Raw genomic sequence first — 56,268 nt, forward strand, 5'->3', positions numbered from 1 at the left:
AATCCCCGGTGCAAGCACCGGATCATCGTTCGACTTGCATGTGTTAAGCACGCCGCCAGCGTTCATCCTGAGCCAGGATCAAACTCTCCGTTGAAAACAAACAGACACAACCAGGCACCACGGAAATAACGCGGAAACCCGGCTGCACAAAATTTGAAACCAGCTGTAAAAACCAGACCACCCACGAACGTGGACAGCCCGGCCAATCCAACCAATTCATAAAAAATCGGTATCAATAAACTTGGCACACTATTGAGTTCTCAAACAACAGACACACCCGGCACCACCCAAACCAAACATTCAGGATCGCTCCGGAGCAACTTTTCAAACTTACCCGACCCGGCAAAGCTTTGCAAATCAGCGTTTCCACGATTCCCAGCCAGCAGGCAGGCCCCCACCCGTCCACAGCACACCGCTAAGCGCACCATTTTCCAGGCCATTTGAAAGGGGGTCGGTCGCTATCTTTCCGCATCAGCGGCGGCGACTCGAAAGACTCTACACGCCCCCAAAGGCCCACGCAAATCGGCCGGATAGCGGCCCGAAACCGCGGTATTCCGCGGCGAATTAGGTGCGGTGGGCAGAAAAGCCGGCCATCGCCGTCGTAATTCCGTTCTGTGCGGTGCGTCACCCGGTCAACCAGCGCCACCCAGCAGATTCGTTAACGCAAAGGAGGGCCGGCAACCAAGTGGTTGCCGGCCCTCCTCAAGCAGCTGGAATCAGCGGTGCTGAATTACCAGGAAGACTTGGTGATGCCCGGGAGCTCACCGCGGTGAGCCATGTCGCGGAAGCGAACACGGGAGATACCGAACTTCTGGAAGGTACCGCGCGGACGGCCGTCGATGATGTCGCGGTTACGCAGACGGATCGGGGAGGCGTTGCGGGGCAGCTTCTGCAGGCCGAGGCGTGCAGCTTCGCGTGCTTCGTCAGTCGCGTTCGGGTCAACCAGGGTCTTCTTCAGCTCGAGGCGCTTTGCAGCGTAACGCTCAACGATGACCTTGCGCTGCTCGTTGCGAGCAATCTTGGACTTCTTAGCCATGTGTTTAGCGCTCCTCTCGGAATTCGACGTGCTGGCGGATCTTGGGGTCGTACTTCTTCAGGACCAGGCGGTCCGGATCGTTACGACGGTTCTTACGGGTTACGTAGGTGTAACCCGTGCCCGCGGTCGACTTGAGCTTGATGATCGGACGTACGTCCTTGTCCTTTGCCACTAGAGCTTCACTCCTCGTGCCAGGATGTCGGCGACGACAACGTCGATGCCGCGTACGTCGATGGTCTTGATGCCCTTTGCAGAGACCTGCAAAGTGACATTACGGCGCAGGGACGGAACCCAGTAGCGCTTCTTCTGGATGTTCGGGTCGAACCGGCGCTTGTTGCGACGGTGCGAGTGCGAAATGCTGTGTCCAAAGCCCGGCTCGGCTCCGGTCACCTGGCAGTGTGCTGCCATGACGACTCTCCTCTGAAAAAATGAAATGAAACGGCTGGCAGAGTTCTGCTTCACCGTGCGGCAGGCGGCGTCCGGATCCAGTCTCATGTGTCCGCACGCTCCAACACCGGCGAACCGGGTTTACTGCTGCGGGATACGACGAGCCGCGAACACCTGGCAATGGAAGCCACTGCGAAGTGCCGGGATACTGGGCCAATACAGGAATGCACGCAACTTGAGCCCCTAACTACCGGCCTCCGGGACTGTGAATACTGCCAACAGCCACCGCAAACCGGAGCAATTGCACACGCTCCGCGCCACCTAGCGCCAACCAAGTCTACGAGACACGCGAATTAAAGACCAATCCGGCGTGGACTGGTGTTATAGAGCAGCCCCGGCCGTTCAGCGTGCACGGCCCTCCGGCCACCCCCGTCGGGACGGCCTTCCTCCAAGACATATCCGGAAAGAAGGCTCCTCACAGCAAAGTCAAAGGCTCGGGGCGGAATCTTGAGCCATGAACACACAGCTCTTGCCCTCCCCCGGGACCGGCACTCCGACGCGTCCGCACCGCCGGCCTGCTCCGGTTCGGGAGACCGGCCGCTTCGCCGGCCAGCACCGGCGCAGGCTTCTCCGCGCCGACGCCCTGACAGTGGCGGCCTGGTCCTCGTTGGCAGCTTCGCTTGCGCTCTGGCTTGCCGACGGCGGCCTGACGGCGGCGTCCTCGCCGGCCGGCATGATCACGGCGCTGGGCATCATTGCCGGCCTTGCCGGCATGGACCTCGTGCTGCTCATGCTCCTGCTGGCCGCCAGAATCCCCCTGATCGACAGCGCGGTGGGGCACGACCGGGCCCTGGAGTTTCACCGGAAGCTCGGGAAACCGTCGCTATACCTGCTGTTGGCCCACGGTCTCCTCATCGCGGTGGGCTACGGCATGGCAGAAGGGCTCGACCCGGTCAGCGAAGCGGTGGCGCTCTGGGTGCTGGTGCCCGACATGTGGCTCGCGTTCATCTCCCTGGCGCTCTTCATCGCGGTTGTTGTCACGTCCCTGGTGGCGGTCCGCCGGCGCTTCCCTTACGAATTCTGGTATGCAGTGCACCTGCTCACTTACGCTGCCGTGCTCACGTCGCTGCCGCACCAGTTCAGCGTGGGCGGGCTCTTCGCCGTCGGCACCTGGCAGCGCTGGTACTGGCTCGCCATCTGCATCGCCACCGGGGCCGCCCTGCTGTACTACCGGATCATCCAGCCCGTACGGGCCACCTTCAGGCATCAGCTCACGGTTGAGCGGGTCACCCCTGTGGCTCCCGGCGTGGTCAACATCGAAATGAGCGGCCTGCAGCTCGGTTCGCTGGCCGGCACCGGCGGACGGTTCTTCATCTGGCGCTTCCTCGCCCCGGGCCTGTGGTGGCATCCGCATCCGTTCAGCCTGTCTGCGGAGCCGGTGCGGACCGGACCGGACGGGCACGGGAGACTGCGGATCACGGTGCGTAATCTGGGCCGGGGTTCGGCGCAGCTGCTCAGGCTGCGGCGCGGAACGAAGGTTGCCGTCGAAGGACCCTACGGACTCTTCAGCTCAGCAGCACGCAGCAAGGACCTCGTGGTCATGATCGGCGCCGGCATCGGTATCACGCCGTTGCGGGCCCTCCTGGAGACCACCCCTTTCGCCCCGGGCCAGGCGACGGTCCTGCTCCGCGGGCACAGCGGCCAGGAGCTCTACCTGGGCGAGGAAATTCTCGAACTGTGCCGGCGGCGCGGCGCCACCCTCTTCCACCTGACCGGCGGACGGGACCCCGGCTCGCCCGACAGCTGGCTTCCGGCCGCCGAGCACCGCTCGGGGTATTCCCTGGCGGACTACGTCCCGGAAATCTCCCACGCCGACGTCTATGTATGCGGGCCCTCACGGTGGGCAGGCAACGTCCTGGACGCCGCCCGCGCCGCAGGCGTCCACGAAGATCAACTCCATCACGAGAGGTTCGACTGGTGAGAATCAGAGCAGCAGTTTCAGCCGCCCTGGCTTCGGCCGGCATCCTCCTGGTCGGTTGGCAGTCAGGTGTCCATGTGGCCGACACACGCAGCGCGGTTGCGGCCGCAGCAACCGGAAATCAGGCGTCGGGGACGGGAACCACGGACGGCAGCGGCACCGGCTCGTCGGGATCATCGGCGTCGTCCGGCACGACAGACAGTTCCGGCACGCCTGGCGCATCCGGCACGACTGGCGCATCCGGCGCGGCCGGAGCCGCAGGCGCCGCAGGCGCGGCGGCCAAGGCCGGCGGCACGTACGACGGCGATGTGGTCCAGACCCGCTTCGGTACCGTGCAGGTCCAGATCACCGTGAAGGCCGGGCAGATCACGGACGTCACCGCCCTGAAACTGACCGACGCCGAGGGCCGGTCCGTACAGATCAGCAACTACGCCGCCCCGATTCTTCGCAGCGAGGTGCTCCAGGCACAGTCTGCCAACGTGCAGACGGTGGGTGGCGCCACCGTGACCAGCGACGCCTATCTCACCTCCCTCCAGGCAGCCCTCGATGCAGCAAACCTCTGAGGTCACCCACCGCCTCCGGGCCCGGACCTTCACCTGCATGGGGACTGTCATCAGCCTGACCGTCCCCACGGACGCGCACAAAGCACCCCAGGCTGCGGCTGATGAGCTGGAAGCGGCCACCGCCGTCGTCGAACGCCTTTTCACGCAACTGGACAGCATCTTCAGCCTCTACCGCCCCGATTCGGAGGCGAGCCGGCTGGTGCGCGGTGAACTCCCGCTGCCGGAGGCGTCGGCGGAAATGCGGGCGCAATACGAGGAGGCAGCCGAGTGGAGGCTCCTCACCGAGGCTGCGTTCACGCCGGAACGTCCGGACGGCGCGCTGGATCTCTCCGGCATCGTGAAGGGGCACGCCATCAGGGAAGCCGGCACGTCGCTGCAGGCGCTGGGCATGGGCAACTGGTGCCTGAACGCCGGCGGGGACGTGCTGGTCAGCGGCTCCCCCAGCCCCGGCACCGATGCGCCCTGGCGGGCGGGGATCGTTGATCCGGCCGACCGGAGGACCCTGCTGGCCGGTTTCCCGCTGGGCGGAAAGACGGCCGACGGCGGGACCAGGCTGGCGCTGGCCACCTCCGGTTCCGCTGAACGCGGGGACCACATCTGGAGCGTCACGGCAGGGGCCGTGGAATTCCGGCAGGTCTCCGTCGCCGCGGCGGACGTTGTCACGGCCGATGTTCTGGCAACCGCGATCGTGGCCGGCGGGGTTCCCATGCTCAACCGCGCCACCGCCATGTGGGACATCGAGGCGCTGGCCGTCCGCGCAAACGGCGAACTGCTGGCGACGAGCGGATTCCGGCAGGGTTAGAGCCGGGTGAGCTGGGCGTACCTCGGCTGGAGGTTGTCACCGGAGGACTTTCCGGTGACCCGCCGGACCACCCACGGAGCGGCGAATTCCCGGACCCAGCGGGCGTTGGCCCGCAGCGCCTCCGCCTTGCTGAGCTCCGGAACGGGGGTCATTGGCGGAACTTCGATGGAGTGCTCGTGTTCGAGAACCGTCAGGACACGCCTGGCCATGTTGGCGTGGCCGGCGGCGGACATGTGCATCCGGTCCTTCGCCCACATGCCCCAGTCGTAGTATTCGTTGAAGCGCCAGTAATCCACCAGCAGGGCGCCGTGGTCCCCGGCGATGCCGCGCACGAGTTCGTTGTAGATGGCCGTACGCCCCCGCATGGTGCCAAAGACCTTCGAGCCCCGCGCGTCGAACCCCGTGAACAGCACCACGGTGGCACCAGTGGCCGCGAGCTTTTCCACAGCTTTTTCGTAGTCCGCGAGCAGGTCGTCGATGTCGATCTTGGGCCGGAGAATGTCGTTGGCACCGGCATAGAGAGTCACCAGGGTTGGCCTGAGCGCAATGGCGGCATCAACCTGTTCGGCCAGGATCTGCCGCAGCTTGCGGCCGCGGATGGCGAGGTTGGCGTAGCCGAAGCCGGGGTCAGCCGAGGCCAGCTGCTCCGCTACCCTGTCAGCCCAGCCGCGGACCCCGTTGGGCCGCATAGGGTCGTCGTCGCCGACGCCCTCCGTGAAGGAATCTCCAAGGGCGACGTAGCGGGCCGTGAAATCCATGGGAGCAAGTCTGCCACCCGTTGCCGGGAGCAACCAAGACACAGTGCGTGGCGCGCCGGGGATCCGGATGCCGGGTGGTGCTACTGCTGCTCGCGGAGGATCCAGTGATTGCTGTCCAGGCGGGCCACAATCTTTTCGCCGATGCGGGCGAGGTCCGCCACGTCACGCTCAGTCAGGGCGTCAAGGAACAGCGAGCGCACGGATTCCACGTGGCCAGGGGCCAGTTCCACGATGGTGGACATGCCCTCTTCGGTGAGGTGCGCGGTGGTGACGCGGGCGTCGCCGGGATGCGGCCGGCGTTCCACCCAGCCACGGTTCTGGAGCTTCGTGACCACATGGGACAGCCGGGAGAGGGAGGCGCTGGTCCTGGCCGCCAGCTCGCTCATGGGCAGGAAGCGCCCTTCGGCCTCGGAGAGCATCGCCAGCACGTTGTAGTCGAACAGCGACACCTTGCCCGCGGCATGCAGTTGGGTATCGAGCGACGCGGGCAGCATGGTGTTGATGCTCAGCAGGGCAAGCCATGCCCGGCGTTCATTGGCGGTCAGCCAGCGCGGTTCGGTCATTACTCCATCCTAGGAGAACTGACGCTTGACGGTTCAAGGCCGCTTCCGGCGGCGGCGAGCCGCAGGGAGCCGGGCCCTGGCGGTAGGCTGGCGTTCATGTACGTAGTTTCCCTGACCTACAAAGTTGCCCAGGAGATCGTGGACCAGCACCTGGATGCCCACGTGGACTGGCTGAAGGACGCCTTTGACCAGGGCGTCTTCATCGCCGCCGGCCGCAAGGTTCCGCGCACGGGCGGCGTGCTGCTCTCCAGGACCGACCGTCCGACGCTCGACGAGTCACTGGCCAAGGACCCGTTCAACGTGCACGGCGTTGCCGACCTCGATGTCATGGAATTCGCCGCGAACCGCGCTGCCCCGGGGTTCGAAAACCTGCTCGACTAATCGCGGGGCTAATCGGCCGGCGGCTCCATCAGCTTTTTCAGGCCGCCCTTGCGCGGGACCTTCACCGGTTGCGGCCACCGCGGGCAAAGGTTGTCGCCCAGCGTGACGCCCCGAAGCTTCCGGCCAAAGAGCGGCAGCACCCAGTCATTCACCCAGCGCCGCTGCCGCCGTTCCCAGTCGCGGAGCGTCACCCTGGCCAGCGGCTCCCACTCCTTGAGGCTGATCTTGTGCGGCACGCCCAGATGGTCCAGAACTTGGGCGGCGAGGTACTTGTGGCCGGCCTTGGACATGTGCAGCCGGTCGGTGTCCCACATCCTGCGGTCATGGAAGGCCTCGAAACACCAGTAGTCCACCAGTACAGCCCCGTACTTGGCCGCGATCTCACGGACCCGCAGGTTGTACAGGGTATTCCGCTTCTTCAGCGGTTCCAGCACCGCTGACACCTTGACGTCGAACCCGGTGAACAGGACCAGAGTGGCGCCGGTGGCCGCCAGCCGGGCCACCAACTCCTCGTATTGGGCCAGGAGTTGGTCCATGTCGGTGCCAAAGTCCAGGATGTCGTTGCCGCCGGCGTAGAGGGTAACGAGCGTGGGTTTCATGGCGAGCGCCGGTTCCAGCTGTTCATCCACGATGTGGCGCAGCCGCTTGCTCCTGATCGCAAGGTTGGCGTAGTGCCAGCCGGGTTCTGCCTTGGCCAGCTTCTCCGCAACGCGGTCCGCCCAGCCGCGCACTCCGTTCGGCATCCGGGAACTCCGGTCACCGACGCCCTCGGTAAACGAATCCCCGAGGGCAACGAACACCCGCCGTCTGCCCCGGTCGGGAAGCAATGGAGAGACACCCACCCGGACAAGGTACACGTGCGGAGCAACACCCAAGGAAACCGGAGATGAACGACGGCGGGCCTTCACCCAAGCCTTGAAGGTGCGGAAGCGTCGTGGTTCATGCGACGAAACCTGAGGAAGGGTCGGGGTTGAGGCGACAGGAACTGAGGGAGCGTCTGTGCCCCCGGAGCGCACAGGGTCAGAGCTCGGCTTTCCCCTGCCGCCAGTACCCCATGAACGCCACCTGCTTCCGGTCGATCCCGACGTCGCGGACCAGGTAGCGGCGCATCCCCTTGATGACCCCGGCCTCCCCGGCGATCCACGCGTAGAAGGGCAGGGCACCCGCGGGCTTGTCCGGGTTCTTCGTGGTGCTGACGGCGGCTGCGTCGAGGCGGGCCGGGGTTTCCCAGAGGATCTCCTGGTCCACGTTCACGTCGTCGGGCTCCGGTCCGGCGGCTTCGGCGGACTTGATGCCCACCCAGCCGGGCACGGGGACGGCGGCCCGGACAGCCTCCTGCAGGAGCTCGCCGTGCGGCCGGGACCTGCCGATCGAGGCGCCGCGCGCCAGCCAGGTGATTTCGACGTCGGCCGCCGTCTCCAGGTCCAGGAAGTCGCCCGCCTCGGGAACTTCCAGGAAAGCATGCCCGGTCATGTATCCGGGCAGGCTTTCGAGGATGGCGCTGATCGCGGGGACCGCCGTCTCGTCACCGGCCAGGAGCACACGCCCGGCCAGGCCCGGCCGCCATTCGATGCCCGAGTACGTTTCCGCTGTGACGCAATGCGCCGCGCGGTTGTTCGGCCCGATCAGGGTGAGGGCGTCGCCCGGCGTGGCCGTCAGCGCCCAGTTCGCCGCAGGGCCGCCGTTCCCGTCGGCGTCGAAATGCATCACGAAGTCGACGTCGATCTCCGGATACACGGCGTCCAGCCGGGCCTGCCGGACGGTGTAGGTGCGCATGGAGCCGCGGGTGGCCGGATCCATGGCCAGCCACTCTTGGTACCAGCCGCTCTCCTCCATCCGGAACTTTGGCAACGGAAGCCGGCTGCCGTCCGGTGCCAGCGACGGGATCATGAGCTTGATGCGCAGGTCCAGGCTGTCGCCGTGGACGCCGAAGTCGCGCAGCGAGTAGCCGCCGAACGTCACGCGCCGGAAGTTCGGGTTGAGCTCCTGCACGGCCGAGACGGTGACATCAAACGCCAGGGTCATCGGCTCGGTGGCAAAGCCTGGACGGTCCGTGGTGGAGGTGCGGGCGGAACTGTTCTGTACTGCGCTCATGAAGCCATCTCCAGGGTCGTGGTCGGAACTTTTGGGTCGGCGTGGTGCCTGCCGAGGGGAATGATCAGCGGCGTGCCGGACACCGGGTCCGGCACCACCCGGCATTCCAGCCCGAAGACATTCCGGACCAGCTCCTCGGTAATCACGCTGGACGACGGGCCCACGGCCAAGATCTGACCGGCCTTAAGCGCGATGACGTGATCTGCGTACCGCGCGGCAAGGTTGAGGTCGTGCAGCACGATCGCCACCGTGGTGCCGCGCTGCCGGTTGAGGTCCGTGACCAGGTCCAGCACCTCAACCTGGTGCGCCAGGTCCAGGTAGGTGGTGGGCTCGTCGAGCAGCAGCACCTCCGTTTCCTGGGCGAGCGCCATGGCGATCCACACCCGCTGGCGCTGACCGCCGGACAGTTCGTCGACGTTCCGCCCGGCGAGCTCCAGCGTTTCGGTGGCTTCCAGCGCACGCTGCACGGCGGCGTCGTCCTTCTCCGACCAGCTGCGGAAGAAACCCTGGTGCGGATAGCGCCCGCGGCCCACCAGGTCATGGACGGTGATGCCGTCCGGCGCTGCCGGGTGCTGCGGCAGCAGGCCGAGGGTGCGGGCCAGCTCGCGCGCCGGGCGGGAGTGGATGTCCTTGCCGTCGAGGGTGACGCTGCCGCCGGCAGGCTTGAGGAGCCGGGACAGGCCACGCAGGAGCGTGGATTTTCCGCAGGCATTGGCACCCACGATCATGGTCACCCTGCCCTCGGGGATCTCCGCTGTGAGGTTTTCCACGACCCGGCGCTGATCGTACTGCAGCGTGAGGTCCCGGGCTTGCAGAACAGCCATCAGGCATCCTTTCGGTTGGACGTGACCAGGAGCCACAGCAGGAAGGGGGCACCGAGGGCGCCCGTGACGACGCCGACCGGCAGGACGGTGCCGTCCAGCAGCAGCGGGGCGATATTGGCCGCGAAGTAATCCGCAGCCAGGACGGTCAGGGCGCCCACCAGGGCCGACGCCGGGAGGCTGGATCGGCCGGTAAAACGGCGCGCGATGGGGCCGGCCAGGAAAGCGACGAACGCCACGGGTCCGGCAGCCGACGTCGCCACTGCGGCCAGCGCGACGGCGGTGAGTACCAGACCCAGCCGGGTGGCACCCACCCGGATGCCGAGTCCCGCAGCGGCGTCGTCCCCCAGCTCGAGGATGCGCAGCGGCCCGGCCAGCAGGGCGGCGGCCGGAACCAGGACCGTCAGCGCCAGGGCCAGGACGCCGGCACGGTCCCAGCTGGCGGAGTTGAGTGAGCCGTTGATCCAGATCAGCGCCTCGGCGGCGGTGCGGATGTCGGCCCGGGTCATGAGGAAGCTGACCACGGCGTGCAGCGCAGCGGCGATGCCGACGCCGGCAAGGATGAGGCGGCTGCCGGCAGCGTGCCCGCGGCTGCCGCCCCCGCCCAGGGATCCGCTGCGGGAGATGCCGTAGATCAGCGCCGCCACGGCCATCGCACCGCCGAGGGCAGCGCCGGACACCGCGGCGCCGGAGGCCCCGAACACCACAATGGCCAGGACCGCGGCCGCGCTGGCGCCGGAGCTGATGCCGATGACGTCCGGGCTGGCGAGCGGGTTCCGGAGCATGGTCTGGAACAGCGCGCCCGAGAGCCCGAAGGCCAGTCCGATCAGCGTGCCAATGACAGCCCGCGGCAGCTTGGCCTCCATCACGATGAAGCTGGCGCCGGGGATCTTCTCGCCGCCGGTGAAGTGGACGGTGAGGATTTTGAAGAAGTCCGGGATGGTGACGGTGTAGCTGCCCAGCAGGATGCTGGCGGCCAGGAGAAGCACGACGGCGGCGGCCAGTACCGTTGTCCGGTTCAGCAGGCGTCCGCGAGATGGCAGATAACGGCGATGTTTGCGCGCAGCACTGCCGCCAAGTGCCATCTCGGTGGCGGATTCCCGGGCCTGGGACGCGGTAGTCACAGGCCGGCCCCCTTGCCGCGGCGGACCAGCCAGACGAACACCGGCGCACCGATCAGCGCGGTCATGATGCCGGCCGGGACCTCGCCGGGCAGCAGGACGACACGGCCCGCGACGTCGGACGCCAGCAGCAGCGCGGGGGCGAGCACGGCGGAGAACGGCAGGATCCAGCGGTAGTCGGGGCCGGTCAGGGAGCGGACAGCGTGCGGGACAACGAGGCCCACGAAGCCGATGGGGCCGGCCAGCGCCGTCGCCGACCCGCACAGCAGGACGATGCCCAGCGCGGTGACCGCCCGCGCCAGGCCGACGTTCTGGCCCAGGCCGCGGGCCACGTCGTCGCCGAGCGCCAGGCTGTTAAGGACCCTTCCGGTCAAAAGCACGATCAGCGCCCCCAGGATGAGGAACGGCAGGCCGGGCAGCACCACGGACCAGTCCCGCCCCGCAATGCCGCCCACCTGCCAGAAGCGGAAGCGGTCCAGGGTGTCCTGGCTGGAGACCAGGATGACGTTCATCAGGGAGAACAGCCCCGCGCTTAGGACGGCGCCCGCCAACGCGAGCTTGACCGGCGTCGCGCCGTCCCGGCCCATGGAGGCGATGAGGTAGACGACGACGGCGGCAGCCGCCGCGCCGATGAACGCGAACCAGATGTAGCCGGTCAGCGAGGAGACGCCGAAAACGTAGATTCCGGTGACCACGGCCAGGGCGGCGCCGGCGTTGACGCCGATGATGCCCGGGTCTGCCAGCGGGTTGCGCGCCACGCCCTGCATGGCGGCCCCCGCCAGGCCCAGGGCGGCGCCCGCGAGCAGGCCCAGCACGGTCCGCGGGACCCGGGCGTTCACCACCGCGTGGTCGCCGTTCGCGGGATCGAACTGGGTCAGGGCCTGCCACACGGTTTCGAGGGACAGGCCCCGGGCGCCGACGGCCAGCGAGGCGCAACAGCCAACAGCGAGCACGACGGCGGACGCCAGCAGCCAGGCGGCACGCGGCCCGGGGGCTTTGCGCGCGGGCCGGGCGCGAACTGGCAGGTAACGCCCCTTCACGAGCATTTTGGCGTCGTTAGCTGCCAGTTCGCGCTGGATGGCGGGGGCCGGCGTCGTGCTCGGTGTCATCAGGGTTGCTTACTTGACTGGGCTTACTTGACCGCGTCAGCGCCGGCTGCGAGCTGCGGCAGGAACTTGTCCAGGGCCCAAGGCAGGCTCAGCGGGGACGACGCGGAGATCGCCAGTGTCAGGGTGTTGTCCGAGCCGGCAACCAGGGCGCCCTTCTTGACGGCCGGGATCTGGCTCAGCAGAGGATCCTTGACGATCTGGTCCTTGGTCTTGGCATCCGGAACCCAGGTCACGAAGACGTCGGACTCTAGCTCGTTGGCCTTCTCGGCGGACCACCCGGTGAAGAACTCCCTCGAGCCCTTGGACTTCTCCTCCACAATGGCGGCCGGCTTCATGCCGATGTCGGTCAGGAAGCGCGGGCGGTTGTCGGCGGCGAGGTAGACGTTCACGCCGTCACCCTTGGCCGGTTCCAGGTTGCCGTAGATGAAGGTCTTGTCCGTGATCTGTGGGTACTTGGCGGCCTCGGCCTTGATGGTGGCCTCGGTGTCGGTAACGAGCTTCTCCGCTTCGGTGGTCTTGCCGAGAGCCTTGCCGATCAGGGTGGTGGCTTCCTGCCACGGAGTGCCGTACGCGAGCTCAGGCTGAGCCACGACGGGGGCGATTTCGCTGAGCTTCTTGTAGTCCTCTTCCGTCAGGCCGGAGTAGGCGCCCAGGATGACGTCGGGGTTGAGCTTGGCAATTTCAGTGAAGTTGATGCCGTCAGCCTCGGAGAACTGGGCCGGCGCCTTGTCCGAACCGAAGCCCGCGCCGAGCTTCTCCAGCGCAGCGTCCTTCCACGGCGTGGAGCCCTGGGCATTGCCGCCCCACTCGTTCTTGGGAACGCCCACCGGCACCACACCCAGAGCGATGGCAACGTCGTCATTGACCCAGGAGACGGTGACGACGCGCTTGGGCTGCTCTTTGATGGTGGTTTCACCAAAGACGTGCTTGAGGGTCACCGGAAACTGTGCGCTGGCGGACGATGCGGCGCTGGCCTCCGAAGCGGTGGAGGCCGGCCCCGTGGAGCACGCGGTCAGGGAAAGTGCCGCGGCGGCGAGGACGGCGGTGGCCTTGCCGGCGGTCCTGAGCAGGGAGCGGCGCGTGGTGCCGGCGGCAGCACCGCCGGAGACGGCCTGCCGGCCGGGGAAGAGGGGGGAAGTCACGGAACTCCTTAGGTGAATGAAGCGAACCTAAGTAAGGCTAGCCTATCCTTCCGCAGATTACGAAAGGTTTGCGTCACGTAATTGCCCCGAGTGGCCAGACTAACGCCCCCGCACCTTGCCAGCCTAGGGTGAACAATGGTTCACTCGAAGGAGTAAACGCCCGTTCACCCTTATTCCGGGCACCCCCTCCCCCACAAAGGCCGCACATGACAGCACCCCCTGCCCCGAAACCGACCCGCAGCCCGTCCGCCATCACCACGGTCCTGGCGCTCAGCGGCACGCTCGTGGCACTGATGCAGACCCTCGTGGTGCCACTGCTGCCCGATTTTCCGCGGATCCTCTCGGTCACGGCCGACGACGCATCCTGGCTGGTGACCGCCACGCTCCTCGCCAGCGCCGTCGCCACGCCGATCGTGTCACGCAGCGCCGACATGTACGGCAAGCGGAAGATGATGGTCATCTGCCTGGCGATCATGGTGGCCGGCTCGGTCATGGCCGCCGTGGGCGGGACATTCCTGTGGCTGATCATCGGGCGGGCGCTCCAGGGGTTTTCTGCGTCGCTGATCCCGGTAGGCATCAGCATCATGCGCGATGAACTGCCCAAGGAAAAGATGGGCTCCGCAGTGGCACTCATGAGCGCCACCCTGGGCATCGGCAGCGCCATGGGCCTCCCGCTCGCCGGCCTCCTCTATGAAAGCCTCGGCTGGACGTCGATCTTCTGGGTTTCCGCGGCCGCCGGAACGCTGCTGCTCCTCGCCGTCGTGTTTGTGGTTCCGGAATCCAAGGTGCGCACTCCCGGGCGGTTCGACTACGCGGGCGCGCTGGTGCTCTCCGCCGCACTGGGCTCGCTGCTGCTGGCCATTTCCAAGGGCGGCGCCTGGGGCTGGGGTTCGGAGCCCGTGCTCGTGCTGTTCCTCGCGGCGGCGCTGCTGCTGGCCGTCTGGATTCCCTACGAGCTCAGGGTGGGCCAGCCCATGGTGGACCTTCGCACCACCGCCCGGCGGCCTGTCCTGATGACCAATCTCGCGTCGCTGCTGATCGGTTTCGCGATGTTCGCCAACATGCTCCTCACCACCCAGCAGCTCCAACTCCCCGGCGCCACCGGCTACGGCTTTGAACTGAGCGTCATCACGGCCGGCCTCTGCATGGTGCCCTCCGGACTCGCCATGGTGGTGTTCGCCCCCGTGTCCGGCAGCATCATCCGGCGCTTCGGCGGCAGGTCCGCCCTGATGACGGGCGCCGGCGTGATGATCGTCGGTTACGTGGGACGGGTGTTCTTCTACGACTCCATCACCTCGGTGATCATCGGCTCCACCGTGGTGAGCGTCGGCACGGCCATCGCCTACGCCGCCATGCCAACGCTGATCATGGGTGCCGTCCCGATCACGGAGACCGCCTCCGCGAACGGCCTCAACAGCCTGGTCCGCTCCATCGGCACATCGACCTCCAGCGCCGCCGTCGCCGCCGTGCTGACCTCGGTCACCATCCCGCTCGGCGCCGCCCGGCTGCCCTCGTTCGACGCGTTCCGGGATGTGTTCTGGATGGCCGCGCTGGCGTCCGCCGCCTCCGTCCTCGCCACCATCTTCATTCCGCGCGCCACCACCCACCGCCCGTCCGCGCCGGCCGCAGCAGAGCTGGTGGTGCAAGGGCGCGTCCTGGCACCCGACCACCGCCCGCTAACTCCCGCCGTCGTCACCGTCCTCCAAACGGAGGGCGAGCCGGTGGACTGGAGCCGCGTGGACACCGAGGGCAACTATTCGGTGGCACTGCCGGGTGCCGGGAAGTACCTCGTGGTGGCCAACGCTGCGGGCTGGGCGCCGATGGCTGAGGTCTTCGACTTCGACGGCCGCACGCTGAAGCAGAACTTCCTCCTGCAGGAGCGGCTGGAAGTCAGCGGCCGGGCGGCCGTCGGCGGCGAGCCCGTGGCCGGCGCCGTGGTGACGCTGCTGCATGCCACCGGCGAGCATGTGGACACGGCCAGGACGGACGACGACGGCGTGTACACACTTCCGCTGCCCGCCGCCGGACGCTACATAGTGGCTATGCTTCATCCCGTGACTCATCAAGCCGTGGCGCGGAAGCTCGCCGTCGACAACCGGTCCATGACCGTGGACCTTTCAGCCGAACCCGCGGGTGGGACAGGCGCAGAACGGAGCGGCGCAGGCCGGACCGGCGGGGAGCCGGTGCGGGCATGAGCAGCCCCAGCCAGGAGTCCATCCTCACCGCGGCAGGCCGGCTGTTCGGCGAACGCGGTTACCGCGCTGTGACGGTCCGGGACATCGCCGCGGAGGCCGGGGTTTCCGCGGCCCTGGTGATGAAACTGTTCATCTCCAAAGCCAAGCTGTTCGCCGCGGTGCAGCCGGACGAGTCGCTGCTCACCGAACTGACCGTCCCTGCGTCCGAGCTTGGCGGCGCCCTCGTCTTCCGCGTGCTGATGCGCCGGGAACGCGGCATGCAGGAGCCCTGGGCCATCATTCCGATCAATGTTCACGATGCCCCGGACCCCGAGGCAGCGCGGAACGAGCTACGCGAACGCTACCTCGGGAGCATCGCAAAGCTGATCGGGGATGCGACGCCGGACCGCCGCTATGCGTCGACGGTCACCGCTCTGATGACCGGCTTCGGCGAAACCGTGAGGACCCTCGGGCTCTTTGACGGCTGGGATTTTGACGAGCTGGTGGCCTACTACGGCGGGATCGTCCAGGCCCAGATCGACGCCTGCACGGCCGCCCATTCCTGACTCACGACGCCTCCTCACATTCCGTCGCCCACACGCCAACGCTCCCGCACATCCCGTCGCCCAGACACCGACGCTCCCGCATACACATGTGCGGGAGCGTTGGGTGGATTCGCTGCAGGAACTGAGGAAGCGTCAGGCCAAACCCGACCAAAACTGAGGAAGCGTCAGGCCAAACCCGACCAAACCTGAGGAAGGGTCGGGCCGTCGATCGAAGGCTTCGACAAGCTCAACCAGATCGCTCAACCAGCGGGAAACGCCTCAGCTGTACGAGATGCTCAGCAGCAGCGCCTTGAGGGCCTGCCCCTCGGTGCCTGCCAGCCAGGACTTGGCCGCGGCGTCGTTGGCGAAGGGCTTCTCGATGAACTTCACGTCGGCCAGGATGACACCGTTCCCGGCGCGGATGATGCCGTCGAGCGCGGACCCCTGCCCCGGCTTGGGAGCTCCTGCCGCCAGGTGCATGCGGTAGGTCGCATTGGTGTCCATCCGGTCCACATAGAACGCGTAGTGGGCTGCCGGCGCAGGCTGGGCCGCGAGTCCCGAAACCGGCGCGGACTCGAAGACGGTGCGGGTGACCGGGTGCGAGACGCCGTCGGCGACCGGTCCGGAGTACACGGTGGCCTGTTCGGTGCCGCCGGCGTCGATGACCGTCGCGGTAGCTGACTCCGACGGCGACCCGGAGCCGGTGAAGAGTTCAACCTTCCAGCCTGCCGGGTATTTGAAGGACACATGCCCGTTCGGGAACGTGTAGGTCTTCAGTTCGACCGGAGCCGGAGCGGAGGCGGAGGCTGAAGGGCTCGGTGAAGCCGATGCCGTGGCGGAAGCGGCCGGGGAAGTCGACGACGGAACTGCCGAAACCACGGCCCCGCAGCCCGCCAGGGAGAGGGCGGCGGCGGCAGCAAGGGCAGAGACGAAGGGGGCGCGGAACGCAGGACGCATGAGGGTGCCTTTCATGATGACGCCGTCAGGCTCGCAGGGGCTGCTCTGCCCGCCGCATGGGAGTGTCCATGACCCTGTGGAGCGTTTGGCGAAGACTGGTGGAGTCACCACAGTGGCACGCCAAAACAGGCCGCCACTAGGGGCGCTTCAATAAATCCATCGATTTGTTATAAAACCCGCCAAAGCGTTACGGACTAGCGCAACACGATATCGACGGGATTGGCCTCGGACCGCCACTGCCCTTCCGTACCCGGTTTCGGGGTGATAACGGGAGCAGTGAGCACGCCGGAGCGGTTGGTCCGCCGGTCCCGCAGGATCTCGGTGACTGAGCCCAGGTGCCGGGACAGGTCGATGACGTTCTCCGGTGCCGCCAGGAGCAGCTGGAAGCCAAACTCGTGCAGCGCCTTGATGCCTGCGCCCGCGAATTCCTCGGAGGCCAGCACGAACGCCTCGTCCATCATCACCGTGCCGTACGTGGTGAAGCCCTGCTCGGCGATGCCCAGCTGGTAGCTCAGCGCCGCGGCCATGATGAACGCGGTGAACCGCTGGCGTTCACCGCCGGACATGGAGCCGGTGTCCGCGTGCATGAACACGTCGGTCCGTTTGCCGCCACGGGGCCCAACCACCTCGCGGTGCTCCTTGCACTGGATGAACAGGTGGCCGCGCACGTCCAGCACCTCGGCCCGCCAGCGGCGGTCCTCAGGGGTCTGCGACCCCAGCCGCTTCACCAGCGTCTCCAGGGACTTATAGCGGGCGGTGAGTTCGGCGTCGTCGTTCTGTCCCGGGTGGGCGGTTTCCGCCCTGCCGTGCCGGGCGTGCCGGGTCTTCAGCGCGTTCTGGATGGCGTCCTTGAACTGCTTGGCCGTGGCCGGGAGGGTCTGCTTGATATCGAGTTCCAGGTAGCTGCCCTCGTGGAAATTCACCTCGGACAGGATCCCGTTCAGCGGCAGGATCCTGCTGGTGATGGAACGGCGTTCCTCATCCAGCAGGTGGAGCAGGGTGCTGAACGACTCGTGCGTGCGCTGGTTGAAGAACTGCCGGAATTCGGCCTCCTGGGCGGGCAGCCCGTCATTGATGATGGCGTGGTACCGGGCCTCGAACTCGCCGACGGCGCCTATGGATGTGCCGTGATCGGCCGAAATGGCGGTGCCCCAGTCGCGGACGAAGCCTTCGAAAATCCGCGTGAGCCGCTCCGACGTGGCCTGGGCGCGGGACTCTGCACCGTGCAGGTCACCGAGCAGCTCGGTCCGCACCCGGCCGGCCAGGTTATCCAGCTCGTGCATTTCCGTGACGTCGCCGAATTCGGCGAAGTACGGTGCCAGGGCCGCGGTGGTGGAGTCCGACGGCGGGGCCTGGTTCAGGCGCGTGCGTGCGGCTTCCAGCAGCGAATCGGAGGCGGTAAGTTGCTGGTCCAGTGCCTTGTACTCGCTCTGCAGCACCGCTGCGGCCTCGGTGCTGGACTGGTGCTTCTGCCGCGCCGCCTCGATTTTGGCGCGCAGCGGTTCGAGGTCAGCCTGGGCGGCGAAGGCGTCCTTGAGCCGCTGTTCAATCCGGCCGAGCTCGTCTGCAGCGACCGCTGCCGATACCTGTTCCCACGGGCGGTGGTCCTCGGCAACCCGGCGCAGGGCCTCCAGCTGCCGCGACATGCCCTGGTGTGATTCCTCGCGGCTTTGGGCCAGCTGCGCCGCCTTGGCCACTTCCTGCCGCAGGTCTTCAGCCTGCCCGGCCACGAGCTCCAGCTTGGAGGCGTTGTCGAACCCGAGGACGTAATCCTGCCGGCTGGTGAACCGGTCGTCCTTTTCCACGGTATGCCGGTTGCGTTTGACCACGCCGCCGAGGCTCAGGCCCTTGTCCAGGGCCGCCAGTTCGTCGGGGTTCTCGACACACGGGTAGGCGAAGTCGAGGGCGATCCGCTCACGGATCCACACGCCTGCCTGTGGGGCGGAGCCGCCCTTTGTCCCGGTGGTGAGGATGTCCAGCTTGGTCAGCAGGTCGCCGTCGGCCACGTCCTCCACCGCGAGCGCCGCTCCGGCGAGCGGCTTGGACACGTCCACCGCGCGCAACGCGCCGCGGACGGTGTGCCCGTTCAGGTAGCGGGTGACGGCAGCGAAGTGCTCGCCCGGGACCAGCAGCGTGGTGGCCAGGTTCCGCAGGGCACGTTCCGCGGCGGGTCGCCACTGCTCCTGGCCTTCGGCCAGGTCAATCAGCTCGCCGCCGAACGGCATCTGCTCCTCGGGGACGCCGGTGGCGGCCGCAATCGCGGCCCGGTTTTCAATGCTCGACGGCGGCAGCAGGGACTTGCGCGTTTTCAGCGACACCAGCTCCTGCTCGGCGGCGGCAAGCTCACGCTTCTTCGTGGCGTGGGCATCGAACGCCTCGAAGCGGAGCTCCTGCAGGGCAGCGGAGTCGTCCTTCAGCTCAGCCGAGCGGGTGGCCGCCTGTTCGTAGGCCTGCTCCCAGCCTTCAGTCGTCCACTCCAGGTCCAGGCCGGCATCCGCCAGCGCCTGCCGGGCTGCTTGCTCCACCTGCTGGCGGAGCTTCAGCCCCACCCGGGCGTTTTCGAGGGACTGCTCGATCGAGGAGATGGCGTTGCCACCCTGGTTGTTGTAGTCCGCTTCGAGCTGCCGGACGTCCTTGGCCAGCCCGTCCCGCACGCCGCGTTCCGCTGCGAGCTCCTTGGCCTTCGCTTGGCCGAGCGCTTTGAAGCGGGCCAGCGTTTTCTCGTGCACGGTGACCGCAAGCTGCTGCCGGTAGGCCTCGAACTCCTCGCCCGCGAGCTCGCGGAGCCGGTTCGCGTCCAGAAGCGACTGGGCGTACTCCCGGTTCAGCCCCGGGACGGGGGCCAGCTGGTCGCGCTGCTGCCGGACGTCCTCCAGGCGTTGCCGGATGGACATAAGGTTGCTGAATTCCTCGACGACGTCGTCCGCCGCGGCCAGGGTGGCGGGGGCGTCCAGCACCTGGTCGCGGAAGAACGTGTTCACGCTGCCGCCGAGGCCCTTGCCGGCCTGGATGACGCGGAGCAGGGGCAGCGCTTGGTCCGAGTTGATGCCCAGGAGCCTGCGGAACCGTTCGGCGAAGGCCTTGTGGACGTCAAAGACCTGGGCGTCCGGGAAGATGTTCTCCAGCGCGGCCCGGGTGAATCGCTTCTCCGCGATGTCCTCGATGGCGGCGAGGTCCAGCGGCCTGTTGTCGATCAGGTAGTACCGGCCGACGCTCGATTCCGTGCCGTTCTTGGGCAGGTCAAACAGCGCTGACACCGTCACCTTGGTGCCGGCCGCGTTGTCGAACGTCAGGGCGACGGCGGACCAGGTGGCACCGGGACGCTGGAACGCACTGGCCGAGCCTTCCCCGACGGCCTTGTCCCCCACTTTGCCGCGCATGTACGTGAACGTGGTCCGCTTGTCCTCCACGGCGCCCGAGCGCTGGGCTGCGGCCTCGTTGGAGCGCGGCCGGGCGTCAAACACCCGCAGCATCGCGTCGAACAGCGTCGACTTGCCGACGCCCGAGTTGCCGGTCAGCAGGGTGCCGTTGCGGTCCACGTGCATGGTGTGGGCGCCGTGGAACGTGCCCCAGTTGACCACCTGCACCAGGGCCAGGCGCATCTGGCCCGGATTGACGACGTCGCCCAGCGGGAGCATGCTCGCAATACTCACTTGGCTGCCTCCTCAGTGGTTGCCATTGACTCCGCAGCCGATGCCGCGTCGCTAGGCAAGTCACTTTGGGCGACATCGGCGTCGGCATCGTCGGAGTCTTCGGCGTTGCTGTCGCCGTCGAGTTCTATTAGGGGTTCTGTTCCTGACGGGTCTGCTGTGGCGGCTATGAGGGCTTCGATTTGGGCGGGGATGTCGCCTATGTTGTCGAAGGGGAGGGCCAGCGGCAGGGCGTTGGAGATGGTGTAGACGTCGTCGAGGCCGGTGGTGAGCAGGAGCTGGCGGGCGAGGAGTTTGGTGATTGCCCGGTTCACGACGTCCGAGTCGCGCAGGGCGTCCTGCTGGCCGGCCGGCTGGTAGTGGGCCACGAGCTCGGCAATTTCCTCGCGCGTGATGGTGGGGTCCGTCTGCGCCGTGACGTGGCGGTCCAGCAGGAGCCGCAGGCGCAGCAGCACGATCGTTTCCACCCGGCTCAGCGCACGCTGCTGGCGCAGGATGCTGGAACGGGCGCTGCCGCCTATCGCCTCCGGGTCAACGGGACGCAGCACCGCGATCTTGCGCTCGTGGTCCAGCTGCAGCGTGAGGAACAGCTCGGAGAGCCGGCTGCGCAGGATCAGCTGGTTGTCCAGCAGCGTCGTCCAGAGTTTTTCGTCCCGGCCGCCGTCGACGTACGGGCCCTTCAGCAGCTTCACCAGGGCCTGGCGCACCTTCATGGGGAGCACGCCAGTGTCCCCGGGGAAGAGTGCGGCGCCGTCCACAAACGTGTCGCGGGGGGTTACGCCGCCGCTGGTTGAGCCGGTCGGAACAGCGGGGGTTTCGGTTTCGGCCGGCTCCACGGGCGGCGTTTCTCCAGGCCCAACCAGCGGCGCCCCGGGGTCCGCCGTCGTAATCTCTTCAGTCATCGCTAGTCCTTCTTGAGCGTTACCACCGGCAGGTACGCCTTGCGGGTGGTGCCGTCTATCTGTTCGAAGTCGAGGGCCTCCCACGCCAGCTGGTCAAAGCCGGCGCCGGTGTGGAGCGCGTGCGAGAGGAGCGCCCGGATGGAGTTGATGTGCTGTTCCTCCGGCGGCAGCTGCCCCCACGCCTCGGACAGGGTCGAGGCGCCGACTGCCGCCGTGCGGATCGCCTCCGGCCTGGCCTTGGCGGTCCGGGGCGAGCGGACCCGGTCCGAGTCGCTGAACGCGATGGGGTCGGCGAGTTTGGGCGGGGCGGCAAACTCGTCCGGATCGAAAAGCTTGACCATGGCAAGGGATTCGAAACCGGGGTTGAACAGCACCGGGCCGCGGACCAGGCCCGGCCGTTCGCGCTCGTAGGGCAAGGACCTGATGGCCTGCTCCGCCTCGCGCAGCACCTTGCGGAGCCGCACCGACTGGCGAAAGTCGTCGCTCTGGATATAGGTGTTCAGGCTCTCGCTGAGCTTTCCGTAGATGCGCTGGATCTGGCTGTGCTGCTGCCGGAGTTCCGCCACCAGGTTTTTCAAGGTTTCGCGGTCTTCCGGCGACAGGTCGTCCGCGAACTGGCGGCTGAGCACTTCGCCGATGGCGGAGCGGAAACGCAACTGCTGCTGCGGATCCTCGAGAAAGGCGGTAAAGGAACGGAAGGTCCTGCCCTCCGGGCTCTGGCGCAGCCGCTTGTCTGCCTCCAGAACCTGGGCCATCGTGGCGCCCTTGGTCAGCGATTCCTCGATGATCTGGTTCCGGAGCTCGCCCACGAGCTCCTCAATCCGGTCACGCATCTTCTTGTAGTCCGCCGGCAGGCTGGCTGCGAGATCCAGGATGTTGCCGGCCGCTTCCACCGCCTGGTCGTCGTCGAGCAGGCCGTCGAAGTCGCCGGAGCTGATGTCCTCGATCAGCTGCTGCCGCTCCCCGATCTCCTCCTCCAGCGCTTCCAGCCGGGCGCTCTGGTCCGGGTTGGTCTCGTTGGCGAGCTTCTCCACGTCACCCAGGAGCGTGCCCAGCCGGGAGCCATTAAGCGTGGACCTTTCGCTGGAGAGGCTGTCCAGGAACGCCAGCACGCGGGCGGCCGGCTCGGTGACCTCGTACACGATCTGCCCCGACTGGTTCCGGCGAGTCAGGAACTGCTTGCGGGTCCACTCATCGCCGAAGGACTTCCCGTTGGCATGGCCGCCCAGCCCAGGGTCCTGCCGGCGCAGCTGCTCAAGGAAGGAGTCGACGTCGGCATGGAATTCTTCCAGCGGAAGCTGGGGCCGGGTGCGAGTGAAGGATGCCTGCAGGACCGCGATCACCCACGGGGAGGAACGGGTGAGGGCCCATGCGGGCCCCTTGGTGAGGAGCTCAAGGTCCCTGAGCCTTGCGCTGATCGCGTCAGCGGAGGACGTGGCGGACCGGGGCACACACTCTCCTTCAGCAACTTGGGGGATGGTCTGGGCAGCGGAAACCCGAAAACTGCCAACTACAAGGTTAACGCAGAGCCGCACCCCGGCCGGCGCCGCGGTCCCCGCGATCCCGGGAGCGGGCCCGAAACGAACCGCGAAGCGGGCCCGGTTCCGCGCCCGGCAACGTTACGGGTGTGACAGAAGAGGTTTTCGCAATCACTCCGTGACCTACGCAGGAGTATTGTCTCGATCCCGTATCAACGCGGCCACAGCATGGGCGGGAGGCTGGAGGAAGCTTCGCTCCTGGCCCTAGTCTCGAGCTACTGATCCATCCGCAGCAACGGCGCAGGGGGAAGCATGCAGTTCGACTTGAGTGCAGTGGAGACAGCCACCTTGGTGTTCATTGGAACGCTGATGTTTGCCCTGGTGCTTGTCTTGTTCGTGGCGTTGGCGGCATTCGCCGCGCTCGTCCTGGTGGGGGTGGGACGGCTGGCCTGGCTGGTCGTTGCCGCGGCTCTGCTCAGGACCGTCCACGCGATCAACCACGCCTGGGACAGGCTGGTGCACCACGCCTCTGCAGTCGAGTTTCCCACGGATTTTCAGGGTCAGCCGTCCCCTAGCACCGGAACCTACCCGCGGGTAGCATTGAGGGACAGCTGAAGGGTTCTCCACCCGCGGCGGACCCAGGGCTTTGAGCCGGCCATCCGGTTAGAGGAGATGCCCCGTGAGCTCCGCCACTGACAGCCAGGCGACCGAACGCCCGGCCACTGACAGCACAGCACCAGGCCCCACGGCTGCGGACGGCACTGGCGCCGTCCCGCCCGTGGACAGTCCCGCGTCCGAGACACCTGTCGCTCCGGAGAAGATCGGTGCGGGCGCGTCCGCCGAGGACGCCCGCGCCATTGCCGAGGCAGCACGCGAAACCGAGTGGGCCAGGCCCAGTTTCGCCAAGGGCCTGTACCTCGGCAGCTTTGACCTGGGCCTCATCCATCCCTGGCCCGCCGCCAATCCCGATGACGTGGAGCGCGGCGAGGCTTTCATGGCGCGGCTGACGGAGTTCTGCCGCACCATGTCCGGGCGGACGATCGAACGCGACGCGAAAATTCCCGACGAGTACCTGCGCGGCCTCGCCGGACTGGGCGTGTTCGGCATGAAGATACCGCAGGAGTATGGCGGCCTGGGCCTGTCCCTGGTGTACTACGGCCGGGCGCTGGCCCTGCTGGGATCTGTGCACCCGAGCCTGGGCGCCCTGCTCTCCGCCCACCAGTCCATCGGCGTGCCGGAACCGGTGAAGGTGTTCGGCACCCCCGAGCAGAAGCGCCAGTACCTGCCGCGCTGCGCGCAGGGGGCCGTCACCGCATTCCTGCTGACCGAGCCCGACGTCGGCAGCGACCCCGCCCGGATGGGCAGCACTGCCGTGCCCGCTTCCGACGGCGGATCGTACGTGCTGGACGGCGTGAAGCTATGGACCACCAACGGCGTGATCGCCGAGCTCGTGGTGGTGATGGCCGTGGTGCCGCAGCACACCGATGCGGACGGCGCCGTCCACAAGGGCGGCATTACCGCGTTCGTCGTGGAGATGAGCTCCCCGGGAATCACGGTGGAGAACCGCAACACCTTCATGGGCCTGCGCGGCATCGAGAACGGCGTGACCCGGTTCCACCAAGTCCGGGTGCCGGCCGCCAACAGGCTTGGCCGTGAGGGCCAGGGGCTGAAGATTGCGCTCACCACGCTGAACACCGGCAGGCTCTCGCTGCCCGCACTTTGCGTGGCGACGGGCCGCTGGAGCCTCAAAATCGCCCGGGAATGGTCCAACGCCCGCACCCAGTGGGGCCGCCCCGTGGGCAAGCACGAGGCAGTGGGCAAGAAGATCGCATTCATCGCCGCCACGGCGTTCGCCCTTGACGCCGTGTTCGAGCTGTCCGCGGAGATGGCCGACGCCGGGCAAAAGGACGTCCGCATCGAGGCGGCCCTGGCCAAACTGTGGTCCACCGAGATCAGCTACCGGATCGCGGACGAACTTGTGCAGATCCGCGGCGGCCGCGGCTTTGAGACGGCCGACTCCCTGGAGGCCCGCGGCGAGCGGGCCGTCCCCGCCGAGCAGCAGCTGCGCGACCTGCGGATCAACCGCATTTTCGAGGGTTCGTCCGAGATCATGCGGCTGCTGATAGCCCGCGAGGCCGTGGATGCGCACCTCGCCGCCGCCGGGGACCTGGCCTCCGCGGAGGCGAGCCTTTCGGACAAGGCGCGGGCCGCCGTCGGCGCTTCCGGCTTCTACGCAAAATGGCTGCCCAAGCTGGTGGCGGGCGCCGGCATGGATCCGCGGTCCTACAGTGATTTCGGGCGGCTGGCCAAGCACCTCCGCTTCGTGGAGCGGTCCTCGCGCCGGCTGGCCCGGCAGACGTTCTACGGCATGGGCCGCTGGCAGGCCCGCCTTGAGCACAAACAGGCGTTCCTGGGCCGGATCGTGGACATCGGGGCCGAACTGTTCGCCATGGCCGCCAGCTGCTCCCGCGCCGAGATGCTGCTCCGCTCTGCCCCCGAACGGGGCGCCACCGCTTTTGAACTGGCCGACGCCTTCTGCGAGCAGGCACGCGTGCGGGTGGACGAATACTTCGACCAGCTGTGGCGGAACACCGACGACGGCGACCGCGACGTCGCGCCCAAGGTACTCGCCGGAGACTACACATGGCTGGAAGCCGGCGTACTGGACCAGTCCGAGGGGACGGGCCCGTGGATCGCCGATGCGTCCGCCCGCGAGTCGACCAAGGAGAATTTGCACCGCGCCTACCGCTGACCGCGCCCGGCGCCACGCACCGCTCCCCGCCCACCAGGCACCAGCCCCGACCTCAATACCGCCCTTGACAAGGGAAGACGCGCCAAACCAGGATACTAAGCATCCTTGCTAATGCCCATTGAACGGAGTTAGCTAGAAACTGAGGCCAGTGCCTTGGCCTCGGCATTGCGTTGCCCGGCTTAGGCCCCTGAGTCCGGGTCCGTTCAATGAAAGCGAGTCGCTGATGAGCAGCCCAACCGGCGCCGGGGAAAGACGCCCCCGGCGCACCTCCCCTGAATCAGACACCTCCGAATCCACCGGGCCCGATCTCAACAGGCCACAGCACAGCACGGCAGAGCCCTACCCTGCCGACTACAGCACTGCGGAGCGCAGTCCGGCGGACACCCCCACGGAAGCCACTCCTGTCTACGACGCCACCCAGACCCGGCGGTCGGACCGCCCCGGCGTCACCGGCGCCACGGCCGACACTCACACCCGGGCCCTCAACACCACGGCCGCAGACACGCCGTACGCCGAGCGCGACTACACACCCGACAATGAACCCGACGGCCGCCCGGACACGGCACGGCCTGACGATCCGGCCTTTGCCACCCGGGAGATGGCCGCGGCCCGCCAAAGGGAGGCCTTCGGCGGCATCAAGATTGGCTCGGCGTTCTTTGGCTGGCTGGCCGCCACGGGCATGGCCGTGCTGCTGACCGCCCTCGTCGCCGCTGCCGGCACCGCCGTGGGACTTGCCACGAACACCGACGTGAACGCCGCCGTGGGCCGGGCTGCCTCGAACCAGACGGTGGGGATCGTGGGCATCATCGTGCTTCTGGTCATCCTCTTCGCTTCCTATTACAGCGGCGGCTACGTCGCCGGCAGGATGGCCCGGTTCAATGGCGCGAAGCAGGGGTTCATGGTGTGGATTTGGGCCCTGATCGCCGCGGTGCTGGTGGCCGTGCTCGGCATGATCGCGGGCGAGCGGTTTAATATTCTGGCCCAGCTGAACAGCTTCCCCCGGATTCCGGTCAACGAGGGCCAGGTAACCACCACGGGCATCATTGCCGCCGTCGTGGTCGCTCTGGTGGCCCTGGTGGGTGCCGTCCTGGGCGGCATGGCCGGGATGCACTTCCACCGTAAGGTGGACCGTGCCGGCTTCACTCCCACGGCGGACTATGAGGAGCGCTGAACGCGGGACTACTGACCCCGGCGTCCGCCGGGCAGTAGCCGCTACGGGCTAAGCCCGACGGCGACGCCGTCGATGTAGTACCAGCGCCGGTCCACCCTGCGGAAGCGGCTCGTTTCGTGGTGGACGCCGCGTTCGCCGTCCTGACGGAAGTGCGCCTTGAACTCCACGACGCCCTCGGTGTCGAGCGGGCCGCCCCGCTCGACGGACACGATGTCCAGCCGCCGCCATTCCAGACCAGGATCGAACTCCAGCTCCGCGGGCCGGCTGCTGGCATGCCATGTTTTGAGGAGGTAGCCGGCATCCAGCAGGACGAAGGCGGAGTAGCGGGAACGCATCAGCTGCTCGGCGGTGGCTGCCTCCGCCGAACCGCTATGGAACCGGCCGCAGCAGTCCGCGTACTGCTCCCCGGACAGGCAAGGGCAGTTGCCGGAGAAGGGTTCTGGCTGGGTCATGGCATCCTTGGGAACTTTGGTGGTCGCTTGCTGGAACAGCCTATCGGCGCGTTGATAAGGCCGGGTCCTATAACAGCTTTGAAACAACAGTTGCCGGCACTTGTCATGAGGGCATGTCGGCAGTAAATAGTCCGTATGGTGGTTAGGGGCTGTTTCCGGCGTGACCACCGGGCTCGATCACGTGGGTGACGGGCCGGGCGCCGATGGTAAGGAGGGTAACGTGCAGGATCCGACAACGATTGCACTGAACCTGACCTTTTTTGGCACCCTGGGTGTTGCCTTCCTCATGTTCATCGGCCTGTGCATCAGCGTCATGCTCACGCTGGTGATTGCGGGGCTGGGACGCCTCGCGGCGCTGATCCTGATGGCGCTGTTCGGCCGCCTCCCCAGGAACGAGACGATCGAGATCGTGCGGCTCGCTGCTGACGGAAGCCCGCTGCCCGCGGACGCCGAAGTGGTGCCGGCAAAAGGCAAGGCGAAAAAGGCCGCCAAGGCCCCCCGGCCGGTCCGCGAGCCCCGTGCGCCGATCGACTGGAACAAACTGCGGACCCGCGCCGGCCTCCGGGAGGCGCTCCGCGGCGCCGTCGTCCACCATCCCCTGGTGACGGCCGCCCGGCCGGTGCCGCCCGTCCTCGCGAAGGACTGGGCCGACGCCGTCGCTGCCGCCGACGCCCGCGCGGTGGCGCGTGCCCGGGCCGCCGCGCCGGACGTCAAGGTCACCGTGCGCGACCTGCCGCCGCCCGACGTCGCCGCGGCCAGCGTGACCGAGGTGGCGCCGCTTGTGGAGTCGGCCCTGCGCCACAACGCCGTGCCGGGCGAACCGTCCAGCACGGGTGCCTCCGGCGCCGGCGTCTCCGGCACGGGGGCCGCCAGCAAAGGCGAAACGGTCCGGTCCGCCTTGGCGCTCTCCGCCCAGCCGCCGCGTCCTGCGCGGAAACCGGCCGTTGCCGGACATGTCTCCGTCCTGGACACCGGTTCCATGACGTCGCTCGCGCAGCACCCGGACGCCCGCACCCGCGCCTGAGCGCCCTGGTTCCGTGCCACCGGCCTCAGACCACAAGCCTGGCCGCGGAGGCAGCAGGGACGCCGGCCGCGAGATAGGCCGCCGGCATCCCTTACCCTGAGCAACCATGTCCGCTAGCGTGAAACCCATGGAATTCAGATACCTCGGAAACAGCGGCTTCAAGATTTCGGAAATCACGTTCGGCAACTGGCTCACGCATGGCTCGCAGGTGGAGAACGACGTCGCCACCCGGTGCGTGCGGGCGGCACTGGACGCCGGCATCAGCACCTTCGACACGGCGGACGTCTACGCCAACACGGCGGCGGAAACCGTTCTGGGCGAAGCGCTCAAGGGCGAACGCCGGCAGTCCATCGAGATCTTCACGAAGGTGTTCGGTCCCACCGGCCCCAAGGGGAAGAACGACCTCGGCCTGTCCCGCAAGCACATCATGGAATCCATCGACGGGTCCCTCAGCCGGCTGCAGACGGACTACGTGGACCTGTACCAGGCGCACCGCTACGACTTTGAGACGCCGCTCGAAGAAACGATGCAGGCGTTCGCGGACATCGTCCGGCAGGGAAAGGCCCTGTACATCGGGGTCAGCGAATGGACCGCCGAGCAGCTCCGCAACGGCCACGCCCTGGCCAAGGAACTGGGCTTCCAGCTGATCTCCAACCAGCCGCAGTACTCCATGCTGTGGCGGGTCATCGAGGAGGAGGTAGTGCCGGCGTCGGAGGAACTGGGTGTCTCCCAGATCGTCTGGTCCCCCATGGCGCAAGGTGTGCTGAGCGGCAAGTACCTGCCGGGCCAGCCGTTGCCGGAAGGCAGCCGCGCCACCGACGACAAGGGCGGCGCGAAGATGATCCAACGCTGGATGCGGGACGACGTCCTGGCCGCGGTGCAGGAGCTGCGGCCGGTCGCCGAGGAAGCCGGGCTGACCATGCCGCAGCTGGCGGTGGCCTGGGTGCTGCAGAACCCGAACGTCGCCTCAGCGATCGTGGGCGCCTCCCGGCCCGAACAGGTGGCCGACAGCGCCGCAGCCGCCGGTGTCCGCCTTGAACCGGACGTCCTGAAAAGGATCGACGACGCCGTTGGCTCCCTTGCCGAACGGGACCCGGCCGAAACCAAGTCCCCCGCAACCCGCGAAGGCTAGGAATCCCCCATGACGGAACTTCCAGACCTTGCCGTGACCGGCTCCACCGGGGTCCTGGGCGGCATGGTGGCACGCCAGCTCTCCGACGCCGGGTTCTCCCAGCGCCTGCTGGTGCGGGACACCCTGCGGGCGCCGGACCTGAGGGACGCTCCGGCGGTGGCGGTCAGCTACGGGGACCCGGCGCTGTCCCGGCCCGCCCTGGAAGGCGTCAAGATCCTGTTCATGGTGTCGGCGGCGGAGGCGGAGAACAGGCTGCAGCAGCACTACGCCTTCGTGGACGCCGCCGCGGAGGCCGGAGTGCAGCACATTGTGTACACGTCCTTCTTCGGGGCGGCGCCAGACTGCACCTTCACGCTGGGGCGCGACCACTATGCCACCGAGGAGCGGATCAGGGCGTCCGGGATGGGATTCACGTTCCTGCGGGACAACTTCTACCTGGATTTCCTGCCCATGCTGGCCGGTCAGGACGGTGTTATCCGGGGCCCGGCAGGCGACGGCGTCATGGCCGCCGTCGCGCGGGAGGACATCGCCCGGTCCGCGGTGGCCGTGCTGCGAGACCCGGCCGTCCACGCGGGGGCAACCTACGACCTGACCGGGCCGGAGGACATCTCGCTGGGGCACGCCGCCGAGGTGCTTACACGCGCCACGGGCAGGACCGTCACGTACCATCACGAAACCGTGGAGGAGGCGTTCGCCTCCCGCGCGTCCTACGGCGCACCGGAATGGCAGGTGGAGGCCTGGGTCAGCACGTACACGGCGATTGCCGCCGGCGAACTGGCCGGGGCGACGTCGGACGTGCACGGCCTCACCGGCCAGGATCCGATGACGCTCGAGGACCTGGTGAAGCTGCCGCAGCTGTAAAGGGCGGTTGGCGGGGCGGGGCTGTTGACGGTCATATTGGGGGCGGCGTAAACCTGTGAAGAGGAGCACGCCAATCAGCAGCACCACACAACACGCAGCACCGAGCAGAATCGCAAGGCCATGTCCAAGCTGATCTACCGCCGCCGACCGTCCGCCCGCCCCGCGCCCCATACCGGTGTACCAGCGCATTCCGGTGAACCCACGCATGGCCCGATCTCCAGGGAAGAGCTGCAGCTCGCCGTGCGGAACCACTCGATGCCGCTCGAGGCCCTGCGCGAGGACGTGACTCCGCCCGGGCTGCACTATGTGCTCACGCACTTCGACATTCCGCAGGTCAGCGGCGCCTGGCACCTGCGGATCGGCGGCGCCGTGGAGCGCGCGATGGAACTGAGCCTTGCTGCGCTGAAGCGGGATCCGGCCATCAGCGTCCAGGTGACCATGGAGTGCGCCGGCAACGGCCGGTCCCTGCTCCGGCCGCGGCCGCTCAGCCAGCCCTGGACGCTGGAGGGCGTGGGGACGGCCGTGTGGACCGGAGTTCCGCTGGCGTACCTGCTGGCCCAGGCCGGCGTCGAGCCGGAGGCCGTCGAGGTGGTGTTCACCGGTCTTGATGCCGGGATCCAGGGCGGCGTCCGGCAGCAGTACGCCCGGAGCCTGCCGATTTCGGAAGCGTCCCGGGCCGACGTCGTCCTCGCCTACAAGATGAACGGCAGCGAACTGCCGCCGCAGCACGGCTATCCGCTCCGGCTGGTGGTCCCCGGCTGGTACGGCATGGCCAGTGTCAAGTGGCTGCAGTCGATCCAGGTTGTCACGACGCCGTTCCAGGGCTACCAGCAGTCGGTCGCCTACCGCTACCAACACAACGCGGACGACGCCGGCACCCCGGTTTCGCGGATCAGGGTACGGTCGCTGATGGTCCCGCCGGGCATTCCGGACTTTTTCACCCGCCGCAGGTACCTGCAACGCGGGCCGGTCATGCTCCAGGGGCGGGCGTGGTCCGGTGAAGCCGCTGTGACAAGGGTGGAGGTCGGCATCGACGGCAAGTGGGTTCCGGCGCAGCTGGACAAGCCTGCCGGCGCCTTTGCCTGGCGCGGATGGAGCCTGCCGTGGGTGGCCGATACCGGCCACCACGAACTGGCGTGCCGGGCCACCGACGCGACCGGCGCAGTGCAGCCGCTGGAGCAGCACTGGAATTACCAGGGCATGGGGAACAACACGGTGCAGCGGGTGCGGGTCATCGTCGAATAAGTGTGCTCAGCACCCTTCGTAATCGCTAAGCACATTCAGCTTGCCTGCCGACGCCGACTCCGGGTCGAAGGCGTAGCCCACCCATTCCCGCGCGAGCCTGCGCGCCAGTTCCAGGCCGACCACGCGCTGCCCCATGGTGAGGACCTGGCAGTTGTTGGAAAGCACGGACCGCTCAACGGAGAACGAGTCGTGGGCAGTGGTGGCACGGATGCCCGTCACCTTGTTGGCGGCGGTGGCCACGCCGATGCCCGTACCGCAGTGCAGGAGCGGCGGCGGCGGTCATACCGTGGCCTCCGCTTCGTCGCGGGCATGCGCTTCGTCCTGTCCCGCTTCGTTCTGTCCCGCAGCGGGCGGGGCGGCGTGACGGGCCAGCTGTCCGCCCATCACGGTGAAGATCATGGCCAACGACGTGGCCCCCGGATCGGCGGTGCCCAGGCTTTTTTCCGCCAGCGGCCGGGCGCGGCCCTTGAGCGGGCGAAGCGTGGCGGTGGCCGCGGCGGCGGACGTCGCAGCGGCGGCTGCTTCCTGCCAGGCGGTCTCGGCGCCGGCCCCTTCCGCCGTCCGGCGGGCCAGGGTTTCGGCGAACGGCAGGAGAGCATCCACCATGGTTTTGTCCCCCACCCCGGCCTTGCCCAGGCCGGTGATGCGGCCGGCGAACGCCGTCACGGCGGCCGAAAGCTCCGCCGGTTCCGGCGCCTGGCTGTTGCCGAGCGACTCGCCGAGGGCCCGCAGACCCGCACCCCAGAGGACCCCCGATGTTCCTCCGGCCCGGTCCGCCCAGGCATCCCCGGCGGCCGCCAGGACGTCTCCCGCGCCGGCACCCCGGGTGAACGCGTCAGCTGCTGCGGCCACCGCTGCATCGACGCCCCTGACCATGCCGCGGCCGTGGTCGCCGTCGCCGGCAACGGCATCCATGTCCCCCAGCCGCGGCTCCTCCGCGCGCAGGAGATTACGTGCCGCCTCGAGCGCGGCGACGCATGCGGTTGCGTACTCCCGGGAGGAAGCGGTGGCGGCGAACGCAACGGCGGTGCTGTCGTCGTCGGACACCTCAGCGGCGGGAAGGCTGCCGGACTGCGCGGCAGTGGTTCCCCGGCGGTACGCCGGGGTTTCCGCCGGCGCCGCCCAGAGCGGCTCCAGTTCATCATCCAGCCACGTGACGGTGAGGGACACTCCGGCCATGTCCAGGCTGGTGACCAGTTCGCCCACCTCCGGCAGCACCAGGGTGTAGCCGGCATCGCGGAGCAGCGGAGCAACCGTCCCCCAGAGCACGAACAGCTCCTCGTGCTTGGTGGAGCCGAGGCCGTTGAGGATCACCGCAATGCGCTGCCCTGCCCCGTCCGGTGTCTCGGCCAGCACCCGGGACACCAGTTCGCGGCCCAGGTCAGCAGCCGGCGGAAGGTCCGTGTCGAAGAGGCCGGGCTCGCCGTGGATCCCCAGGCCCAGCCCCATCTGCCCCTCGCCCAGCGAGAACAGCGGCGCGTCGGCGCCCGGGAAGGTGCAGCCGGCAAACGCGCTGCCGATGGTCCGGGTGAGGCTGTTGGCCTTGCGGCCCAGGCGGACAACCCCGGCCAGGTCCGCGCCGGCTTCGGCGGCCGCCCCCATGACCTTGAAGACCGTAAAGTCCCCGGCGATGCCGCGCCGCTTGGACGCTTCCGACGGCGGTGCGCTGGCGACGTCGTCCGTCACCAGGACGTTTTCGACGGCGATGCCCTCGGCGGCCAGCCGCTCGCTGGCCATCCCGAAGTTCATCACGTCGCCGGCGTAGTTGCCGTAGGTGAACACCACACCGGCGCCGCTGTCCGCGGCCTTGGCCACGGCGTAAGCCTGCTGGGCGGACGGTGACGTGAAGATGTTTCCCACCACCGCGCCGTCGGCAAAACCGGGTCCGATAAGCCCGGCGAAGGCGGGGTAGTGGCCCGAGCCGCCGCCGGCGAGGACCGCCACCTTCGGTGCCGCAGGGCGGTGGCGGCGCACCGCGCCGCCGGGAACCTGGCGGACCAGTCCGGAGTGAATATCGCAGAAGCCCGCGAGGGCTTCCTCGGCGAAGTCCGCTGGATTGTTGAAGATTCTGGTCATGGCTGGCTCTCTCTGCGGCGTATGTGATGTGCGGCGGGGCGGCTGGGTGGGTTTTGCAGCGCTTTGGGCGCTCTTAGTGCATGTGGCTTCCGCCGTTGATGTCGATGGTGGTGCCGGTCAGGTAGGCGGATTCCTCGGAGGACAGGAAGGTGATGACGGCGGCGACTTCCTCGGTGCTGGCATTGCGGCCCAGCGGGATGCCGGCATTGATGGCGGCTTCCTGCTCCTCCGTGCTGCCGACGCGGATGTTGGTGTCCACGGCGCCCGGGGTGATGGCGTTGACAGTCACGCCGGAGTCGCCCAGTTCGCGGGCCAGGGCCTTGGTGAAGCCGAGGATGGCGGCCTTGGCGGCGGAGTAGGGCACCTTGCCGAAGACGCCGCCGCCGCGCTGCGCGGAAACGGAGGACATGTTGACGATCCGGCCCCAGCCGTTGTCGATCATGTCCGGCAGGAAGGCCTTCGTGACGAGGTAGGTGCCGGTGGAGTTCACGGCCATGACCTTGTTCCAGAGGTCAAGAGTGGTTTCCAGGAAAGGCACCGGCGAGGTGATGCCGGCGATGTTGGCCAGGGCGCCGACGGCGGGAAGGGCGCCGCTCGTGACCTCGGCGGAAACTGCCTTGTACGCGGCGTTGACGGACTCCTCGTTGGTGACGTCGACCTCGTAGCCGAACGCCGGGACGTTGAATTCGTTGCCGATTTCGGTGGCGACCTTCGCGGACTTTTCGCCGTCGAGGTCCAGGATCACCACGCCCCAGCCCTGGCTGGCGTAGCGGCGGGCGGTGGTGATGCCGATGCCCCGCTCGGAGGTGGCTCCGGTGAGGACGGCGGTGCGCTGAATGGCGGTCATGATGCTCCTTGGTGGTTTTGTGTGGTGGTTCAGATGAGGTCGGTGATGAAGCTGGCTGCCTTGGCGGCGGCCGCCGGGCGTTCGTCGTGGGTGATGTCCCGGGTTTCCAGTTCCAGGCTGAAGTGCCCGGTGTAGCCCTGCTCGGCCAGGCCCCGCAGCCCGGCGGCGAAATCGGCCTGGCCGTTGCCGATGCTGAGGTTGATGTTCCCGGGCACGGCATCACGCAGATGCACGTGGGCTATCCGGCCCTCGTGGCGTGCCAGGTACTCCAGCGGGTCCTCGCCGGCGGCGACGATGTGGCTGAAGTCCATGACAATTCCGACGCCGGAGCCCGCCAGCCGCCGTGCCAGCAGTTCGGCGCGTTCCAGGTTCCAGCAGAACCGCAGGAAATGCAGCGACTCAGTCCAGAGTTCGACGCCGAACCCGGCCGCGCGCTCCCCGGCCCGGATGAGCTGTGCCGCGACGGTGTCCAGGTCCTCCTCTATGCTGCGGACCGGCTCGTGGCTCAGCGCACCGCAGGGAAGGACCAGTGCCTTGGCCCCCGTTTTGGCGGTGAGGGTGAGCAGTGCATCAAGGTGCCTGTCCCGCTCAGCCTGCTGGCCGGCGTCGAGCACTGCATTGAGGTCTCCGATGTCCCCGTTGACGGAACGCACACGCAAGCCCGATGCAGCCACATCACTGGCAACGGCGGAGACGGCGCCCGCGTCGAGTTCATACGGAACGTGATCGCAGACGCCGGGGAGGGCGCCCAGGTCGATCTCAGCGAAACCGAGCCCGGCGATGGTTCGCAGGGCTGCCGGCAGGTCCTGGTGGCGGAAGCTGATGGATGAGCACCCGAGTCGGGAATGGAACATCGTTGTTGATCCTCTGGTCGTGCCCGGCAGGCGGTAGTGATGGGCACCACATTAGCGGTGACGACTGTTAACAGTCAACTCCTGACGGTGACTGTTGACAGTCAGCATGACGTCGGTCACACTGGAACACATCTTGTTAACAGTCGACAGCGCTGGAGCTTCTCCAGCCGCTCTTCGAAAGGGAACCACCATGAGCAACGAAGCTCTGAACATGCGGGGGCCGGTCCACGGCACCAAGGACGCCCGCCGGGTCGCCATCGGCTCGGGCGTCGGCGCCGTGATCGAAACCTATGACTTCATCGGCTTCGGTACGGCGGCTGCCCTCTACTTCGGAACTGCGTTCTTCCCCACCGGCGACCCGGTGACCGGAACGCTGGCCGCCTTCGCCACGCTCGGCGTCGGCTTCGCCGCCCGGCCGCTGGGCGGCATCATCGGCGGCCACCTGGGCGACAAGGTGGGACGCAAGCCGGTCCTGGTGGCGTCCCTGATCCTGATGGGTGTTGCCACCTTCCTGATCGGCCTGCTGCCCACGTACAGCCAGGTGGGCCTGCTGGCCCCGGCGCTGCTGGTCTTCGTCCGCGTGGTCCAGGGCCTGGCCTTCGGCGCCGAATGGGGCGGAGCCATCCTGATGAGCTACGAGCACGCACCGTGGAAATCCAAGGGCAAGTACACGGGCATCGTCCAGGCCGGCTTCCCGGTGGGCCTGCTGCTGGCCAACCTGGTGTTCCTGGTCAGCGTGAACCTCGGCGGCGAGCTCGCCTGGCGCATCCCCTTCCTCGCCAGCATCGTGCTGGTGGTGGTCGGCCTGATCATCCGCTCCAAGGTTCCCGAGTCCCCGGTCTTCGATGAGGTCAAGGACCACGGCGACATCGTCAAGTCCCCCATCGTGGAGGTCATCAGGACCGACTGGCGCAACATCGTCAAGGGCATTGGCCTGCGCATCGCCGAGACCGCCGGCTACGCCGTGTCCATCACCTACATGATTTCCTACCTCAACAGCCAGCACCTGGCCGACAAGACCCAGACGCTGGTGGCCCTCTGCATCGCGTCCGCCATCGGCATCTTCGCCACCCAGGCCTGGGGCCGCCTGACCGACCGGATCGGCCGCCGCCCCCTGTACATCTGGTCCACCGCCTTCGCCGCGCTGTTCGCCATTCCGATGTTCCTGCTGGTCAACACCGGCCTGTTCGTCTTCATCATCGCCACGATCGTGATCTCCTACGCGGTGTGCCAGAACTCCCTCGCCGGAGCCCAGGGCGCCTGGTTCCCCGAGCTCTTCCAGGCCAAGACCCGTGCTTCCGGCGCCTCGCTGGCCTACCAGATCTCCGCCATGGTCTCCGGCTTCACCCCCTTCATCACCACCCTGCTGTTCGTCAGCTTCGGCTGGATCGGCCCCGCCCTGCTGTTCGGCCTCTACGCCCTGATCGGCCTGTGGGCAGCCTTCGCCACCCGGGAAACCTGGGGCAAGCGGGAGCGGCAGCTGGCTGATGAGATCACCAAAAGCACCCCCCAGTCAGTGAGCGCCTGATGACTGCCGTCAACGAAACCGTCCCGCAGGAACTGCACACCCAGGCTCCCCGCCAGAAGGAACGAATGACCCAGGAAACTGCAGCAGAACGACTCGAACGGGTCAGCGCCGCCGCCTACCGGATCCGGCACCATGCCCTGAACATGGGCGAGGTCCAGGGCCAGGGCTACGTGGGGCAGGCGCTCGGCGCTGCGGACATGCTCGCTGTCGTGTACGCCGACCAGCTTCGGTTCCGCGCCGGGGACCCGCACTGGGAACAGCGCGACCGGTTCCTGCTCTCCACAGGGCACTACGCCATCGGCCACTACGCGGCCCTGGCCGAGGCCGGCATCGTCCCCGTCACCGAGTTGGAAACCTATGGTTCAGATGATTCCCGGCTCCCCATGTCCGGCATGTCCACCTACACCCCCGGCATGGAAATCTCCGGCGGCTCCCTGGGCCACGGACTCACCATCGCCGTAGGCATGGCCCTGGGCCTGCGCTACCAGGGCTCCGGTTCGCGGGTCTACAATTTCCTCTCCGACGGCGAACTGGACGAGGGCTCCACCTGGGAAGCCGCCATGGGCGCCCACCACCACCAGCTCGGCAACCTCACTGCCATGGTGGACATCAACGCCCTGCAGGCCGACGGCAAGACCGACACCGTGCTCCGCACCGAACCGATCACCGAAAAGTGGGAAGCCGCCGGCTGGTACACCCAGCGCGTGGACGGCAACGACGTCGCCGCGCTGCTCGCCGCGTTCGACAACGCCGCAGCGCAGGCCGCCGCCAGCGGGCGCCCCTCCGTGATCCTCTGCGACACCAAGGTGGGCCGCGGCGTGCCGCTGCTGGAGGAACGGGAAAAGGCGCACTTCATGCGCATCGAAGAACACGAATGGCAGCTCTGCCGCGAGCAGCTGACCGCAGGATACGAAGGAAAGGCCGCCCGATGAGCACCACCGCAGTGAAGGCCACCGGCACCGCCCCCAAGCTCAAGACCTCGGCCATGATCGCGTCCTTCGCCGATCCGGGCCAGAAAACCGCCTCTGCCCCGTTCGGGCACGCACTGGTCAAGGCCGCGCAGGAGAATGACAGGGTCGTCGGCCTCACCGCGGACCTGGGCAAGTACACGGACATGCACATCTTCGCCAAGGCCTTCCCGGAACGGTTCTTCCAAATGGGCATGGCCGAGCAGCTCCTCTTCGGCGCAGCCGCCGGCCTTGCCGAGACCGGCCTGGTGCCGTTCGCGTCCACCTATTCAGTGTTCGCCGCCCGCCGCGCCTACGACTTCCTCTGCCTGGACGCCGCCGAACCCAACCTGAATGTCAACATCGTGGGTGGCCTCCCCGGCCTCACCACCGGATACGGCCCCAGCCACCAGGCCACCGAGGACATGGCAATCTTCCGCGGCATGCCCAACCTGACCATCGTGGACCCCTGCGACTCGATCGATATTGAACAGGCCGTCCCGCAGTTGGCCGCTTCGGAAGGGCCGACCTACCTGCGCCTGCTCCGCGGCAACGTGCCCACGGTCCTGGATGAGTACGACTACACCTTCGAACTCGGCAAGGCCAAGGTCCTGCGCGGGGGCAACGACGTCGTCTTCGTCTCCAGCGGCCTCATGACCATGCGCGCCCTCCAGGCGGCCAAGGCGCTGGCGGAACACAACGTGGACGTCGCCGTCGTCCACACGCCCACCATCAAGCCGTTCGACGCCGAAACAGTCCTGGCCGAGATCAACACCGACCGCCTGGCCGTCACCCTGGAAAACCACTCCGTGGTGGGCGGGCTGTTCGAAACCGTCGCCTCCGCCGTCGTTACCGCAGGCTTGGGCAAGCGCGTGGTCCCGGTGGCGCTGCCCGACGAATTCCTCGATGCCGGCGCCCTGCCCACGCTGCACGAACGCTACGGCCTGTCTGTCCAGCGCATCGTGGCGAAGGTTCTCGCCGAACTCGGCTAAAACCGGGCTTCGGCGCCGCTGGAAGGCCGCCGCGGCGGGAGCGCAGGGACAAAGCTTGCCCAGCGCTCCTGCCGTGGCATCATTGTTAACACGGCAACTGTAGACAGTTGACCTCTGACCTTGGGGAGAATTCGATGGCCGCAGCAGCCCTTCTGGGACTGGAAAAGAAAAGCCTCCGCGAGCAGGCGCTGGCCGCGCTGCGCACCGCCATCACCAGCGGAGCGCTCGAACCTGGCCGCCACCTGGTGGAAACCGAGCTCTCCGAGATGCTGCAGATCAGCCGCGGCACGCTCCGGGAAGCCCTGCGGCAGCTCCAGCAGGAGGGCCTCGTGTCCGCGGGCGCCCGCGGCAGGCTCTCGGTCCGCCACCTGGATGCCAAGGAAATCCGCGACATCTATTCCGTCCGCGCGGCCCTGGAATCCCTGGCGGCCCGCACTCTCTGCGAACTGCCGGACCGCCAGCACGTCATCGGCTCGCTCCGCACCGCCATCCAGGCCATGGAGGCGGCCACCCACGGCACCATGGAGGAGCGGGTCGAATCCGACCTCGACTTCCACCGCACCATGTGCCGCCTCACCGGCAACGAGACCCTGCTCCACTCGTGGGAATCGCTGGAAGGGTCCATCCGGATGTCCATCATGTTCGCCGGGCCCGACAAGGGCGTCCGGAACATGAGCGTGGACCGGCACAACGACATCGTCGCCGCCATCGAAACCGGCGACGCCATCTTGGCCCGCGACACCATCCGCGAACACATGGACTCCGCCGCGGCCATCCTCGTCGCATAGTTTCTTCATGGCGGCGCGCCGACGCGCCGAGAGGTGAGATCTCATCGTTTTCGCCGGGCCTAAGCATCGAGACCTCACCTCTCGCCGCCCGGATATACTCGGCTGCAGTCATGAGCAGCCTTCCCTCAGCCCCCAGCACCGTACGCGTCGACGCCTGGCTCTGGGCCATCCGCGCCTACAAGACAAGGTCCGCCGCCACCGCCGCCTGCCGCGCGGGGCATGTGCGCATCAACGGAAATCCGGCCAAGGCCTCGCAGTCACTCGTGCCCGGGGATACCGTGCGCGTCCGCCAGCCCGGCTACGAACGGATCCTCGAGGTGCGCCGGCTTATCGCCAAGCGGGTGGGGGCGGAGGCAGCGTCGCACTGTTTCACCGACCACACCCCGCCCCGGCCTGTGGCTCCGGCGCTGGGGCTGCCGCAGCGGGACCGCGGGACCGGCCGCCCCACCAAGAAGGACCGCCGTGAAATGGAGCGGCTGCGGGGTATCTGACCCCACGTTGCTTTATTCCTTGATCTGCTCGCGGCCCTCGCGCACCTCGAACTCCCCTACCTCCATGTCTGCGCCACCGAAGGCGGCCGGCAGCAGGGTCAGGTGGACCGCACCCGAGGACGTCGCCTTGCTCCCGGCCAGGGTAAATGCCGACGGCGTGACCCCGGGTTCGAAGAGCCGCTTGCCCTGGCCGAGGACCACCGGGAAGATGATCAGCCGGTACTCGTCCACGAGGCCGGCATCGTGCAGGGCGCGGACCAGCCGGTGGCTGCCGTGGACCTGCAGTTCCCGGCCTGGTTCGGACTTGAGGTCGTCAACGGCCTCGAGGAAGTTCGCGGGGAGGATGGTGGTGTTGTTCCAGGTCGCCTCGGTGAGCGTAGAGGACACCACATACTTGGGCAGGCTGTTCAGCGCCTTCGCCACGGCGTCGTCCGGGTCCGTGACCTGCTCCCAGTACGGCTGGAACATCTGGTAGGTGGTGCGGCCCAGAAGGATGGCGTCGGCTTCGGCGAACCACGCGTTCACCATCCTGCCCATGTCCTCGTCGAAGAGCGGCACCAGCCAGCCGCCGTATTCGAAGCCGCCGCTGGTGTCCTCGTCCCGGCCGCCCGGGCCCTGCATGACGCCGTCGAGGCTCACGAAGGTGTGAACAGTGAGTTTCATGACGGCCCTCTGGGTGGAGTGGCCTGTGGACTCATGGCCGCGGGTTCACCGGGATCAACCGGGCCCATGTCGAGCCGGAACGGTGGATACTCGTCCCGCATCAGCGCCACGTAGGCTGCGACGCGGTAGACCCAGCGGTTGAGTCCGATCAGCAGGTCGAACAGGCTCCGGAGGTATCTGCCGGTGAACAGCAGAATGACGCCGGCGATGAAGGCCAGGAGCGAGAGCAGCGAGACGGTCCCGCCGGACGTGTAGCGGGCAGCGCCGCCAACCATGTCGTCGTCCGACGACGTCGCCACCCAGGTGCGCGACGTTCCTACGAGCACGCCCACAATCACGAGGTGCGGGATGGCGAGCAGCCAGGACTTCACCAGCACCAGGCCGCGCGAGAGGTGGTCCGGATAGTCGACCTCGAAGTCGGCCGGATAGTCCGTGCGGGCCAGGGTGAACGGCGGATAGCGGTCCGTGCCGATCGCCGTGAACGCGTAGAAGGACACCCGCCAGCTCCAGCGCAGCACGCCCACGTTGAAGTTGAACAGCGAATGCGGGTAGCGGGCGGTGAACAGGATCGCGAACCACGCCACGATGGTGGTGACAAAGAGCGCGAACCAGAGGAAGAACAGCACGATCAGGTGCGGAATGGCCAGGAACCACTTGACCAGCCACATCCACCGGGACAGCGCCGGGTCGACGTGTCCGGTCAGGCGGGCCGGGTACCTCGGGTTTTCAAACTGCCCGACGACGGCGGGTGGTGGCGGTGCGCCCGCTCCGCCACCGTAGGCGGCATAGCCAGGGGCCGGGTACCCCGGTTCCGGGTAGCCGGGGGCGGGATAGGCTCCCGGCTGCATGCCCGGAGGCACTGCGCCCGGCGGTTCTGCGCCCGGCACACCCGCATCGACGGGCGGCACAGCCGCACCGGACGGGACACCTGCGCCTCCACCCGGGACACCCGCGCCTCCGTCTGGGACGGTTGAGCTGGCGTACGGTCCGGTTGCGCCGGCAGCGGCGGGAGGTCCCGCCGTCGGGGTTTCCGCTGGCGGGGCATCCCCCGCGAGCGGGTGCCCGGGCGGATAGTGACCAGGGTGATACTGGCCCGGCGGGTAGGTGCCGGGACGATACTGGCCCGGAGGAACGTGCGGCGGCGGCCCGTGCCGTCCCAGCCCCATGGCGCCGGCAACGATCAGCGGGACACCGATGACCAGCAACACGATCCCCGCAATGAGCAGCCACAGGAACAGCGGCCAGAGCAGGTCGGAGCGGACACCGGCCTGCAGGTCCACGGACACCGGGGCGGTGGCGTCGGCATTCATGACCACCACTGTCCAGCTGCCGGGGAGGATGTTCCATTTGAGTTCCTGCGTACCGGTGCCCTCGGCGGACGCGACCCAGAAGTTCTGGGCTCCCGGGCGGGCTGGGCTCCGGGTCCCGGGCACTTCGGTGTAGTCGACCCTGAAGGGCCGCAGGTTCAGTTCCCGGATCTCGGAGCGCTTGACGCCGTCGAGGTAGCGCGCCGCGTCCTGCTGCGGTGCGACGCCGATGAAAATTCCTTTGCCCGGGCTGGCTGCCGACCCGCGGAGCAGGATGCTGCCGGCCACGTCCGACGGAATGACGTCCGGCAGCCTGCCGCTGACCATGACGTCCAGCCCTGCGGAGGTGATGGCGGAGGATGCTGCGTCGAAACGGTGCGGCTGGGTGGTGAAGTAGCCTTCGTCGCGCTGCTGGAAATTGAGCCAGCCTACCCCGGCTGCACCCGCCAGCAGACCCAGTCCCAGGAGTGCGGCGAGTGTACCGAGGACGAGCATTAATATGCGGCCAGGTTTCATGCCGGTTCCTTGTCTCGGGCCCTGCGGCGGGGTGCCACCCGTGGTTCGGCATCGCCGGGGTGGGCGTCCGGTTCCACGGGAGTTGCTCGGGCGGCGGTTGTTTGGACGTCACTTGATCGTGCGGTGCCTGACCGGGCTACGGGCTGTCCGGCGCTGCGTTCCTGGGCCATGCCGGCCCTGTCGCTGTGCTTGCCGTTCGGGTGCTGATTGTCCTCGTGCTTGCCGTCCGGATGCTTATGGTCACCGCGCCCGTGGGTGAATGAGGGGTGCTGGTGGATGCCCGGCCGGGGGTCCAGAATGCTCAGCCGGCAAGGCTTCTCGGACGTGCCCTCGCCGCTGAGTTGGGTGAGCTGGGCGGGGTCATGGAGCGCGGTGATGGTGTCCATGGCGGCACGGGCCATGGACAGATCCAGAATGAGGTCCTTGCCAGGCAACAGCGTCCTGGCGCGCCGTGCAACAACATAAAGCGCCCGGATGTTGGCCGGCGTCAGGGTTCCGCGGACCTCAATGCAGGCGCGCTCCATGTTCGCGTCGATGTGGACCACGACCTTGAGGCGGTGATGGCTGGCAGTGAAGTCCACGGCGCTCACGTCCCCCTGGCTGGCAGTCGCTGCCCAGGCTGGCCCGGCCGGAACGTGTGAGGGGACCGGATATTAAAGTTCATGTGCCCAACGCCTCCCCGACTTCATTGTCGGAACCGTGTCACGTCCAGAATGCACCCTTCGGCCAGCGCTGGGAAGAGGCATTCGGGCGAAGCCCCGTCGGCGCGGACCAAGGGAAAGGGCGCCACGACGGGGCGGGGGCGGATTGGCGCTGGCCGGATACGTGCCTAGCCTGTTCCTATGCCTTGCAGCCAGGACGATCCAGCAGCACGAAACCGGATGCCCACAGACATGGTGCTTGCCGCCGTGAGGCTGCCCGGCCACGCAGAATGCTCCGACGTCCATATCCGCAACGGCCACGTCTCCGCGATCACCGCAACCGGAGAACGCCCCGAGGGTTTCACGGCGGCCGATACCGCGGCCGATACCCAGGTGTTGGATCTTGAGGGGCGTTTCGTCATTCCGGGCCTGTGGGACGAGCACGTCCACATGACGCAGTGGGCGCTGGCCGCCAACCGGATCGACCTTTCCGGCGCCGCTTCGGCGAGGGCCGCCGTCGAGCTTGTCCGCAACCGGATTGCGGCGACAGACCTCGGGGCAGAACCGACCATGACGGTGGTGGGCGCGGGCTTCCGGGACGCCGTGTGGGAAGACGCTCCCAGCGCGGAAATGCTCGACGACGCCACCCGCGGCGTGCCGACGGCCCTCATCAGCCATGACCTGCATTGTGTCTGGCTTAATTCAGCGGCCGCCCGGAGATACGGTGTCCAACTACCGGCAGACGGGCTGCTCCGTGAGGAAGCGGCGTTCACCGTCACGCGCGAACTCGGAAAGCTGCCCGACGACGTCGTGGACGGTTGGGTGTCCACGGCCGGCCGGGAGGCCGCGGCCCGCGGAGTTGTGGGCGTGGTGGACCTGGAGATGACGTGGAACCGCGACGTCTGGCTGCGCCGGATCGCCGGCGGGTTCAGATCCCTGCGCGTGGACGCGGGTGTGTATCCGGAGGATCTGGAGCGGGCGGCCGGTGAAGGGATGCGCACGGGGCAGGAGGTCGACGGCGGGGCGGGACTCTTGCGGGTTGGTCCGCTGAAGGTGCTGATCGACGGTTCCCTCAATACGCGCACCGCCTTCTGCGTTGACCCGTACCCGCACGGCGGGCACGGCGTCCTGACCGTGAGCGAAGCCGAGCTGGTTACCCTGCTTGGCCGGGCACGGGAGACCGGCTTCGTGCCGGCGGTCCACGCCATCGGCGACGGCGCCAACCGGGTTGCGCTGGACGCCTTCGCCGAGGCCGGGACCGGCGGCCGGATCGAGCACGCCCAGTTTGTGCGGCAGGAGGACTTCGCCCGGTTCGGTGAACTTGGCCTGACGGCCAGCGTCCAGCCCGCCCACGCGCTCGACGACCGCGACGCCGCTGACGCGAACTGGGCCGGCCGCACCGACCGGGCGTTCCCGCTCCGCTCACTGCTGGACGGCGGTGCGCGGCTGGCGCTCGGTTCCGATGCGCCGGTGGCGCCCCTGGATCCGTGGCTGGCAATGTCCGCCGCAACGGCGCGGGCGCGGAACGACGGCCGCGGCCCATGGCACCCGGAGCAGGCCCTGACCCGGGAGGAGGCGCTGCTCGCGTCAACGCGGGGGCGCGGCCGGATCCGGGCCGGGAATGTGGCGGATATCGCCGTGCTGGATGCGGACCCCCTGGCCGCGCCCGACGCCGTGTTCGCCGGGATGCCCGTCGCTGCGACGCTCGTGGCGGGCCGGTTCACGTTCCGGGGCGCAGGGGTTTAGGAGTCCTGTTGGGTCGGCGGAAACTCCCCCACGCACCCTAACCGTCAAAAGCGTAGAGTGGCCTAAGACGCCTGATTCTTGGACGCCATGCAGCTAAGGGAGAAATCGTGACGATTGACTGGGACGAAAAGAAAGCCCTGCTACAGGAACCGAACATCGCAGCAGTGACGCAACTGTGCGATGAACTCATGGAGAAGAAGCCGGGATCGACCGTTCCTTATATCGACCCCGTCCATGACGAGGACGAATGCCGGATTGTCAGCCTCCAGGTCAGCCCGGGCAAGGGAACCGAGTCCGGCTTCGTATCCCATTTCAACGACGACGAGGCCGCCCGGCGGGCCACCCAGATCTATGAGCTCGCCGAGCTGGATCCGCGCTATGTCATGCCATGGAACGCCTACCCCTGGGTGCGCGACCCGGACATGCCCTCCGCCCTCAGCGTGCAGGAGAAGACCGATGGCCTGCGCCCCTTCCGGCAGTTCATGAAGATCAACAAGCGCGTCTCGGCCATCATCGCCCACGGCACGGACGCTGCCACCTTCCTGACCCTCTTCGAGAAGACCTATCACTCCTCCCTGAAGAACAACGGCATCAAAATCTACAAGGCCAGCGCGCTCGGCGGGCGGGCCTTTGCTGTTTCCGACGCCAAGCAGGAAGAGCTCCTGACCAAAAGCGTGGACACCTACAAAGACGCCATGCAGCGCGCAGGCATCCAGCACCTGTAGCCCCCGGTCCCGGCCCGGATAAACACGTGCTCGACTGGTTGCTCGATTCCGACCCATCGATCCGGTGGCAGGTCCTGCGTGACCTGACGGATGCGCCTGCCGAGGAAGTGCGTGCCGAGCGTGCACGCGTGGCCACCGAGGGCTGGGGCGCGCGCCTGCTCGCCCTGCAGGGCACCGACGGCCAGTGGGACGGCGGCACGTTCTTCCCGGTCCCGTATGACGGCTCCGAGCCGGGCCAGCCCTGGACCGCCACGACCTACAGCCTCCTGCTCCTGCGCGATCTCGGTCTCGACCCCGGCAGTGAGGAAGCCCGCGCCGCTGTCCGGCAAGTGAGGGAGAACAGCCGCTGGGAAGAGGGTGGCCAGCCGTTCTTCGACGGCGAGGTGGAGCCCTGCATCAACGGCAAAGCCGTGGCCCTCGGGGCGTACTTCGGCGAGAACGTCGACGGCATCGTCCAGCGGCTGCTCGGGGAGCAGCTCGCCGACGGCGGCTGGAACTGCGAGGCGGAGCGTGGATCGGTGCGCTCGTCCTTCGCGACCACCATCAACGTGCTGGAAGGGCTGCTGGAACATGAGCGGGCCACCGGCGGAACTCCGGAATCCATTGCTGCGCGGAGGCGGGGCGAGGAATACCTGCTGGACCGGGCGCTGTTGCGGCGCAAGAGCACCGGAGAGCTGGTGGACCCGGACTGGCTGCAGTTCTCCTACCCGACCCGCTGGTTCTATGACGCGCTCCGCGGCCTCGACTACTTCCGGGAAGCGTGCTCGCAGGATGCGCACCTCCAGGATGCCGACCTGCAGGACACGGGCGGGCCGCCGGACACCCGCCTTGCCGAGGCCATCGGTTTGCTTCGCTCAAAACGGCAGCCCGACGGAACCTGGCTGCTCGAGAACACCCATCCCGGCCGCATCCATTTCGCGATGGAGGACGGCGACGGGCGCCCCAGCCGCTGGAACACGCTTCGCGCCCTGCGTGTGCTCCGCTGGTACGACGGCGGCCCGGAGCTTTAAGCTCCGGAGCTCCAGCCTTCCGGGTCACCCCTCAAGCAGCCTCCGGCGGTGTTTGAGCTCCTTGACCCATGCCCTGGTGACCATGTCGGGAAAAGGCGAGGCGCCGCCGTCGCCCTTTGAAACAGTGCCCTTTGAAACAGTGCCCGTTGTAGCGGTGGACGTTGACGTGGGCGCCGTTGCCGCGAAGGCCGTCCCGGCTTCCAGGTCCGCGAGCAGCGGGCCTGCGGCCCTCAAGGCCAAATCCACCGCTTGCGCAGCCGTGCGTTCGGGCAGCCCGAGGGCCGTGGCCCAGGCCAGGAAGTGCTTGCGGGAGATCCCGCTGCGCTTGCCGCCGAGCGTCAGCGCGAGCGTCTTGTCGCCGTAGACCACTGTGGAGGGGATGTCGTAAACGGGGGCGATGGACCATTCCCCGTGCGGCTGCTGCAGCATGGACACGTTCTTCGCATGCAGGTCCCCGTTGCCGCTAAGCAGAGCGAATGCGGCCTGGATGGCCAGGTTCCGCAGCGCCGGCAACGGCGCCGCGCAGTATTCGGCGAGCGCATGGCACACCGTTCCGAACCCCACGTTGTACTTGTCCGCCGGGTACAGCTTCAGCACCTGGGCACCGTCCTCGACGGCGAGGCGCTGCACGGCGTCCGGCTCACCTGCCCCGCCGGCCGTCCCGGTTTCCCGCCTCCCGCCGGCCAGGGGCACCCGGTCGAACCGCTCCACCAGCAGCCCGGGCCGGCCGGCGACGTCGCGCATCAGCTGCACCCGGCTCAGCGGAACCCTCAGCTTCGCCGCATAGCGGAACATGATGAACTCGTTCTCCACTACGTGCGGAAACTCCGGGGCGTTGAGCTTGAGGATGAATCGCCGCCCGGCACTGGCCACGGGCATGGAAATCATGCCCGCGGACAGCTTGTCCTGCACGCCGGCCAGCGCCACGGGATCAATCAGGCCAGAGTCGCCCAGCAGTTCGTCGAAGTCCACGGGCCTGCGCGGGTCGACCTCGACGGCGTGCTCCTCCGGATCCAGCGGCTCCCCGTGGCCCACGATCTGCACGTCGCCCACCGGGTTGCCGCCGGCGGCGATGAGCAGTGAGAGGTCGTCGTCCGCGCTGGTTTTGATGGACCGTCGCAGCGCGTTCAGCCGCCGGCCCTCCGGGAGCAGGCCCGTGAAGTAAGGCGGCGCTGCGCCTGCCCCGGAGAGCACGGGCTCCGGTGACAGCGGCAGTGAACTCGCGACGGCGGGTCGGCCGCTCTGCAGGTAGGCGGGCAGATAGCTGAACTTCGTGCCGCCGTCGTACCGTTCCAGCCGGGCGGCCAGGACACCGCGCTTGTAGATGTCCGCTACGCGGTGCCTCACGGCTGGGCCTCCCGTTCGCTGCGAGCGCTGCCCTCCAGCGGAACGTCCGACGGCGGCCGCTCCGACAGTGGTTGGGTCACCAGTGCGCGGGCGGCAGCGCTGGTGCGGGTGGCGAGCTGCAGCTCGAGTCCGAGAGTGTCCAGCAGGGCCAGCAGCGTGTCCAGCCGGAGGCTCGGCTTGCCCTGCTCCACGAAGCGGACCAAGCGTTCGGAGACTCCGGCCATGTCGGCGAGGTCCTGCTGGCTCAGGCGAAGGGCGGTCCGGCGTGCGCGGACGGCTACGGCCAAGTGGGTTGTGAACGGGTCGGCCAAGATTCCCCCAAGGATGAGCAATGCAGTTTTGTAATGGGTAATAGGTACGATCGTGCCGTTTCTGCTTCAGACCCAGTTTATCCGGCCGGACAATCGCTGCATAGGGCAAATCCGGCACGATCGTGCCGCTGGTTGCGTGGGGTTCACGGTACAGGTAACGCCAGGGCCTCCCTGCGGGCCGGCGGTGCGCTTAGCGTTGAAGTTCCGGCGGACGAGCAGCCGGCCCTTTAGGAGGAATGACGTGAAACGCCTGCTGGTTCCCTCGGCCGCACTGTTGTGGGGTCTGCAGTTCGCATTCCTCAACCCTGCCCTGGCCTTCCTGCTCGTGGCACTGTTCAATGCCACTCCCCAGGATGTGGGCTGGGTCCTTGCCGTGTACAACGCCAGTGGATTCGTCGCCTCGCTCCTGGTGCCCGCCTACGCCGACCGGACCCAGAACTACCTGCGCCCCCTGCTTGCGTGCGGCGCCCTCACCCTGGCCCTCGCCGGGCTCCTGGCACTGAGCACCTCACTGCCGGTAGCCGTCGTCGGCCTCATCACCCTGGGCGGACCCGCCGGCGTTGGCAGTTCGCTCCTCTTCGCGCACCTCAAGCACTCCGGCGCAGCGCCGTCGGACGTCATGAATACGCGGGCCATCGTCTCCTTCGCATGGGTGGCCGGGCCGCCGCTGGCCACCTTCATCATGGGGACGCTGGGGAGCCGGGCCATCCTGCCCGCCCTCGCCGCGGTTGCCCTTCTCAACGTCGCCACCACTGCGGCGATGATGGCGCGGCGGCGGGCAACCGCGGTGGCCGACGCTTCGGCCATGTCGGCAGACGGCGACGCCCCGGAGGGCGGCGGCACCGGCGCCACTGTTCCCGCGGCCAGCGAGGTTGCCGCCGGCAGGAGGCTGGTGGCGGCCACAGTCATCGGGTTCATCGCACTCCAAGCCACCAACAGCGCAGCAGTCTCTGTCATGGGCCTCTTTGTGACCGAGAACCTGGGACTGGACGTCACGTGGGCGGGCATTGTCCTCGGCATCTCCGCGGCCCTGGAGATTCCGGCCCTCCTGCTGATGGGGCGGCTCACCAGGCGCTTTCCGAGCCGCGCACTCATCATGTCCGGATGCCTGGCCGGCGCGGCCTACTACGCGGCCATGGCCTTCGCCGCCGACCCCATAGCCCTCATCGCGCTGCAGCTCCTCAACGCCTGGTTCTTTGCCGTAGTTGCAGGAGTTGGGCTAACCCTGTTCCAGGAGATCATCCCGCGGCCGGGCCTCGCGTCCGGCCTCTACACCAACACCCGGCGGCTCGGCGCCATCGTTTCCGGTCCGGTTATTGGCTTCGGCTCCATGACGGCATTCGGCTACCGCGGAGCCTTCGCCGCCTGCGCCTGCCTTGCCCTGTTGGCGCTGGCCGTCATTTCAACCTCAGCAAGCCGGCCGGGGCTCAAGCGGAGCAGGCCGGCGGAGACTGTCCCTGCCGCAGCCCCGGGCCGCTGAGACCCCACCCCCGGGGCGCCAAACGTCTTCCGAAGACGGCGCCCCAACGCCCAGGCGGTTGACACCCGCCTGTGACCCGTGCCATATTCGTAACTGTGAACCTGTCAGACAGCCGGACAGCCGGACAGCAAGGCCGCCCAAGTGCCTTCCCGCTGGCGCGCCTCAGCGCGGCCGAGGCCGTGTTCAACGCTATCCGCGGGGACATCCACAGCGGGGCTCTGGCCGTCGGGGCCAAGCTCAGCTCGGAAGCTGCCCTGGCCTCGCAATACGGGGTAAGCCGCTCCGTGATCCGCGAGGCGCTGCGGTCCTGCACCGCCCTCGGCCTGACAGTCACCAAGACCGGGCGGGGGACGTTCGTGGTAGCGGACCACGTTGCCAACGATCTCGTCCTGGGCCAGTTCTCGGCGCGGGACCTCACCGAGGCCCGGCCGCACATCGAAGTCCCCGCCGCTGGCCTTGCCGCCGAGCGCCGCAGCACCGAGGACCTGGAAATCCTCCGCGGCATGATGGCGTCCATGGCCGCGGAAACCGATCCCGAAGCCTGGGTCACCCTCGATTCCAGCTTCCATGCAGCCATCGCCCGCGCCAGCGGCAACAAGGTGTTCGAAAGCGTGGTGGCTGACATCCGCGACGCCCTCGCCCACCAGTCCGAAACCCTCAACATGGTGGCCGACCGCCAGCACGCCTCCGACGTCGAACACCGTCTGATCCTCGACGCCATCGAAGCCGGCTCAGCGGCAGACGCCAGCGCCGCCATGGCCGGACATCTGCGCGCCGTCGGCGAAGCCCTCGACTCCATCCTTGGTACCAACGAAACAGCCCCGTAGCGGCGCCTGCCTTCCTGGCACCCCGAACCAACCAGCCGCGCCCGACTCGTCCACGCCATACCCAACTCAAGCCAACACGCAACCCAGAGGACGTCATGCCTTCCCCCGCCATGCCGGCAAGCCATTCCCCTTCCGCGCCGCCCACCGCCGCACCACCCGCAGCGATCCTGCCGCGGCACGAGCCCCTCGCGTTCCAGACCCGGGACGGGCTGGTGGAGAGCGTCCACTATGGCTCCCTGATCGCCACCGCGCCCGACGGCCGTACGCTGCTCTCCGCCGGCGAACCCCAGGCCGCGTTCTACCCCCGGTCCTCCCTCAAGCCACTGCAGGCCGTGGCCATGGTCCGGGCCGGGCTGGATCTGCCCGCCGACCTGCTGGCCCTCACCGCCGCCAGCCACTCCGGCGCACCCCGGCACCTCGACGGGGCCAGCCGCATCCTGGAACTTCACGGACTGACGCCCGCAGCACTCGAAAACAGCTCCGACCTCCCCTACGGCGCCCGCGAGCGCGAGGAGTGGCTGCGCGGCGGCGGCCGGCCCACGCAGCTGGCCCAGAACTGCTCCGGCAAGCACGCCGCCATGGCCGCCACCTGCGTCATCAACGGCTGGCCCGTACAGGGCTACCTCGACCCCTCCCACCCGCTGCAGAGGCTCGTCGCCGAGACCGTCACCGAGCTGACCGGCGAGGAACCCGCCGGCATCAGTACCGACGGCTGCGGCACCCCGCTGTTCGCCCACACCCTCGCCGGCATGGCCCGCGCCTTCGGCCGCCTCGCCTCGGCTGAACTGGCTGATGGCGCGTCTGCCCCCGAAAGCCCGGAAGCCGCCGTCGCACATTCCATGCGCCGCCATCCGGAAATGGTGGCGGGCGAGGGCCGCGACGTCACGGAGCTCATGCGGCTCCTGCCCGGCGCCCTGGCGAAGGACGGCTTCGAAGGCGTCCAGCTGGTGGGGCTGCCGGACGGACGCGCCGTCGCCGTCAAGATTTCCGACGGCGGTGACCGGGCAAGGATGCCCGTCACCGTCCGCGCGCTGGAAGCGCTCGACGTCGACACCTCCGCCCTTGCGGGCATCGCCACCGGGGCGGTCCTCGGCGGAGGCCGCCAAGTGGGCCTGCTGCAGGCCGCAGACTTTTCCTTCCTGTCCCCGACCGACGACGTTCTTTAAGGACTGCACATGACCGACACCCAAACCCTGACGGACGCCCCGGACCTGGCTGTCCGTTCCGAGCATGATCTGCTCGGTGACCGCGATATCCCCGCCGCCGCGTACTGGGGCGTGCACACCCTCCGCGCCGTGGAGAACTTCCCCATCACCGGACAGCCGCTCTCCACCAACATGCACCTGGTCCGCGGCCTCGCCGCCGTCAAACTCGCCGCCGCCCGCACCAACCACGAACTCGGGCTCCTGGACGCCGAACGCGCCGCCGCCATCGAACAGGCCTGCGCCGACGTCATGAACGGGCATCTGGCCGACCAGTTCGTCGTCGACGTCATCCAGGGCGGCGCCGGAACCTCCTCAAACATGAACGCCAACGAAGTCATCGCCAACCGCGCCCTGGAAATCCTCGGCCACCCCAAAGGCGACTACACCCGGCTGCACCCCAACGACCACGTCAACCTCTCCCAGTCCACCAACGACGTCTACCCGACAGCGGTGAAACTCGGCACCATCTTCGCCGCCCGCGAACTCCTCTCAGCCCTCGCCGAACTCGAAGAGGCCTTCGCCGCCAAAGCCCTCGAATTCCGCACCGTCGTCAAAATGGGCCGCACCCAACTCCAGGACGCCGTCCCCATGACCCTCGGCCAGGAATTCGGCACCTACGCCGTCACCATCGGCGAAGACCGGCTCCGCCTGGCCGAAGCCGACCTGCTCATCCACGAAATCAACCTCGGCGCCACCGCCATCGGCACCGGCCTCAACGCCCCCGCCGGCTACGCCGACACCGCCTGCCGGCACCTCGCGGAGATCACCGGGCTGCCCCTGGTCACCGCCGTCGACCTTATCGAGGCCACCCAGGACGTCGGCGCGTTCGTCCACCTGTCCGGCGTGCTCAAGCGCGTGGCCGTCAAACTGTCCAAAATCTGCAACGACCTCCGCCTGCTCTCCTCCGGCCCCCGCGCCGGCCTCGGCGAGATCAACCTCCCCGCCGTCCAGTCCGGATCCTCCATCATGCCCGGCAAAATCAACCCGGTCATCCCCGAAGTCGTCTCCCAGGTCGCCTACGAGGTCATCGGCAACGACGTCACCATCACCATGGCCGCCGAAGCCGGCCAGCTCCAGCTCAACGCCTTCGAACCCATCATCGTCCACAGCCTGCACAAGAGCATCACCCACCTCGAAGCAGCCTGCCGCACCCTCACCACCCGCTGCGTCCGCGGCATCACCGCCAACACCGAACACCTCCGCCTCACCGTGGAACAATCCATCGGCCTGGTCACCGCCCTCAACCCCCACCTCGGCTACACCACCGCCACCGCCATCGCCCAGGAAGCCCTCGCCACCGGCCGCGGCGTCGCCGAACTCGTCCTCGAACACGGCCTGCTCACCGAAACCCAGCTCCAGGAACTCCTCAGCCCCGAACGCCTGGCCAACCTCAGCAAATAGCGTCCTACCCGTCCGACCCAACCGGAAACCAAAGGATCCCCCATGTCCAACTCCCCACAGGGCGCCGCCTCGAACGCGGCAGTCACTGACCATACGGTCCCGGCCCAGGCGCATGCCACCGAAAACCTCCTCCACGCCGAGGACAAGGGCTACCACAAGAGCCTGAAGCCGCGGCAGATCCAGATGATCGCCATCGGCGGCGCGATCGGCACCGGCCTGTTCCTGGGCGCCGGCGGCCGGCTCAACGCCGCCGGACCGTCGCTGGTCATCGCCTACGCTGTCTGCGGCTTCTTCGCCTTCCTGATCCTGCGCGCCCTCGGCGAACTGGTCCTGCACCGGCCGTCGTCGGGCTCGTTCGTCTCCTACGCCCGCGAATTCTTCGGCGAGAAGGCAGCTTTCGTCTCCGGCTGGTTCTATTGGATCAACTGGGCCACCACCACCATCGTGGACATCACCGCCGCCGCGCTGTACATGAACTTCTTCGGCAACTATGTCCCCTGGATGGCCGACGTCCCCCAGTGGGCCTGGGCACTTACTGCCCTCGTCGTCGTGCTTGGCCTGAACCTCGTCTCCGTCAAGGTCTTCGGCGAAATGGAATTCTGGTTCGCCATCATCAAGGTCGCCGCCCTCGTCGCGTTCCTGCTCATCGGCACCTACTTCGTCATCTTCGGCACCCCGGTACCCGGCCAGGAAACCGGTTTCAGCCTCATCACCGACAACGGCGGCATTTTCCCCAACGGCCTGCTGCCCATGATCATCCTCATGCAGGGCGTCCTGTTCGCCTACGCCTCCATCGAACTAGTCGGCACTGCCGCCGGCGAAACCGAGAACCCGGAAAAGATCATGCCCAAGGCCATCAACTCCGTGGTCTTCCGGATCGCCGTGTTCTACGTCGGCTCCGTCATTCTGCTGGCCCTGCTCCTGCCCTTCACGTCCTACCAGAAGGGCGTCAGCCCGTTCGTGACGTTCTTCGGCTCCATCGGCATCCAGGGCGTGGACGTCATCATGAACCTCGTGGTCCTCACCGCGGCCCTGTCCTCCCTCAACGCCGGCCTGTACTCCACCGGCCGGATCCTGCGCTCGATGTCCGTTGCGGGCTCCGCCCCCAAGTTCGCCCAGCGCATGAACAAGGCCGGCGTCCCCTACGGCGGCATCGCCATCACCGCCGGAGTCTCCCTGCTCGGCGTCCCGCTGAACTACCTCGTCCCGTCGCAGGCCTTCGAGATCGTCCTGAACATCGCCTCCGTGGGCATCATCGTCACCTGGGCCACCATCGTCCTCTGCCAGATCCAGCTCAAGCGCTGGGCGGACAAGGGCTGGCTCAAGCGCCCCTCGTTCCGGATGTTCGGCGCGCCCTACACGGGCTACCTGTCCCTGTTGTTCCTTGTCGGCGTCCTGGTTATGGTCTTCATCGACTCGCCCCTGACGCTCGTGGTCACGCTCATCGCCATCGCCCTCATGGTGGCCGGTTGGTACGCCTGCCGCAAGCGGATCCACGAGATCGCCGAGGCCCGCGAAGGCTTCACCGGCCTGTCACCCGTCATCGCCAACCGCCCCGGCCCAGGCGCAGCGGACCGGATCTGACCCGCGGGCTCTTCTCCCCCGCAACAACCACGCGAACGCATAGCGCGAACGGACACTTGAGGCCCCAGTCCGAAGGGCCCCAGGTGTCCGTTGGCGCCATTACAGCCAGCGCCGGGCTTCCGACTGTTGACCGGCGTTTGGGGCGGGAGTAATTTACGACTAGCCGTGCTGTAACCGCTGGGCCACCGGCCCCAACCCGCCGACACGAGGGCGGACCTCGTTCTAAACACGCCAAGGCAACCGCGACGTTGCTGCGTTGCCAAGGTGCATCCGGTCTCCGCCGCTGTGGAAGCCTGCGGCATAGGCTCTTGCCCGCCACTATGCAGGACCCCATCGGCTGCTAAACCAGTCACCCGGTACGACCGCCATGCGGCCGTGCCCAGTTGCCCGGGCAGGCCTGCCTGGGTGAATCGGAGTACGCCATGGAAAGCAGCTCCTTCCAGGCCCTGCAGGAGAAAGTGCGCGGCCAGGTCATCACCGCGGATCAGACGGACTACGACAACGCCCGGGCCGTTTTCAACGGAATGATCGACAAACGCCCCGCGGCCATCCTGCGCGTTTCGCAGGTCGCGGACGTGATTGCCGGAGTCAATTTCGCGCGTGACGCAGGCCTGGACCTGGCGCTGCGCGGCGGCGGGCACAGCGCGCCCGGGTTCGGAACCTGCGACGGCGGCCTCGTCATCGACTTCGCAGAATGCCGGGGAGTGCGCGTGGACCCTGCCACTGCCACCGCGCGGGCCGAGGCCGGAGTGACCTGGGCGGACTTCAACCACGCAACAGGCGCCTTCGGTCTGGCCACCACGGGCGGCATCATCGGATCGACAGGCGTCGCGGGACTCACCCTGGGCGGAGGCATCGGCTACCTCGCCCGGAAGTACGGGTTGTCGTGCGACAACCTCAGGTCCGCTGACGTGGTGACTGCCGACGGAAACTTCGTGGTCGCAAGCGCCACGGAAAACGAGGACCTCTTCTGGGCGCTCCGCGGCGGGACCGGCAATTTCGGCGTCGTGACTTCCTTCGAATTCAACCTGCACCCGGTGGACGTTCTCTACGGCGGAGTGATCATTTACCTACTGGAGCACGCCGGAGCGGTGGCACGCCTCTACAGGGATTACATCGCAACGGCACCGGAGGAAATGGGCGTGTTCCTGGGTTTCCATCAGGGGCCGCCGGTCCCGTTCCTGCCGGAGGAGTATCACGGAAAGCCGGTGGTGGTGCTGGTTGGCGGCTGGGCAGGCCCCCATAACGAGGGCGAGCGCCAATGGCAACCGTTCCTTGACATTGCGCCCGTCGCCGGCTCCTTCCTGGGCCCACTTCCCTATACGGTTCTCAACACACTCTTCGACCCCATGTACCCCAAGGGCCTGCAGGCCTATTGGAAGTCAGAGTTCCTGCCCGGCCTCACCGACGACGTCCTCCGTGTCGCCGAGAAGTTCGGCGAGGGCATTCCGAGCGTCCAGACGGCCAACCACTTTTACCCAGTTAACGGCGCTGTCCAGCGGGTCGGGCGGGACGAGACCGCATTCCCGTACCGCGACGTCAACTTCGCCGTGGACATTGCCTGCCATTGGGAGGATCCGGCCCACAACCAGGCAAACATCAAGTGGGTGCGGGACTACTACGCCGAGCTCCATCCCCTGGGAGCCGGTGCGGGCTACGTGAACTTCCTCGATGCCGACGACCAACCGCACATCAAGGACACCTACGCCGGGAACTACTCCCGCCTGGCCCGGGTGAAGGCCACATACGACCCCGGGAACCTGTTCCACATCAACCAAAACATCAAACCTGCGTCGGCCTGAACCTGTCCCCGGCAGCGTGCATTGCGGCATTTCTGCACCACTTTTCGACGCCGGAGGACGCTCCGGCCGCGCCAGCCCGGGC

The 56,268-nt window shown here is 67.7% G+C and carries 51 protein-coding genes, 1 rRNA gene and 1 pseudogene; 27 read left to right on the top strand and 26 right to left on the bottom strand.

Annotation, left to right across the window (positions count from 1 at the left end; all coding sequences use genetic code 11):
• The 4 genes from ACFRAU_RS18360 to rpmB form a co-directional block, all read right to left on the bottom strand.
• Positions 1–94: ribosomal RNA gene (locus ACFRAU_RS18360) — 16S ribosomal RNA — on the bottom strand; the annotation flags it as partial.
• Between the two features lie 636 nt (positions 95–730).
• Positions 731–1,036: a 30S ribosomal protein S14 gene (rpsN, locus tag ACFRAU_RS18365; protein ID WP_003798555.1), complete on the bottom strand. Its 306-nt coding sequence runs from the start codon at positions 1,034–1,036 to the stop codon at positions 731–733.
• 4 nt (positions 1,037–1,040) lie between these two features.
• The gene (rpmG, locus tag ACFRAU_RS18370) at positions 1,041–1,208 is read right to left on the bottom strand and encodes a 50S ribosomal protein L33 (RefSeq protein ID WP_003798558.1); all 168 of its coding nucleotides are present in this window, start codon (positions 1,206–1,208) and stop codon (positions 1,041–1,043) included.
• Entirely contained in the window at positions 1,208–1,444 is a 237-nt protein-coding gene (gene rpmB / locus ACFRAU_RS18375) for a 50S ribosomal protein L28 (protein ID WP_003798559.1), read from the bottom strand. The genes rpmG and rpmB overlap by 1 nt, the downstream gene beginning before the upstream one ends.
• Before the next feature lie 493 nt (positions 1,445–1,937).
• On the opposite strand from rpmB, the gene ACFRAU_RS18380 reads away from it, so the two are divergent.
• Genes ACFRAU_RS18380 through ACFRAU_RS18390 form a run of 3 tightly spaced genes read left to right on the top strand, consistent with a single transcriptional unit; the run spans position 1,938 to position 4,766 of the window.
• Positions 1,938–3,404, top strand: a complete 1,467-nt coding sequence (locus tag ACFRAU_RS18380; protein WP_378000971.1) for a ferric reductase-like transmembrane domain-containing protein — start codon at positions 1,938–1,940, stop codon at positions 3,402–3,404.
• On the top strand, positions 3,401–3,964 hold the full coding sequence (locus ACFRAU_RS18385) for an FMN-binding protein (RefSeq protein ID WP_378000972.1): 564 nt from the start codon (positions 3,401–3,403) through the stop codon (positions 3,962–3,964). Before ACFRAU_RS18380 ends, ACFRAU_RS18385 begins: the two co-directional genes overlap by 4 nt.
• 37 nt (positions 3,965–4,001) lie before the next feature.
• The gene (locus ACFRAU_RS18390; RefSeq protein ID WP_378001028.1) at positions 4,002–4,766 is read left to right on the top strand and encodes an FAD:protein FMN transferase; all 765 of its coding nucleotides are present in this window, start codon (positions 4,002–4,004) and stop codon (positions 4,764–4,766) included.
• Here ACFRAU_RS18390 and ACFRAU_RS18395 read toward each other — a convergent pair.
• Positions 4,763–5,524, bottom strand: coding sequence for an SGNH/GDSL hydrolase family protein (locus ACFRAU_RS18395; protein WP_378000973.1), 762 nt, complete (start codon positions 5,522–5,524; stop codon positions 4,763–4,765). The genes ACFRAU_RS18390 and ACFRAU_RS18395 overlap by 4 nt on opposite strands.
• Positions 5,525–5,604: 80 nt before the next feature.
• Positions 5,605–6,087: a MarR family winged helix-turn-helix transcriptional regulator gene (locus ACFRAU_RS18400; RefSeq protein WP_377994982.1), complete on the bottom strand. Its 483-nt coding sequence runs from the start codon at positions 6,085–6,087 to the stop codon at positions 5,605–5,607.
• A 96-nt stretch (positions 6,088–6,183) separates the two neighbouring features.
• Here ACFRAU_RS18400 and ACFRAU_RS18405 point away from each other — a divergent pair, with 96 nt between their 5' ends.
• The gene (locus ACFRAU_RS18405) at positions 6,184–6,468 is read left to right on the top strand and encodes a YciI family protein (protein WP_378000974.1); all 285 of its coding nucleotides are present in this window, start codon (positions 6,184–6,186) and stop codon (positions 6,466–6,468) included.
• A gap of 8 nt (positions 6,469–6,476) precedes the next feature.
• Here ACFRAU_RS18405 and ACFRAU_RS18410 read toward each other — a convergent pair whose 3' ends face one another.
• The 6 genes from ACFRAU_RS18410 to ACFRAU_RS18435 form a co-directional block, all read right to left on the bottom strand.
• The gene (locus ACFRAU_RS18410; RefSeq protein WP_378001029.1) at positions 6,477–7,310 is read right to left on the bottom strand and encodes an SGNH/GDSL hydrolase family protein; all 834 of its coding nucleotides are present in this window, start codon (positions 7,308–7,310) and stop codon (positions 6,477–6,479) included.
• Between the two features lie 178 nt (positions 7,311–7,488).
• A complete protein-coding gene (locus tag ACFRAU_RS18415) occupies positions 7,489–8,562 on the bottom strand; it encodes a siderophore-interacting protein (RefSeq protein ID WP_378000975.1) in 1,074 nt (357 codons plus the stop codon).
• A complete protein-coding gene (locus tag ACFRAU_RS18420) occupies positions 8,559–9,386 on the bottom strand; it encodes an ABC transporter ATP-binding protein (protein ID WP_378000976.1) in 828 nt (275 codons plus the stop codon). The genes ACFRAU_RS18415 and ACFRAU_RS18420 overlap by 4 nt, the downstream gene beginning before the upstream one ends.
• The gene (locus tag ACFRAU_RS18425; protein WP_378001030.1) at positions 9,386–10,468 is read right to left on the bottom strand and encodes a FecCD family ABC transporter permease; all 1,083 of its coding nucleotides are present in this window, start codon (positions 10,466–10,468) and stop codon (positions 9,386–9,388) included. The genes ACFRAU_RS18420 and ACFRAU_RS18425 overlap by 1 nt, the downstream gene beginning before the upstream one ends.
• 35 nt (positions 10,469–10,503) lie before the next feature.
• Positions 10,504–11,550, bottom strand: coding sequence for a FecCD family ABC transporter permease (locus tag ACFRAU_RS18430; RefSeq protein WP_378001031.1), 1,047 nt, complete (start codon positions 11,548–11,550; stop codon positions 10,504–10,506).
• A gap of 86 nt (positions 11,551–11,636) precedes the next feature.
• The gene (locus ACFRAU_RS18435) at positions 11,637–12,755 is read right to left on the bottom strand and encodes an iron-siderophore ABC transporter substrate-binding protein (protein WP_378000977.1); all 1,119 of its coding nucleotides are present in this window, start codon (positions 12,753–12,755) and stop codon (positions 11,637–11,639) included.
• Positions 12,756–12,961: 206 nt separating this feature from the next.
• On the opposite strand from ACFRAU_RS18435, the gene ACFRAU_RS18440 reads away from it, so the two are divergent.
• The gene (locus tag ACFRAU_RS18440) at positions 12,962–14,950 is read left to right on the top strand and encodes an MFS transporter (protein ID WP_378000978.1); all 1,989 of its coding nucleotides are present in this window, start codon (positions 12,962–12,964) and stop codon (positions 14,948–14,950) included.
• Positions 14,947–15,495 (top strand): TetR family transcriptional regulator, encoded by a 549-nt coding sequence (locus tag ACFRAU_RS18445; protein WP_377994989.1) that lies wholly within the window; start codon positions 14,947–14,949, stop codon positions 15,493–15,495. The genes ACFRAU_RS18440 and ACFRAU_RS18445 overlap by 4 nt, the downstream gene beginning before the upstream one ends.
• A gap of 258 nt (positions 15,496–15,753) precedes the next feature.
• Here the strand turns inward: ACFRAU_RS18445 and ACFRAU_RS18450 are convergent, their stop codons facing one another.
• The 4 genes from ACFRAU_RS18450 to ACFRAU_RS18465 form a co-directional block, all read right to left on the bottom strand.
• On the bottom strand, positions 15,754–16,446 hold the full coding sequence (locus ACFRAU_RS18450) for a hypothetical protein (protein WP_378000979.1): 693 nt from the start codon (positions 16,444–16,446) through the stop codon (positions 15,754–15,756).
• Positions 16,447–16,625: 179 nt separating this feature from the next.
• Entirely contained in the window at positions 16,626–20,084 is a 3,459-nt protein-coding gene (locus tag ACFRAU_RS18455; RefSeq protein WP_378000980.1) for an ATP-binding protein, read from the bottom strand.
• On the bottom strand, positions 20,081–20,983 hold the full coding sequence (locus ACFRAU_RS18460) for a DUF4194 domain-containing protein (RefSeq protein ID WP_378000981.1): 903 nt from the start codon (positions 20,981–20,983) through the stop codon (positions 20,081–20,083). Before ACFRAU_RS18460 ends, ACFRAU_RS18455 begins: the two co-directional genes overlap by 4 nt.
• Positions 20,984–20,985: 2 nt before the next feature.
• A complete protein-coding gene (locus ACFRAU_RS18465; protein ID WP_378000982.1) occupies positions 20,986–22,434 on the bottom strand; it encodes a DUF3375 family protein in 1,449 nt (482 codons plus the stop codon).
• 339 nt (positions 22,435–22,773) lie between these two features.
• Between ACFRAU_RS18465 and ACFRAU_RS18470 the strand changes: the two genes are divergently transcribed.
• From ACFRAU_RS18470 to ACFRAU_RS18480, 3 genes are all read left to right on the top strand, one after another.
• Positions 22,774–23,076 carry a hypothetical protein gene (locus ACFRAU_RS18470; RefSeq protein ID WP_377994994.1) on the top strand — a complete coding sequence of 101 codons (303 nt, stop codon included), beginning with the start codon at positions 22,774–22,776 and terminating at the stop codon, positions 23,074–23,076.
• Positions 23,077–23,239: 163 nt separating this feature from the next.
• A complete protein-coding gene (locus ACFRAU_RS18475; RefSeq protein WP_378001032.1) occupies positions 23,240–25,213 on the top strand; it encodes an acyl-CoA dehydrogenase family protein in 1,974 nt (657 codons plus the stop codon).
• A gap of 223 nt (positions 25,214–25,436) precedes the next feature.
• On the top strand, positions 25,437–26,384 hold the full coding sequence (locus tag ACFRAU_RS18480; protein WP_378000983.1) for a YrzE family protein: 948 nt from the start codon (positions 25,437–25,439) through the stop codon (positions 26,382–26,384).
• Positions 26,385–26,425: 41 nt separating this feature from the next.
• Here ACFRAU_RS18480 and ACFRAU_RS18485 read toward each other — a convergent pair whose 3' ends face one another.
• Positions 26,426–26,836, bottom strand: a complete 411-nt coding sequence (locus ACFRAU_RS18485) for a YchJ family protein (RefSeq protein WP_378000984.1) — start codon at positions 26,834–26,836, stop codon at positions 26,426–26,428.
• 220 nt (positions 26,837–27,056) lie between these two features.
• Between ACFRAU_RS18485 and ACFRAU_RS18490 the strand changes: the two genes are divergently transcribed.
• The 4 genes from ACFRAU_RS18490 to ACFRAU_RS18505 all read left to right on the top strand — a co-directional run bounded on the left by ACFRAU_RS18490 (position 27,057) and on the right by ACFRAU_RS18505 (position 31,098).
• The gene (locus tag ACFRAU_RS18490) at positions 27,057–27,860 is read left to right on the top strand and encodes a hypothetical protein (RefSeq protein ID WP_378000985.1); all 804 of its coding nucleotides are present in this window, start codon (positions 27,057–27,059) and stop codon (positions 27,858–27,860) included.
• Positions 27,861–27,987: 127 nt separating this feature from the next.
• Positions 27,988–28,992 (top strand): aldo/keto reductase family protein, encoded by a 1,005-nt coding sequence (locus tag ACFRAU_RS18495; protein WP_378000986.1) that lies wholly within the window; start codon positions 27,988–27,990, stop codon positions 28,990–28,992.
• A gap of 9 nt (positions 28,993–29,001) precedes the next feature.
• The gene (locus ACFRAU_RS18500) at positions 29,002–29,853 is read left to right on the top strand and encodes an SDR family oxidoreductase (protein WP_377994999.1); all 852 of its coding nucleotides are present in this window, start codon (positions 29,002–29,004) and stop codon (positions 29,851–29,853) included.
• Positions 29,854–29,973: 120 nt separating this feature from the next.
• Entirely contained in the window at positions 29,974–31,098 is a 1,125-nt protein-coding gene (locus tag ACFRAU_RS18505) for a sulfite oxidase (RefSeq protein ID WP_378000987.1), read from the top strand.
• 6 nt (positions 31,099–31,104) lie between these two features.
• On the opposite strand, the pseudogene ACFRAU_RS18510 reads toward ACFRAU_RS18505, so the two are convergent.
• From ACFRAU_RS18510 to ACFRAU_RS18525, 4 genes and pseudogenes are all read right to left on the bottom strand, one after another.
• A pseudogene (locus ACFRAU_RS18510) lies at positions 31,105–31,365 on the bottom strand (RpiB/LacA/LacB family sugar-phosphate isomerase); the annotation flags it as partial.
• Positions 31,366–31,377: 12 nt separating this feature from the next.
• Positions 31,378–33,174 carry a dihydroxyacetone kinase family protein gene (locus ACFRAU_RS18515; RefSeq protein ID WP_378000988.1) on the bottom strand — a complete coding sequence of 599 codons (1,797 nt, stop codon included), beginning with the start codon at positions 33,172–33,174 and terminating at the stop codon, positions 31,378–31,380.
• A gap of 73 nt (positions 33,175–33,247) precedes the next feature.
• Positions 33,248–34,021 carry an SDR family NAD(P)-dependent oxidoreductase gene (locus ACFRAU_RS18520; protein WP_377995002.1) on the bottom strand — a complete coding sequence of 258 codons (774 nt, stop codon included), beginning with the start codon at positions 34,019–34,021 and terminating at the stop codon, positions 33,248–33,250.
• Positions 34,022–34,050: 29 nt separating this feature from the next.
• Positions 34,051–34,875 carry a sugar phosphate isomerase/epimerase family protein gene (locus ACFRAU_RS18525; protein ID WP_378000989.1) on the bottom strand — a complete coding sequence of 275 codons (825 nt, stop codon included), beginning with the start codon at positions 34,873–34,875 and terminating at the stop codon, positions 34,051–34,053.
• Positions 34,876–35,065: 190 nt separating this feature from the next.
• Here ACFRAU_RS18525 and ACFRAU_RS18530 point away from each other — a divergent pair, with 190 nt between their 5' ends.
• From ACFRAU_RS18530 to ACFRAU_RS18550, 5 genes are all read left to right on the top strand, one after another.
• Positions 35,066–36,403, top strand: coding sequence for an MFS transporter (locus tag ACFRAU_RS18530; RefSeq protein ID WP_378000990.1), 1,338 nt, complete (start codon positions 35,066–35,068; stop codon positions 36,401–36,403).
• 65 nt (positions 36,404–36,468) lie between these two features.
• Positions 36,469–37,335 carry a transketolase gene (locus ACFRAU_RS18535; RefSeq protein WP_378001033.1) on the top strand — a complete coding sequence of 289 codons (867 nt, stop codon included), beginning with the start codon at positions 36,469–36,471 and terminating at the stop codon, positions 37,333–37,335.
• The gene (locus ACFRAU_RS18540) at positions 37,332–38,342 is read left to right on the top strand and encodes a transketolase family protein (protein ID WP_378000991.1); all 1,011 of its coding nucleotides are present in this window, start codon (positions 37,332–37,334) and stop codon (positions 38,340–38,342) included. The genes ACFRAU_RS18535 and ACFRAU_RS18540 overlap by 4 nt, the downstream gene beginning before the upstream one ends.
• Positions 38,343–38,476: 134 nt before the next feature.
• Complete coding sequence (locus ACFRAU_RS18545; RefSeq protein ID WP_378000992.1) at positions 38,477–39,130, top strand: GntR family transcriptional regulator; 654 nt, start codon at positions 38,477–38,479, stop codon at positions 39,128–39,130.
• A 110-nt stretch (positions 39,131–39,240) separates the two neighbouring features.
• Positions 39,241–39,621 (top strand): RNA-binding S4 domain-containing protein, encoded by a 381-nt coding sequence (locus tag ACFRAU_RS18550; protein WP_378000993.1) that lies wholly within the window; start codon positions 39,241–39,243, stop codon positions 39,619–39,621.
• Positions 39,622–39,633: 12 nt separating this feature from the next.
• Here ACFRAU_RS18550 and ACFRAU_RS18555 read toward each other — a convergent pair whose 3' ends face one another.
• Genes ACFRAU_RS18555 through ACFRAU_RS18565 form a run of 3 tightly spaced genes read right to left on the bottom strand, consistent with a single transcriptional unit; the run spans position 39,634 to position 42,697 of the window.
• The gene (locus ACFRAU_RS18555; protein ID WP_378000994.1) at positions 39,634–40,284 is read right to left on the bottom strand and encodes a dihydrofolate reductase family protein; all 651 of its coding nucleotides are present in this window, start codon (positions 40,282–40,284) and stop codon (positions 39,634–39,636) included.
• Positions 40,281–42,107, bottom strand: a complete 1,827-nt coding sequence (locus ACFRAU_RS18560; protein ID WP_378000995.1) for a DUF4389 domain-containing protein — start codon at positions 42,105–42,107, stop codon at positions 40,281–40,283. Before ACFRAU_RS18560 ends, ACFRAU_RS18555 begins: the two co-directional genes overlap by 4 nt.
• Positions 42,104–42,697, bottom strand: a complete 594-nt coding sequence (locus tag ACFRAU_RS18565) for a hypothetical protein (RefSeq protein ID WP_378000996.1) — start codon at positions 42,695–42,697, stop codon at positions 42,104–42,106. The genes ACFRAU_RS18560 and ACFRAU_RS18565 overlap by 4 nt, the downstream gene beginning before the upstream one ends.
• A gap of 291 nt (positions 42,698–42,988) precedes the next feature.
• Here ACFRAU_RS18565 and ACFRAU_RS18570 point away from each other — a divergent pair, with 291 nt between their 5' ends.
• The 3 genes from ACFRAU_RS18570 to ACFRAU_RS18580 all read left to right on the top strand — a co-directional run bounded on the left by ACFRAU_RS18570 (position 42,989) and on the right by ACFRAU_RS18580 (position 46,229).
• Positions 42,989–44,494: an amidohydrolase gene (locus ACFRAU_RS18570; protein ID WP_378000997.1), complete on the top strand. Its 1,506-nt coding sequence runs from the start codon at positions 42,989–42,991 to the stop codon at positions 44,492–44,494.
• Positions 44,495–44,601: 107 nt separating this feature from the next.
• Positions 44,602–45,219, top strand: a complete 618-nt coding sequence (locus ACFRAU_RS18575) for a uracil-DNA glycosylase (protein WP_377995012.1) — start codon at positions 44,602–44,604, stop codon at positions 45,217–45,219.
• Between the two features lie 26 nt (positions 45,220–45,245).
• Entirely contained in the window at positions 45,246–46,229 is a 984-nt protein-coding gene (locus ACFRAU_RS18580) for a hypothetical protein (RefSeq protein ID WP_378000998.1), read from the top strand.
• A 24-nt stretch (positions 46,230–46,253) separates the two neighbouring features.
• On the opposite strand, the gene ACFRAU_RS18585 is transcribed toward ACFRAU_RS18580, so the two are convergent.
• Together ACFRAU_RS18585 and ACFRAU_RS18590 are read right to left on the bottom strand one after the other, a co-directional pair.
• The gene (locus ACFRAU_RS18585; RefSeq protein ID WP_378000999.1) at positions 46,254–47,576 is read right to left on the bottom strand and encodes a type II toxin-antitoxin system HipA family toxin; all 1,323 of its coding nucleotides are present in this window, start codon (positions 47,574–47,576) and stop codon (positions 46,254–46,256) included.
• Positions 47,573–47,887: a type II toxin-antitoxin system Y4mF family antitoxin gene (locus tag ACFRAU_RS18590; RefSeq protein WP_378001000.1), complete on the bottom strand. Its 315-nt coding sequence runs from the start codon at positions 47,885–47,887 to the stop codon at positions 47,573–47,575. The genes ACFRAU_RS18585 and ACFRAU_RS18590 overlap by 4 nt, the downstream gene beginning before the upstream one ends.
• A 241-nt stretch (positions 47,888–48,128) precedes the next feature.
• Here ACFRAU_RS18590 and ACFRAU_RS18595 point away from each other — a divergent pair, with 241 nt between their 5' ends.
• The 6 genes from ACFRAU_RS18595 to ACFRAU_RS18620 all read left to right on the top strand — a co-directional run bounded on the left by ACFRAU_RS18595 (position 48,129) and on the right by ACFRAU_RS18620 (position 56,186).
• On the top strand, positions 48,129–49,367 hold the full coding sequence (locus ACFRAU_RS18595) for an MFS transporter (protein ID WP_378001001.1): 1,239 nt from the start codon (positions 48,129–48,131) through the stop codon (positions 49,365–49,367).
• Positions 49,368–49,462: 95 nt separating this feature from the next.
• Entirely contained in the window at positions 49,463–50,194 is a 732-nt protein-coding gene (locus tag ACFRAU_RS18600) for a FadR/GntR family transcriptional regulator (protein ID WP_378001002.1), read from the top strand.
• Positions 50,195–50,289: 95 nt separating this feature from the next.
• Complete coding sequence (locus ACFRAU_RS18605) at positions 50,290–51,360, top strand: asparaginase (protein ID WP_378001003.1); 1,071 nt, start codon at positions 50,290–50,292, stop codon at positions 51,358–51,360.
• Between the two features lie 9 nt (positions 51,361–51,369).
• On the top strand, positions 51,370–52,800 hold the full coding sequence (locus tag ACFRAU_RS18610) for an aspartate ammonia-lyase (protein ID WP_378001004.1): 1,431 nt from the start codon (positions 51,370–51,372) through the stop codon (positions 52,798–52,800).
• Positions 52,801–52,842: 42 nt separating this feature from the next.
• Positions 52,843–54,384, top strand: a complete 1,542-nt coding sequence (locus tag ACFRAU_RS18615) for an amino acid permease (RefSeq protein WP_378001005.1) — start codon at positions 52,843–52,845, stop codon at positions 54,382–54,384.
• Between the two features lie 422 nt (positions 54,385–54,806).
• Positions 54,807–56,186: an FAD-binding oxidoreductase gene (locus tag ACFRAU_RS18620; protein ID WP_378001006.1), complete on the top strand. Its 1,380-nt coding sequence runs from the start codon at positions 54,807–54,809 to the stop codon at positions 56,184–56,186.
• Positions 56,187–56,268: the final 82 nt, after the last annotated feature.

This window comes from Arthrobacter sp. NPDC056691 (genome assembly GCF_042791415.1).
Lineage (GTDB): Bacteria > Actinomycetota > Actinomycetes > Actinomycetales > Micrococcaceae > Arthrobacter.

Excerpts from the sequence above, each read along its gene's own strand:
- ACFRAU_RS18520 (WP_377995002.1), bottom strand. The coding sequence starts at position 34,021 with ATGACCGCCATTCAGCGCACCGCCGTCCTCACCGGAGCCACCTCCGAG.
- ACFRAU_RS18570 (WP_378000997.1), top strand. The coding sequence starts at position 42,989 with ATGCCCACAGACATGGTGCTTGCCGCCGTGAGGCTGCCCGGCCACGCA.
- ACFRAU_RS18485 (WP_378000984.1), bottom strand. The coding sequence starts at position 26,836 with ATGACCCAGCCAGAACCCTTCTCCGGCAACTGCCCTTGCCTGTCCGGG.
- ACFRAU_RS18450 (WP_378000979.1), bottom strand. The coding sequence starts at position 16,446 with ATGAAAGGCACCCTCATGCGTCCTGCGTTCCGCGCCCCCTTCGTCTCT.
- ACFRAU_RS18550 (WP_378000993.1), top strand. The coding sequence starts at position 39,241 with ATGAGCAGCCTTCCCTCAGCCCCCAGCACCGTACGCGTCGACGCCTGG.
- ACFRAU_RS18405 (WP_378000974.1), top strand. The coding sequence starts at position 6,184 with ATGTACGTAGTTTCCCTGACCTACAAAGTTGCCCAGGAGATCGTGGAC.
- ACFRAU_RS18540 (WP_378000991.1), top strand. The coding sequence starts at position 37,332 with ATGAGCACCACCGCAGTGAAGGCCACCGGCACCGCCCCCAAGCTCAAG.
- ACFRAU_RS18495 (WP_378000986.1), top strand. The coding sequence starts at position 27,988 with ATGGAATTCAGATACCTCGGAAACAGCGGCTTCAAGATTTCGGAAATC.
- ACFRAU_RS18505 (WP_378000987.1), top strand. The coding sequence starts at position 29,974 with ATGTCCAAGCTGATCTACCGCCGCCGACCGTCCGCCCGCCCCGCGCCC.
- ACFRAU_RS18560 (WP_378000995.1), bottom strand. The coding sequence starts at position 42,107 with ATGAAACCTGGCCGCATATTAATGCTCGTCCTCGGTACACTCGCCGCA.
- ACFRAU_RS18500 (WP_377994999.1), top strand. The coding sequence starts at position 29,002 with ATGACGGAACTTCCAGACCTTGCCGTGACCGGCTCCACCGGGGTCCTG.
- ACFRAU_RS18470 (WP_377994994.1), top strand. The coding sequence starts at position 22,774 with ATGCAGTTCGACTTGAGTGCAGTGGAGACAGCCACCTTGGTGTTCATT.
- ACFRAU_RS18530 (WP_378000990.1), top strand. The coding sequence starts at position 35,066 with ATGAGCAACGAAGCTCTGAACATGCGGGGGCCGGTCCACGGCACCAAG.
- ACFRAU_RS18445 (WP_377994989.1), top strand. The coding sequence starts at position 14,947 with ATGAGCAGCCCCAGCCAGGAGTCCATCCTCACCGCGGCAGGCCGGCTG.
- rpsN (WP_003798555.1), bottom strand. The coding sequence starts at position 1,036 with ATGGCTAAGAAGTCCAAGATTGCTCGCAACGAGCAGCGCAAGGTCATC.
- ACFRAU_RS18525 (WP_378000989.1), bottom strand. The coding sequence starts at position 34,875 with ATGTTCCATTCCCGACTCGGGTGCTCATCCATCAGCTTCCGCCACCAG.
- ACFRAU_RS18415 (WP_378000975.1), bottom strand. The coding sequence starts at position 8,562 with ATGAGCGCAGTACAGAACAGTTCCGCCCGCACCTCCACCACGGACCGT.
- ACFRAU_RS18535 (WP_378001033.1), top strand. The coding sequence starts at position 36,469 with ATGACCCAGGAAACTGCAGCAGAACGACTCGAACGGGTCAGCGCCGCC.
- ACFRAU_RS18390 (WP_378001028.1), top strand. The coding sequence starts at position 4,002 with ATGGGGACTGTCATCAGCCTGACCGTCCCCACGGACGCGCACAAAGCA.
- ACFRAU_RS18395 (WP_378000973.1), bottom strand. The coding sequence starts at position 5,524 with ATGGATTTCACGGCCCGCTACGTCGCCCTTGGAGATTCCTTCACGGAG.
- ACFRAU_RS18425 (WP_378001030.1), bottom strand. The coding sequence starts at position 10,468 with ATGGCACTTGGCGGCAGTGCTGCGCGCAAACATCGCCGTTATCTGCCA.
- ACFRAU_RS18620 (WP_378001006.1), top strand. The coding sequence starts at position 54,807 with ATGGAAAGCAGCTCCTTCCAGGCCCTGCAGGAGAAAGTGCGCGGCCAG.
- rpmB (WP_003798559.1), bottom strand. The coding sequence starts at position 1,444 with ATGGCAGCACACTGCCAGGTGACCGGAGCCGAGCCGGGCTTTGGACAC.
- ACFRAU_RS18400 (WP_377994982.1), bottom strand. The coding sequence starts at position 6,087 with ATGACCGAACCGCGCTGGCTGACCGCCAATGAACGCCGGGCATGGCTT.
- ACFRAU_RS18615 (WP_378001005.1), top strand. The coding sequence starts at position 52,843 with ATGTCCAACTCCCCACAGGGCGCCGCCTCGAACGCGGCAGTCACTGAC.
- ACFRAU_RS18440 (WP_378000978.1), top strand. The coding sequence starts at position 12,962 with ATGACAGCACCCCCTGCCCCGAAACCGACCCGCAGCCCGTCCGCCATC.
- ACFRAU_RS18420 (WP_378000976.1), bottom strand. The coding sequence starts at position 9,386 with ATGGCTGTTCTGCAAGCCCGGGACCTCACGCTGCAGTACGATCAGCGC.
- ACFRAU_RS18605 (WP_378001003.1), top strand. The coding sequence starts at position 50,290 with ATGCCTTCCCCCGCCATGCCGGCAAGCCATTCCCCTTCCGCGCCGCCC.
- ACFRAU_RS18555 (WP_378000994.1), bottom strand. The coding sequence starts at position 40,284 with ATGAAACTCACTGTTCACACCTTCGTGAGCCTCGACGGCGTCATGCAG.
- ACFRAU_RS18545 (WP_378000992.1), top strand. The coding sequence starts at position 38,477 with ATGGCCGCAGCAGCCCTTCTGGGACTGGAAAAGAAAAGCCTCCGCGAG.
- ACFRAU_RS18480 (WP_378000983.1), top strand. The coding sequence starts at position 25,437 with ATGAGCAGCCCAACCGGCGCCGGGGAAAGACGCCCCCGGCGCACCTCC.
- ACFRAU_RS18515 (WP_378000988.1), bottom strand. The coding sequence starts at position 33,174 with ATGACCAGAATCTTCAACAATCCAGCGGACTTCGCCGAGGAAGCCCTC.
- ACFRAU_RS18430 (WP_378001031.1), bottom strand. The coding sequence starts at position 11,550 with ATGCTCGTGAAGGGGCGTTACCTGCCAGTTCGCGCCCGGCCCGCGCGC.
- ACFRAU_RS18380 (WP_378000971.1), top strand. The coding sequence starts at position 1,938 with ATGAACACACAGCTCTTGCCCTCCCCCGGGACCGGCACTCCGACGCGT.
- ACFRAU_RS18460 (WP_378000981.1), bottom strand. The coding sequence starts at position 20,983 with ATGACTGAAGAGATTACGACGGCGGACCCCGGGGCGCCGCTGGTTGGG.
- ACFRAU_RS18610 (WP_378001004.1), top strand. The coding sequence starts at position 51,370 with ATGACCGACACCCAAACCCTGACGGACGCCCCGGACCTGGCTGTCCGT.